The sequence below is a fragment of the Motilimonas sp. E26 genome, assembly GCF_021278025.1.
GTDB lineage: Bacteria > Pseudomonadota > Gammaproteobacteria > Enterobacterales > CBDFNC01 > Motilimonas.
Genome location: NZ_JAIBHJ010000011.1, coordinates 1 through 57,671, shown reverse-complemented (window position 1 = coordinate 57,671; position 57,671 = coordinate 1). Strand labels below are relative to the sequence as shown.

54 protein-coding genes (1 of these 54 running past the window's edge) are annotated in these 57,671 nt (G+C 43.7%); 18 read left to right on the top strand and 36 right to left on the bottom strand.

Going from position 1 to position 57,671, the window contains the following annotated elements:
- On the bottom strand, positions 1-446 hold the start of the coding sequence (gene serB / locus K1M91_RS11175) for a phosphoserine phosphatase SerB (protein ID WP_232801841.1). Its footprint begins 598 nt before the window's first position; the window shows 446 of its 1,044 coding nt (coding positions 1-446); the start codon lies at positions 444-446; its stop codon lies off the left edge, out of view.
- A gap of 108 nt (positions 447-554) precedes the next feature.
- Between serB and K1M91_RS11170 the strand changes: the two genes are divergently transcribed.
- A complete protein-coding gene (locus tag K1M91_RS11170; protein WP_232801840.1) occupies positions 555-1,193 on the top strand; it encodes an AhpA/YtjB family protein in 639 nt (212 codons plus the stop codon).
- A 75-nt stretch (positions 1,194-1,268) separates the two neighbouring features.
- Here the strand turns inward: K1M91_RS11170 and K1M91_RS11165 are convergent, their stop codons facing one another.
- Together K1M91_RS11165 and ung are read right to left on the bottom strand one after the other, a co-directional pair.
- The gene (locus tag K1M91_RS11165; protein WP_232801839.1) at positions 1,269-1,805 is read right to left on the bottom strand and encodes a hemerythrin domain-containing protein; all 537 of its coding nucleotides are present in this window, start codon (positions 1,803-1,805) and stop codon (positions 1,269-1,271) included.
- A gap of 147 nt (positions 1,806-1,952) precedes the next feature.
- Positions 1,953-2,630 (bottom strand): uracil-DNA glycosylase, encoded by a 678-nt coding sequence (gene ung / locus K1M91_RS11160; protein WP_232801838.1) that lies wholly within the window; start codon positions 2,628-2,630, stop codon positions 1,953-1,955.
- A 365-nt stretch (positions 2,631-2,995) separates the two neighbouring features.
- On the opposite strand from ung, the gene grcA reads away from it, so the two are divergent.
- On the top strand, positions 2,996-3,376 hold the full coding sequence (grcA, locus tag K1M91_RS11155; RefSeq protein ID WP_232801837.1) for an autonomous glycyl radical cofactor GrcA: 381 nt from the start codon (positions 2,996-2,998) through the stop codon (positions 3,374-3,376).
- 86 nt (positions 3,377-3,462) lie between these two features.
- Here grcA and tesB read toward each other — a convergent pair whose 3' ends face one another.
- The 4 genes from tesB to thrA all read right to left on the bottom strand — a co-directional run bounded on the left by tesB (position 3,463) and on the right by thrA (position 9,310).
- Complete coding sequence (gene tesB / locus K1M91_RS11150) at positions 3,463-4,332, bottom strand: acyl-CoA thioesterase II (protein WP_232801836.1); 870 nt, start codon at positions 4,330-4,332, stop codon at positions 3,463-3,465.
- A 241-nt stretch (positions 4,333-4,573) separates the two neighbouring features.
- The gene (gene thrC / locus K1M91_RS11145; protein ID WP_232801835.1) at positions 4,574-5,851 is read right to left on the bottom strand and encodes a threonine synthase; all 1,278 of its coding nucleotides are present in this window, start codon (positions 5,849-5,851) and stop codon (positions 4,574-4,576) included.
- On the bottom strand, positions 5,848-6,804 hold the full coding sequence (gene thrB, locus K1M91_RS11140; RefSeq protein WP_232801834.1) for a homoserine kinase: 957 nt from the start codon (positions 6,802-6,804) through the stop codon (positions 5,848-5,850). The genes thrC and thrB overlap by 4 nt, the downstream gene beginning before the upstream one ends.
- A gap of 43 nt (positions 6,805-6,847) precedes the next feature.
- Positions 6,848-9,310: a bifunctional aspartate kinase/homoserine dehydrogenase I gene (gene thrA / locus K1M91_RS11135; protein ID WP_232801833.1), complete on the bottom strand. Its 2,463-nt coding sequence runs from the start codon at positions 9,308-9,310 to the stop codon at positions 6,848-6,850.
- 739 nt (positions 9,311-10,049) lie between these two features.
- Here thrA and K1M91_RS11130 point away from each other — a divergent pair.
- Complete coding sequence (locus tag K1M91_RS11130; RefSeq protein WP_232801832.1) at positions 10,050-10,592, top strand: YfaZ family protein; 543 nt, start codon at positions 10,050-10,052, stop codon at positions 10,590-10,592.
- Here K1M91_RS11130 and K1M91_RS11125 read toward each other — a convergent pair.
- The gene (locus tag K1M91_RS11125; RefSeq protein WP_232801831.1) at positions 10,589-10,996 is read right to left on the bottom strand and encodes a DUF3293 domain-containing protein; all 408 of its coding nucleotides are present in this window, start codon (positions 10,994-10,996) and stop codon (positions 10,589-10,591) included. The genes K1M91_RS11130 and K1M91_RS11125 overlap by 4 nt on opposite strands.
- A gap of 408 nt (positions 10,997-11,404) precedes the next feature.
- Between K1M91_RS11125 and arcA the strand changes: the two genes are divergently transcribed.
- Positions 11,405-12,124, top strand: coding sequence for a two-component system response regulator ArcA (gene arcA, locus K1M91_RS11120; protein WP_232801830.1), 720 nt, complete (start codon positions 11,405-11,407; stop codon positions 12,122-12,124).
- 164 nt (positions 12,125-12,288) lie between these two features.
- Here the strand turns inward: arcA and K1M91_RS11115 are convergent, their stop codons facing one another.
- The 6 genes from K1M91_RS11115 to K1M91_RS11090 form a co-directional block, all read right to left on the bottom strand.
- Entirely contained in the window at positions 12,289-13,266 is a 978-nt protein-coding gene (locus K1M91_RS11115; protein WP_232801829.1) for a phosphate ABC transporter substrate-binding protein PstS family protein, read from the bottom strand.
- A 173-nt stretch (positions 13,267-13,439) separates the two neighbouring features.
- On the bottom strand, positions 13,440-15,071 hold the full coding sequence (locus tag K1M91_RS11110; RefSeq protein WP_232801828.1) for a methyl-accepting chemotaxis protein: 1,632 nt from the start codon (positions 15,069-15,071) through the stop codon (positions 13,440-13,442).
- Positions 15,072-15,345: 274 nt separating this feature from the next.
- Positions 15,346-16,659 (bottom strand): phosphate regulon sensor histidine kinase PhoR, encoded by a 1,314-nt coding sequence (gene phoR, locus K1M91_RS11105; protein ID WP_232801827.1) that lies wholly within the window; start codon positions 16,657-16,659, stop codon positions 15,346-15,348.
- Between the two features lie 70 nt (positions 16,660-16,729).
- Complete coding sequence (gene phoB / locus K1M91_RS11100; protein WP_232801826.1) at positions 16,730-17,419, bottom strand: phosphate regulon transcriptional regulator PhoB; 690 nt, start codon at positions 17,417-17,419, stop codon at positions 16,730-16,732.
- A 209-nt stretch (positions 17,420-17,628) separates the two neighbouring features.
- Positions 17,629-20,682 carry an SMC family ATPase gene (locus K1M91_RS11095; RefSeq protein ID WP_232801825.1) on the bottom strand — a complete coding sequence of 1,018 codons (3,054 nt, stop codon included), beginning with the start codon at positions 20,680-20,682 and terminating at the stop codon, positions 17,629-17,631.
- On the bottom strand, positions 20,679-21,836 hold the full coding sequence (locus tag K1M91_RS11090) for an exonuclease SbcCD subunit D (protein ID WP_232801824.1): 1,158 nt from the start codon (positions 21,834-21,836) through the stop codon (positions 20,679-20,681). Before K1M91_RS11090 ends, K1M91_RS11095 begins: the two co-directional genes overlap by 4 nt.
- A gap of 190 nt (positions 21,837-22,026) precedes the next feature.
- Here K1M91_RS11090 and rdgC point away from each other — a divergent pair, with 190 nt between their 5' ends.
- From rdgC to K1M91_RS11065, 5 genes are all read left to right on the top strand, one after another.
- On the top strand, positions 22,027-22,938 hold the full coding sequence (gene rdgC / locus K1M91_RS11085) for a recombination-associated protein RdgC (protein ID WP_232801823.1): 912 nt from the start codon (positions 22,027-22,029) through the stop codon (positions 22,936-22,938).
- A 78-nt stretch (positions 22,939-23,016) separates the two neighbouring features.
- Complete coding sequence (locus K1M91_RS11080; protein ID WP_232801822.1) at positions 23,017-23,277, top strand: hypothetical protein; 261 nt, start codon at positions 23,017-23,019, stop codon at positions 23,275-23,277.
- A 100-nt stretch (positions 23,278-23,377) separates the two neighbouring features.
- Positions 23,378-23,662, top strand: coding sequence for a hypothetical protein (locus K1M91_RS11075; RefSeq protein WP_232801821.1), 285 nt, complete (start codon positions 23,378-23,380; stop codon positions 23,660-23,662).
- An 80-nt stretch (positions 23,663-23,742) separates the two neighbouring features.
- Complete coding sequence (locus tag K1M91_RS11070) at positions 23,743-24,072, top strand: hypothetical protein (protein WP_232801820.1); 330 nt, start codon at positions 23,743-23,745, stop codon at positions 24,070-24,072.
- Between the two features lie 568 nt (positions 24,073-24,640).
- Entirely contained in the window at positions 24,641-24,958 is a 318-nt protein-coding gene (locus tag K1M91_RS11065) for a hypothetical protein (protein ID WP_232801819.1), read from the top strand.
- Positions 24,959-25,037: 79 nt separating this feature from the next.
- Here the strand turns inward: K1M91_RS11065 and K1M91_RS11060 are convergent, their stop codons facing one another.
- From K1M91_RS11060 to arcB, 5 genes are all read right to left on the bottom strand, one after another.
- Positions 25,038-25,403, bottom strand: coding sequence for a hypothetical protein (locus tag K1M91_RS11060; protein WP_232801818.1), 366 nt, complete (start codon positions 25,401-25,403; stop codon positions 25,038-25,040).
- Between the two features lie 215 nt (positions 25,404-25,618).
- A complete protein-coding gene (locus K1M91_RS11055) occupies positions 25,619-27,202 on the bottom strand; it encodes an alpha/beta hydrolase-fold protein (RefSeq protein ID WP_232801817.1) in 1,584 nt (527 codons plus the stop codon).
- A 152-nt stretch (positions 27,203-27,354) separates the two neighbouring features.
- Positions 27,355-28,053, bottom strand: a complete 699-nt coding sequence (locus K1M91_RS11050) for a pseudouridine synthase (RefSeq protein ID WP_232801904.1) — start codon at positions 28,051-28,053, stop codon at positions 27,355-27,357.
- A 28-nt stretch (positions 28,054-28,081) separates the two neighbouring features.
- The gene (locus K1M91_RS11045) at positions 28,082-28,741 is read right to left on the bottom strand and encodes an alpha/beta hydrolase (protein ID WP_232801816.1); all 660 of its coding nucleotides are present in this window, start codon (positions 28,739-28,741) and stop codon (positions 28,082-28,084) included.
- The gene (arcB, locus tag K1M91_RS11040) at positions 28,738-31,062 is read right to left on the bottom strand and encodes an aerobic respiration two-component sensor histidine kinase ArcB (protein ID WP_232801815.1); all 2,325 of its coding nucleotides are present in this window, start codon (positions 31,060-31,062) and stop codon (positions 28,738-28,740) included. The genes K1M91_RS11045 and arcB overlap by 4 nt, the downstream gene beginning before the upstream one ends.
- Before the next feature lie 183 nt (positions 31,063-31,245).
- Between arcB and folE2 the strand changes: the two genes are divergently transcribed.
- Positions 31,246-32,172, top strand: a complete 927-nt coding sequence (gene folE2, locus K1M91_RS11035) for a GTP cyclohydrolase FolE2 (RefSeq protein ID WP_232801814.1) — start codon at positions 31,246-31,248, stop codon at positions 32,170-32,172.
- Between the two features lie 79 nt (positions 32,173-32,251).
- Here folE2 and K1M91_RS11030 read toward each other — a convergent pair whose 3' ends face one another.
- A complete protein-coding gene (locus tag K1M91_RS11030; RefSeq protein ID WP_232801813.1) occupies positions 32,252-34,690 on the bottom strand; it encodes a diguanylate cyclase in 2,439 nt (812 codons plus the stop codon).
- A 138-nt stretch (positions 34,691-34,828) separates the two neighbouring features.
- The gene (locus K1M91_RS11025) at positions 34,829-35,764 is read right to left on the bottom strand and encodes a TIGR01212 family radical SAM protein (protein ID WP_232801903.1); all 936 of its coding nucleotides are present in this window, start codon (positions 35,762-35,764) and stop codon (positions 34,829-34,831) included.
- 382 nt (positions 35,765-36,146) lie between these two features.
- On the opposite strand from K1M91_RS11025, the gene gltB reads away from it, so the two are divergent.
- The 5 genes from gltB (at position 36,147) to K1M91_RS11000 (ending at position 44,548) form a co-directional block, all read left to right on the top strand.
- Entirely contained in the window at positions 36,147-40,607 is a 4,461-nt protein-coding gene (gene gltB, locus K1M91_RS11020; protein ID WP_232801812.1) for a glutamate synthase large subunit, read from the top strand.
- Positions 40,608-40,616: 9 nt separating this feature from the next.
- The gene (locus K1M91_RS11015; RefSeq protein WP_232801811.1) at positions 40,617-42,032 is read left to right on the top strand and encodes an FAD-dependent oxidoreductase; all 1,416 of its coding nucleotides are present in this window, start codon (positions 40,617-40,619) and stop codon (positions 42,030-42,032) included.
- A gap of 142 nt (positions 42,033-42,174) precedes the next feature.
- Positions 42,175-42,582, top strand: coding sequence for a hypothetical protein (locus K1M91_RS11010; protein WP_232801810.1), 408 nt, complete (start codon positions 42,175-42,177; stop codon positions 42,580-42,582).
- A gap of 293 nt (positions 42,583-42,875) precedes the next feature.
- Entirely contained in the window at positions 42,876-44,009 is a 1,134-nt protein-coding gene (gene rlmC / locus K1M91_RS11005) for a 23S rRNA (uracil(747)-C(5))-methyltransferase RlmC (protein WP_232801809.1), read from the top strand.
- Between the two features lie 131 nt (positions 44,010-44,140).
- The gene (locus K1M91_RS11000) at positions 44,141-44,548 is read left to right on the top strand and encodes a hypothetical protein (protein WP_232801808.1); all 408 of its coding nucleotides are present in this window, start codon (positions 44,141-44,143) and stop codon (positions 44,546-44,548) included.
- A gap of 42 nt (positions 44,549-44,590) precedes the next feature.
- On the opposite strand, the gene K1M91_RS10995 is transcribed toward K1M91_RS11000, so the two are convergent.
- On the bottom strand, positions 44,591-44,863 hold the full coding sequence (locus K1M91_RS10995; protein WP_232801807.1) for a hypothetical protein: 273 nt from the start codon (positions 44,861-44,863) through the stop codon (positions 44,591-44,593).
- Between the two features lie 74 nt (positions 44,864-44,937).
- Positions 44,938-46,218 (bottom strand): tyrosine--tRNA ligase, encoded by a 1,281-nt coding sequence (tyrS, locus tag K1M91_RS10990; RefSeq protein WP_232801806.1) that lies wholly within the window; start codon positions 46,216-46,218, stop codon positions 44,938-44,940.
- Between the two features lie 480 nt (positions 46,219-46,698).
- On the opposite strand from tyrS, the gene mtnN reads away from it, so the two are divergent.
- Genes mtnN through K1M91_RS10975 form a run of 3 tightly spaced genes read left to right on the top strand, consistent with a single transcriptional unit; the run spans position 46,699 to position 48,786 of the window.
- Positions 46,699-47,397 carry a 5'-methylthioadenosine/S-adenosylhomocysteine nucleosidase gene (gene mtnN, locus K1M91_RS10985; protein ID WP_232801805.1) on the top strand — a complete coding sequence of 233 codons (699 nt, stop codon included), beginning with the start codon at positions 46,699-46,701 and terminating at the stop codon, positions 47,395-47,397.
- Positions 47,397-48,365: a cobalamin biosynthesis protein gene (locus K1M91_RS10980; protein ID WP_232801804.1), complete on the top strand. Its 969-nt coding sequence runs from the start codon at positions 47,397-47,399 to the stop codon at positions 48,363-48,365. Before mtnN ends, K1M91_RS10980 begins: the two co-directional genes overlap by 1 nt.
- Before the next feature lie 28 nt (positions 48,366-48,393).
- Positions 48,394-48,786, top strand: a complete 393-nt coding sequence (locus K1M91_RS10975) for a rhodanese-like domain-containing protein (RefSeq protein WP_232801803.1) — start codon at positions 48,394-48,396, stop codon at positions 48,784-48,786.
- Positions 48,787-48,910: 124 nt separating this feature from the next.
- On the opposite strand, the gene K1M91_RS10970 is transcribed toward K1M91_RS10975, so the two are convergent.
- From K1M91_RS10970 to K1M91_RS10915, 13 genes are all read right to left on the bottom strand, one after another.
- Entirely contained in the window at positions 48,911-49,084 is a 174-nt protein-coding gene (locus K1M91_RS10970; RefSeq protein ID WP_232801802.1) for a hypothetical protein, read from the bottom strand.
- Positions 49,085-49,294: 210 nt separating this feature from the next.
- Positions 49,295-49,912: a trimeric intracellular cation channel family protein gene (locus K1M91_RS10965; RefSeq protein ID WP_232801801.1), complete on the bottom strand. Its 618-nt coding sequence runs from the start codon at positions 49,910-49,912 to the stop codon at positions 49,295-49,297.
- 378 nt (positions 49,913-50,290) lie between these two features.
- Positions 50,291-51,235: a prolyl oligopeptidase family serine peptidase gene (locus K1M91_RS10960; protein ID WP_232801800.1), complete on the bottom strand. Its 945-nt coding sequence runs from the start codon at positions 51,233-51,235 to the stop codon at positions 50,291-50,293.
- Positions 51,236-51,416: 181 nt separating this feature from the next.
- Entirely contained in the window at positions 51,417-51,812 is a 396-nt protein-coding gene (locus tag K1M91_RS10955; protein WP_232801799.1) for a hypothetical protein, read from the bottom strand.
- A 168-nt stretch (positions 51,813-51,980) separates the two neighbouring features.
- Complete coding sequence (locus tag K1M91_RS10950; protein ID WP_232801798.1) at positions 51,981-52,343, bottom strand: VOC family protein; 363 nt, start codon at positions 52,341-52,343, stop codon at positions 51,981-51,983.
- A 235-nt stretch (positions 52,344-52,578) separates the two neighbouring features.
- Positions 52,579-53,085 (bottom strand): endonuclease V, encoded by a 507-nt coding sequence (locus tag K1M91_RS10945; protein ID WP_232801797.1) that lies wholly within the window; start codon positions 53,083-53,085, stop codon positions 52,579-52,581.
- Positions 53,082-53,531: a hypothetical protein gene (locus K1M91_RS10940; protein ID WP_232801796.1), complete on the bottom strand. Its 450-nt coding sequence runs from the start codon at positions 53,529-53,531 to the stop codon at positions 53,082-53,084. The genes K1M91_RS10945 and K1M91_RS10940 overlap by 4 nt, the downstream gene beginning before the upstream one ends.
- Positions 53,532-53,651: 120 nt before the next feature.
- A complete protein-coding gene (locus K1M91_RS10935) occupies positions 53,652-54,179 on the bottom strand; it encodes an AAA family ATPase (RefSeq protein WP_232801795.1) in 528 nt (175 codons plus the stop codon).
- A 236-nt stretch (positions 54,180-54,415) separates the two neighbouring features.
- A complete protein-coding gene (locus tag K1M91_RS10930) occupies positions 54,416-54,787 on the bottom strand; it encodes a hypothetical protein (protein WP_232801794.1) in 372 nt (123 codons plus the stop codon).
- A gap of 433 nt (positions 54,788-55,220) precedes the next feature.
- The gene (locus K1M91_RS21410) at positions 55,221-55,349 is read right to left on the bottom strand and encodes a hypothetical protein (protein WP_282561131.1); all 129 of its coding nucleotides are present in this window, start codon (positions 55,347-55,349) and stop codon (positions 55,221-55,223) included.
- 182 nt (positions 55,350-55,531) lie between these two features.
- Complete coding sequence (locus tag K1M91_RS10925) at positions 55,532-55,861, bottom strand: hypothetical protein (protein WP_232801793.1); 330 nt, start codon at positions 55,859-55,861, stop codon at positions 55,532-55,534.
- Between the two features lie 85 nt (positions 55,862-55,946).
- Positions 55,947-56,513, bottom strand: coding sequence for a hypothetical protein (locus K1M91_RS10920; protein ID WP_232801792.1), 567 nt, complete (start codon positions 56,511-56,513; stop codon positions 55,947-55,949).
- A 521-nt stretch (positions 56,514-57,034) separates the two neighbouring features.
- On the bottom strand, positions 57,035-57,523 hold the full coding sequence (locus K1M91_RS10915) for a YbaY family lipoprotein (RefSeq protein WP_232801791.1): 489 nt from the start codon (positions 57,521-57,523) through the stop codon (positions 57,035-57,037).
- Between the last annotated feature and the right edge of the window lie 148 nt (positions 57,524-57,671).

Below are 57,671 nucleotides of genomic sequence, written 5' to 3'. Positions count from 1 at the left end.
CATTCAATTTGGATTGTGGTTGAGTCCATGTCCATTAACACCACACCTGGCTCGGCCAAGGTAGGGATATGATCAACAAAAGCAAAATCCAATTGATGTGTTTGGCAAAACTCTTGAACTAAGGCTTTCGTTCCTGCTGGCGCCTGAACTAAATCAAGGCGAACAACGGTGGCCCCCAATATATTCTTTGGCGCGTAGGCATAAATACCATCGACTTTATTTTGTAATAGAATGTTACTGAGTTGACTCAAAACTGGGCTAGTTAATGTGCGGCCCATTAACACTAACTGCTTAGCGGGTAACGTTGACACCTGAGTAACAGCACTGGCACCTTGAGGTTCAAACAAGAGTGCATCAAATGCCCCCACTTGCTCAATTAATAATGCCTTCCATTGTATAAGGCTCTCTGGCAATTGGGTCACTTTGACTTCACGTAACTTTTGCACAATACTTCCCTGATTTTTATTTAAATAAATTGCGCTCAAGATAGCTATTGCGTTTTACCTTTGCAAGTACCAATCTTAGTGTGTTTCTTGGTTAGGAGTCTTTTGTTAATGACACTAAATGCAAAATTGCCTCGATTATTTATTTGGCGAATGCTGCAACTAATTGTTGCTATTGGTTTAATTGGCTACCTTGCCTACCTCACGACCAACTTACAGGTACTCGCCGATAAAAACCGAATAGAACAAACACAGCGTTTTGGCTATACCCTAACCAACCGAGCAGCGAATGATGCCGCACGCTATCTCGAAGCCGAAGACAACGAGGAGTTATCGCGCCTTGTTGATGGCCTGTCCAATGACCCTTTGGTTAGAGATGTGACCATTTACAATGCCTTTGGAGTCGTATTGCATCAATCTGCCGATGCCTTACCACTCGATTTAGTTCTCAACTTATCACCTAAAACAACTTCGGCTGATGCGCGCGAAATTGCCCAAAATCGTATTCCTTATATTGCTGAGTTATTTAAAGAAAGTACTAAAATTGGCTACCTAAGAGTAACCCTAGAGCAAGGTAAAATATTGGCGGTAATGAATGACTACCAACAAAAAGCCAATGAACTGCTCAAAACCATGCTAATAGTCGCGCTACTAATAGGCTTTTTACTCACCCGCTCACTCTCGAAAAAACGCCATTGGTGGCAACAGCTGATGTACAAATCTAAGCAACAAGGAAAAGACCTCGCTTAATAGCCTTAAGTGGCACGCTTAAAACCAAAAATCCAAGCCAAGGCTTGGATTTTTATACACAAAGCGTAGGATCGGTTATAAATTTAAGCGTTTTGCTAACGATTTATATTGATCAGCAACAGTGCGGCCAAATAGCGGGTCATCTTGCGGATCATGATGCCAGTTTTGCTCAAGGTGACGCCAATCATCCGCACTTAAGCTAGCTTTAATCGCAGGTAAAATCTCAACCTCTTCATAATCAAGGTGGGCTTTTTGTAAATTAACAAATTGTTGTAATTTTTCGATGATGTCATCACGAGACACAATCGCATCAAGTAAAATGCTGTCTATCATCTCTTTTAGTTCAGCACTAATCATTTCTAAGTTCTGGTGTTCATCATGTAAACGGTTAGCTACGCTGTCATCGACAACCCGATATTTAAGGTAGTATTCGTAAATACTGTCTTCGAGAGGATGATGAAACTTCCCTGAATAAGTTTGTAAATAAGAAACAATATCTCTCACTAAGCGGTAGTCCACTTCATCCTCAAGCTTAATCCTACTGAGCTTATCTGTTAGCACGTTGAGCAACTTGGCAATATTTTTATGATCGTTATGTATGATACTTAACACGACTGCATCCTTATGCTTATCCTTGAAAATCCACTCTATCAAGGGCTTGGGAAAAATAATTTGATGTAGAGCATTACAGCTAACTGTTACTAAAAAAATACAAATAACCTTATGATATTAGTCGATTAATATTATATCGCCAAATTATTAAGGTAATTCAGGTTGCCAATCAATTGGCGCTAGACCTTGCTGCTTCAATCGTTCGTTAGTCACCGAAAAATGGCCGCATCCGAAAAACCCTCGATGAGCAGATAATGGCGAAGGGTGTGCTGCTTTTAGCACGTGATGACGCTCATGATTGATCATTGCACCTTTTTTTTGCGCATGAGCCCCCCACAGCAGAAAGACCACACCGTCACAATGTAGATTAACTTGCTCTATTACCTTATCGGTAAATTGCTCCCAACCACATTTAGCATGGCTATGGGCTTTACCCGCCTCAACGGTCAACACGGTATTCAGCAACAGCACGCCTTGTTCGGCCCAACTTTGTAAAAAGCCATGACTTGGAATAACAAAACCCGGTATATCATTTTGTAGCTCTTTGTAAATATTGACTAATGATGGTGGTGTTTTGATACCAGGTAAGACCGAGAAACACAAACCATGGGCTTGGTTAGGCCCGTGGTAAGGATCTTGACCAATAATAACAACTTTAACATCAGACAGTTCAGTTAGTTTGAACGCATTAAACACCTCATGCTGGGGGGGATAAACAACTTTTCCTGAATCACGCTCAGCTTTAACAAAGGACATTATTTGCTGAAAGTAAACTTGTTCTTTTTCTACACCTATTACTTCCGCCCACGTTTTATGCTGCGTCATGAGTGCTTCCTTTTAGTTAGCTAACCTACTCAGTTAGCTGATAATAAGTCATGAAGCTAGAATAACACCGTTTATAGCCGCTAGAAACCGCGCCTTAAAACTGTAACTAAAATACGTAAATTAACAACAAATAAAGATTTAAGGCTCACGTATCTGCATATCACGCCCACAATCCCTATAATCGATATTTCATTGATTAAGATCAAAGAACTAAAAGCAAAAATACCACTTTGGGGGTATTAAATTGATTTACATCAAGCTGGGAGCTGCCTATAATAGTTCATAGATTAACCAGGAAATAAAAGTACTTATATTTCATTTTTGTTATTTTATTTCATTACTTCTATCTTAAATGGAGCTTGACCATGACAGTTGGTGTGCAAATTACTAAAGCAAATAATGCCTCTTTAATTAACTCATTTTGGTTGTTAGATGAAGCAAAGCAAGAAGCACGTTGCCTTTGTGTAAAAGACAATGCTTACGCAGAGGACCAAGTTGTTGCGTTAAATGATTTGGGTGATATCGAATACAAAGAAGTACCAGTGCAGGTAGCCCCGCTACAAGAAGGTGGCCAACACCTAAACGTGAACGTGTTAAAGCGTGAAACGCTGGAAGATGCGATAGCGCATCCAGAAAAATACCCACAACTGACCATTCGCGTGTCAGGCTATGCTGTACGTTTTAACTCGTTAACAAAAGAGCAGCAACGTGATGTGATCACGCGTACTTTCACTGAAAGCCTATAATTTTTGGGTTTCAGTCTCCATTTAGCCATGGAGCGTAGAAATAAAAAGGGCGCAGTGCGCCCTTTTCCATCTTAAGACTAAGACGATTATTTTTTCTCAGGTCTTTTTCTAATTAGCCCTTCTTGAATGGTTGACGCGACTAACAGCCCATCGCGATTAAAAATTTTCCCTCGCACTAAACCGGTCCCACCCGCTGCGGCTTGACTATCAATTTCATAAAGTAGCCATTCATCAAAACGAAACTCATGATGAAACCACATCGAATGATCGATAGTAACCACTTGCATATGCGGCGAAAAGAAAGATTCACCATGGGGGTATAGGGCTGTCGGTAAAAAGTTAAAGTCTGATGCATAAGCCAATAAATATTGATGTACCCGCAAGTCGTCGGGCATCGCACCTCTGGCTTTCATCCATACCGCACGCTTAGGCTCAGATACTTCAGGAGCCAGAGGGTTAACCATTTTTACGGGACGAATTTCAATTGGCCGATCGCAAATAAATTTTTCACGTATATACTCAGGAAGTAAATCACGGTGTTTCAACGCATAATCTTGCTCTGATTCAAGTTCCTCTGGGGCCGGTACATCAGGCATTTTATCTTGATGTTCAAAGCCGCGCTCGGGCACTTTAAAAGAGGCCGTCATGTAGAAAATATCTTTGCCATTCTGAATCGCTTTGATCCGGCGAGTGGAAATAGTACCGCCATCTCGAATCGCTTCTACATCATAAACTATCGGTTGATTAACATCGCCCGCCAGCAAAAAATAACAATGTAGTGAATGTACTTTGCGTTGCTCTTCTACTGTTTCTTTCGCAGCAGACAAGGCTTGTCCCAGTACCTGACCACCAAACACGGCACCAAACCCTAAGTCTTGGCTCTGGCCACGGTATAGTGTGTTTTCAATGCGCTCAAGCTGAAGTTGAGAGAGCAAATCGGTTAATACTTTACTCATATGATGACCTGCTGTTGAAAAAGTTGCCCATGATAGGCATATACCCCAGCAACTTCAAGGAGCTTGTTTAGCGAGAGTTTGTGGTATGTGGCGCAAGTACTGTTTGGCCGCGAGATCACTAGAGGTGTGCCCAAAACTACGTTAACCAGAAATAGGCACCAGTGACAACATGCCATGGTAGGTAGCCAAGAGCAAAAAAGGGGCAAAAGCCCCCTTTAGTAGTCATTAAACCTGTGGTGTCTTAGTTATTCATTAATAGTTCGCGCAATTGTGCAAAATCAGCCGGCATCTCTTTTGATAACAGCTCAAGATCGGCGCGATCAGCTAGCTCTTTTGGCAAACCAATATCTTTACCTAAGATGGACTCAACACTTTCTTTAAACTTAGCAGGATGTGCAGTACATAAGAAAATACCGGTCTCCCCTGCTTGTAACTGCTTAGTCAGTTGATCATAGGCGATTGCACCATGTGGCTCACATAAGTAGCCCGCAGCGTCTAATCCTTTTAAAGCCACTTCTGTTTCAGCGTCAGTTAGCATGCCTTTACCTAGTTCAGATAACGACTTACCTTTTACCTTAAACAGCTCTTCGATACGCGGCCAGTTATTTGGTTGACTGACATCCATCGCATTAGAAAGTGTGGCAACTGTTTTCTTCGGCGCCCAATTACCGTCTTGCAGGTAACGTGGCACGGTATCATTTTCATTAGTCGCAGCAATAAAACGCTTAATTGGTAAACCTAACGCTTGCGCCAATAAACCTGCCGTAAGGTTACCAAAGTTACCACTTGGTACCGACACCACAACATTGTCACGCTTATCAGCGGGTAGTTGTGAAAACGCTTCAAAATAGTAACAAATCTGCGCAAGTAAACGGCTAATATTAATAGAGTTAGCTGAATTCAGACCAATGGCTTGTTTTAACTCTTGATCATCAAATGCGTTCTTAACCATGGCCTGACAGGCATCAAAATCATCTTCAATCGCAACGGTAGTAATATTGCCACCTAAGGTACAAAACAGCTTTTCTTGCAGTGGGCTAATTTTGCCTTTCGGATATAAAATCACCACCTTGATGTTCTCTAGGCCATAAAATGCGTGGGCTACCGCGGCCCCGGTATCACCTGACGTAGCCGTTAGAATAGTGATCGCTTTATCGCCACCAAATTTAGCCAAACATTGCGCCATAAAACGGCCGCCAAAGTCTTTAAATGCTAAAGTTGGGCCATGAAATAGCTCAAGGGCGTAGATATCATCGCTAACTTGTTTAATTGGCGCGCCAAACTGGAATGCTTTACTCACCATATCAGACACATCTTCAGCACTGAGTTCATCACCTATCAAGTGATGTAAAATGGCGCTACTGCGAGTAACAAGATCTTGTTTTAGTAACGCATCCACATCTGCCAACGGCTCGATAGTGTCAGGGAAAAACAACCCTTGGTTTTTACCTAAACCTTGTTTAACAGCCTGTTGAAAGCTCACTTGCTCGCTGTTTTCTTTGATATTGTATAAGTTCATAACTGCGTTCCTACAACTCTTGCACCTTCTTCATCGAGGTGACAAATATGACAAAATCCGTCTTCATTTTGAATGAAGTGCTCTTCTAACCAGCTTTTTAAACGTTGTGCTTGGTCTAATTCTTTCATCACCACAAACACCGTAGGGCCTGAGCCTGAAATGCCTGTCGCTAACGCACCGCTTTGTTTAGCGTATTTACGTACTTCTTTAAAGCCGGGAATCAATTGCTGACGATAAGGTTCAGCAATCACATCTTTGAGCATGCCTGCTGCCAAGTCAGGCTGGTTGGTATAACTGGCATGCACAAAACCCGCTAAGTGACGACCATAGGCTAATACATCGCTGCGACGATATTGCGCCGGTAAAATAGCACGAGCAGCCGACGTCGACACAGTGATGCCAGGGTAAGCCACTACCCAATACCACTCTTTAAAGCTCGGGATAGCTTGGCTAATTAATGCACCTTGCTCAAGCATTAATTGCATCCCGCCTAAGTAACAAGGTGCGACGTTGTCGTAATGCACACTGCCACTTATTTCACCTTCAAGCTTGCCCATTAACGCCAGCATTTCCATCTCAGCTAATGGGTAATCATGTAAAGCATTAAGGGCTTCCAATGCGGCAACAATCGAGCTAGCACTAGAGCCTAAGCCACTGCCCACCGGCAGGTTTTTTTCTAGTTCCATTGCAACCGGTAGGCAAGTTATACCTTTTTCTGACAGCGCCGCTTTGTAACCTAAATAACACTGATAAACAATGTTGCTCTTGCCGTCAGCAGGCAACTTGTGAGCAAAGCGACCACTGCAAGTTAAATTGTAATCGTCAGTGCCCTTTTCAATTAACACCCGATCGCCCAACAGTGAGCCATCAATTGGCGCTAACGCGCCACCTAAAACATCAAACCCAACACTCACGTTAGCCGTAGAAGCGGGGGCGTAAGCAACAAGACTCATGATCCTATTCTCCAAATTAATCGTTTTACTGCTGGAATCATGGTTAAACTTCCTGCTTCCAATTGAGTGTTCTTAATACATCAGCGAACACACCTGCCGCTGTCACTTCCGTGCCAGCGCCATAACCTCTTAATACCATAGGGATTGGCTGGTAGTATTGGCTATATAGCGCAAGAGCGTTTTCGCCATCTTTTACCTTATTCAGTGGGTCAGATTCATCACATGCGATAATTGACACTCGGCAGTGACCATCTTCGATAGTTCCCGCGTAGCGCAATACTTGACCTTTGTCTGCGGCATCCTTTGCACGCTTGGCAAAGTATTCGTCCGCTTGCGGTAAGCGCTCCATAAACTCTTCAATGGTACCGCTGTCATCAAAGCCTGGCGGCAATGCAGCTTCAATTTCAACATCACTTAATGACAACTCCATGCCAGCTTCGCGAGCCAAAATTAGCAGTTTACGCGCCACGTCAACACCACTTAAATCATCGCGTGGGTCAGGTTCAGTAAAGCCATTCTCACGCGCAATTTTAGTCACCTCTGAAAACGCCATTCCTTCATCTAACTTACCAAAGATGTATGACAATGAACCAGATAGAATACCATTAAACGTCATCAGCTGGTCGCCAGCATTTAAAAGGTTTTGTAAATTTTCAATGACGGGTAAGCCTGCCCCCACGTTCGTTTCATAAAGAAATTTACGACGAGTCGATAAGGCAGTAAGGCGCAGCTGGCGGTAGTAATCCATGCTGCCAGTGTTGGCTTTTTTGTTAGCGGCAACCACATGGAAACCCGCGCCCAAAAAGTTAACGTAATCGTCAGCAATTTTGTCATCACTGGTACAGTCTACTAGCACAGGGTTAATGATATGTGAAGCTTCAACCAGTTGATGGGCACGCTTTAGCGAAAAGGGCTCAGTCGCGTCTTTAAGCTGATCACGCCAATTAGTTAAATCAATGCCATCTGGATTAGCGATCATTGCGCTACGATTAGCGATACCACAAACACGCATAGTAATATTTTTATTCGCTAGCTGCTCTGTTTGGCGATGGATTTGGTCGACAAACGCACCACCAACACCACCACAGCCCACGAGGAATACGTCAATAAACTGCTGGCTGCCAAAGAAGTTGTGATGACAAGATTTAATTGCCTCATTAACTTTATTTTCAGGGATAACAGCAGAAATAGAGCGCTCTGATGATCCTTGTGCAATCGCAATAATATTTACCGACGGTTCAGCCAACGCGTTAAAGAAACGCGCAGCAACACCAAGGGATGTTTTCATGCCATCGCCAATCAGTGAGATAATCGCCAAGTTATGCTTTTGATCAATCGGCTCAATTAATTGATTGGCTAGCTCTAGTTCAAACTCTTGCTCTATCGCTGAAACGGCCAACTGTGCTTCATAGCTATGAATACAAAAACTAACGCTGTATTCAGACGAAGATTGAGTGATTAAGACAATAGAAACACCAGCACGTGATACCGCTGAGAAAATGCGACCAGCGATCCCCACCATGCCTTTCATCCCAGGACCAGACACACTTAACATGGTCATGCCCTTAAGATCTGAAATGGCTTTCACTTCCATTTTCGCATCACCTGGCTCACCGCTGATTAACGTGCCCGGTGCTTGAGGATTATTGGTGTTTTTGATCAAACAAGGAATGTGATGTTGTGAGATAGGTGCGATGGTTTTCGGGTGCAGTACCTTAGCACCAAAGTACGACAGCTCCATCGCCTCGGCGTAACTTAATGAATCAAGTAAAGTCGCATCTTTTACTAGACGCGGATCGCAGCTGTAAACGCCATCCACATCGGTCCATATTTCACAGCATTCAGCATCTAAACACGCCGCTAGCACAGCAGCGGAATAATCAGAGCCATTTCGGCCTAATACTAAGGTTTCACCCGCTTCGTTACCTGCCGTAAAGCCAGGCATTAAATAAACTGCCTCAGGGATAATCACCTCTGCAGCGAAACGCGCCTTTGAAGCGGCAATATCAACCATCGCTTCGACATAGCCGCCACGATAAGAAATTAACTTCTCTTGCGGCACAATTATTTCAACCACTTCACCTTTGGCTTTAAGTAACTCCGCCATGCAAGCGATACTAAGCACTTCACCTTGGGATAAAATTCGCGCTTCAATGTTATCTGGGCACTGCTCAAGCAAGCTCACACCTTGTAACAGCTTGCTTACTTTAGCCAATACCTCATCGGTTTGGTTTAACAGCGCATTATGTCTGAAATCAGGGTAAAGCTTAGAAAGGCCTATGATCAGGTCAGTAAAGATGGTTTTAATGGCTGCCACATGATGTTCGGCATTTTTCCCTTGGCTAGTTTGCGCCACCACTTCAACTAGGTTGTTGGTGACACCCGCTGGTGCAGATAAAACTAAAGCGACTTGTGACTGCTGCTGATTACTTACCACGATATCGGCAGCGCGATTAAATCGCTCTGCATTGGCTAAAGATGTGCCGCCAAACTTAAGTACGCGCATCGTACCTCTCCCTGATAAAAATGAAAAAGCCCGCTTCGTTTGAGCGGGCTTATAGAATTTTGCTATTGCTTATCCATTAGCCCGCCCCAGCGACAATAACTGTGCTGGTGGTAATAATGGTGGTAGTTGTTAGATTAACTAGCATAAAGCAACCTTATAAAATAATGGCTACACTAATACCTAACTTTACCTAGTTTGTCAATTCGCAGCGTTATGAACACGACAAGCCATAAAAGCCAATTTGACTACTTACAAAACAACAAAAAACCAATAAAAAAGAGAAAATAGAAAAAAACACCGCATAAACTCTAAATAAAGAACACTAACCAGCCTAAATCTCTACCAACAAGTTCAAGGTAAATATTCGCCTTCCCGCTCTGCTACAACGATATCAAGCCGACACAGGTATCAAAGCAAAGCCTAAGCCGCTCACGGATTTGCCCCCCTACCCAGCTACTTTCACTAAACGACCAAAAACATCGTAAATGATAGTGGCCAACTCGTAAGCTAACTTAAGGGCTGACTGCAACAAACATACCCAATCAACTTGAAGATGCTTGATTTCAGCATCTTCAAGTTGATTGGGTATAACCCTTTATGAACACTGGATAAAGCCAATATACATTCGTCTTACTACACAAGCCTGATAACAGACCTAGCAAAATAAAGTTAATTTTTTTAGCGCATTTTCCTTACATCGCGCCATAATAGAATTACGTTTTAAAATAGGGCCAGAAGTATGAGAAAAGCCGCGCTAATTAGCTTTTTATATCTAATCTGCAACTTAACTGCGGCCTATGCAGAAAGCTATTCGCATCAATCCCCAACGACAGAGCGTTCAGAGATAACGCAACAGTGGTATGTCAGCCGACTTTCTCCTTCTTTTAACTTTCTCTTAAATCAGCAAGAGCCCCTTGGTGATCACGACATCGAGAGAACAAGCTCTAGTATGATTGGCGGTTACAAATGGCCTATTAATCAAAACTTTGATGTATTTATGGAAGCAGGCTTTAGCGACAGTAATCAGATAAAAGAAACAAACTCGCAAGCTCAATACCACTTGTCAACAGGTGTTAGCTATCACATAACCCCGCAATTTCGGCTCGAAAGCCGCATTACCCAAATGTCACTCAAACCAAGTAAAGCAGCCATTAGTGCGAGTGAAACTAATTTAGGCTTCGCGACTTCCTACGAATTGATCCAAAACCTTGATGTCAAGGCAGGTGTTGAAATGCAACTGCAGCATCAGATAATGCACTTAGGCCTAGATTACCGCTTTTAGTTAGCTAAACAACGCGCACTAAATAACCCTAAATGGGCTAGCCCACTCCCCATTAATACCGACTCTAAAAAGAGTTGATCATCTTTTATCCAATAAATTGCGTTTTGTTTAAATTGCCAGCCAATATATTTTCCTTCCCGAACCGAACAAGCGACAGCCACACTCAATTCAGTATATGAGCCATCAGCTGACATGCCCGATAAGCAAGAAAACATTTTACGGTGAATACGTAAATAGCGCAGCAATCGCTGATGTGCTAAACGATTAGCATACCGAGGTTGAACAATCCCCTTGGGGTTATACGCCGTCACAATAACAAAACGCGGTGCATGTAACTTCGATTGACACCATTGAAAATATGTCTGCTGATAAGCCAACCACAGAGAGTGTTGTAATTTAGACAAAATTATTTCCTCTTAAATGAGCAATGAAAAAAAATTGTTAAAAGCTTGGTTCAGTAGATCACTCTTGATTTATGTCAATCAGAATTAAAAAAAAAACAGTAACCTTATGATATCGGTTGTTATACATCTGTTAACTAATTAGAATGTAATTTCGATATAATTCGCCGCCAAGCCTTCTATAACCAGCACTTAAGGCTGATTTACATTGGCTAAATAGCAGTATTTTAATCTCACCCAAGTGGTAATTAGGCGCGAAAAACACAAAATTAAATCGTAGTCGAGCGCATCCAAACTGAGTCAACGCACTAAAATTATAAACATAATGTTGCACTCTTTTTAAATTTCTTGCTCGGTTTACAACTGAAAGAATGCTAGATTTGTAATTAAAAAACTTAGGGCCTAACTATTATGAATACAACCAATATTCTCATCGTCGAAGATGAATTGGTCACCAGAAATACCCTTAAAAGTATTTTTGAAGCGGAGGGCTATAACGTCCTAGAAGCGACTGATGGTAATGAAATGTACCAAATCTTAAAAACTAATTCTGTGAACTTGGTGATCATGGACATTAATTTACCTGGGAAAAATGGCTTATTACTCGCGCGTGAATTACGCGACCAACATAATATCGCATTGATGTTCTTAACTGGGCGTGACAACGAAGTTGATAAAATATTAGGCCTAGAAATTGGTGCCGATGATTACATCACTAAGCCTTTCAACCCACGCGAGCTAACCATCAGAGCACGTAATCTATTAAGCCGTAGTCAAACCGTCGCTGTGGCTGAAGAATTGCCAAATCAAGTTGAACAGTACGATTTTAACGGTTGGCAACTACAAATAAACAGCCGCTCTCTAGTCAGCCCTGCTGGGGTAGTATTTAAGCTTCCTCGCAGTGAATTTCGAGCGATGCTGCATTTTGTTGAGCATCCGGGTCAAATACAAACCCGCGCAGACTTGTTGAAAAAGATGACAGGCCGTGAACTTAAGCCTCATGATAGAACTGTTGATGTCACCATCCGTCGTATTCGTAAACACTTTGAAAGTCATGGTGAAACGCCAGAAATCATCGCCACTATCCATGGTGAAGGCTACCGTTTTTGTGGTGACATCGAACCACAATAAATCTTTCAAGTAAGCCGAAGACAATAAAGCCCGCAAATACTGCGGGCTTTTTTTGTTGCCTAGATTTCGGTTTAAGCTATCCTCGCCAAATACAATTATTAAGCATCAGATACAAAAAAGCCCTGCAATGCAGGGCTCAAATCAAACGTTAAAGAGCGTACTAATTAAAGCTCAATACCTAGCTCTTTAAGGTCTTTCATTACAACAGAAGATGGTAGTGGAATGTAACCATCTTTAGCAACGATTTCTTGACCTTGAGTAGAAAGAACCATTTTTAGGAACTCACGCTCTAGTGGTGCAAGAGGTTTGTTCGGGTGCTTGTTTACGTAAACGTATAGGAAACGAGACAGTGGGTAAGCACCTGTTACTGCGTTATCCATTGTTGCTTCTACAAATTCACCGCCTTTCTTAGACAGTGCAACAGCGCGTACGCCAGATGTTTTGTAACCGATACCAGAGTAACCGATAGCGTTTAGTGAAGAAGACACAGATTGAACAACAGAAGCTGAACCAGGTTGCTCGTTCACGCTGCTCTTGAAGTCACCTTTACATAAGCTTTTATCTTTGAAGTAACCGTAAGTACCAGATACTGAGTTACGACCGAATAATTGAATGTCTTTGTCTTTCCAAGAGCCGTCTAGGCCTAGGTCACCCCAACGCTCAGCTTGCTTGTCGCCACCACACTTAAGTGTGCTTGAGAAGATTGTATCAACTTGTTTAATTGATAGGCCTTCAATTGGGTTATCTTTGTTTACAAATACAGCCAATGCATCGATAGCAACACGAACTTGTGTTGGCTTGTAACCGTAACGCTTTTCAAATGCTTCAATTTCTTTAGCCTTCATTGCACGGCTCATAGGACCGAACTGAGAAGTACCTTCAGTAAGTGCTGGTGGAGCAGTAGATGAACCAGCGGCTTGAATTTGGATGTTTACGTTAGGGTATTGACGTTTAAACTCTTCGGCCCAAAATGTCATCATGTTAGCTAGTGTGTCAGAACCAACAGACGAAAGGTTACCAGAAATACCACTTACTTTGGTGTAAGTAGGAAGATTTGCATCAACATTGCCAGCAACAGCTGATCCAGCGAAAACGGTAGCGACACTGAAACCAATCGCTGTTACCAGGTTTTTTACTTTCATTATCTTTACTCCAAGTGAATGTATTTTTTCGATTCGGCGCCAGTATGGCTAGCGATGATGACAAATATAAGTACCTAAGATGACAGTTTGATGACCAAGGTAACTTTTCCTTCATAAATGAAAAAGCGCCGAACTCGCGGCGCTTTATTGATATAGAATTTAAAATCAGATAGTTAAACTTTAAATGCAGATATTTGCTTAGTCACATCGTCAGACAAAGCTTTCACTTTACTACTGTTAGCTAACGTTTCTTGGCTTCCTTCACCTGTCTGCGTAGAAATCACACTAATATTGACCATAGAGCGAGCAACTTCTTCAGCAACCGCGGCTTGCTCTGTGGTTGCTGATGCAATCTGGTGATTCATATCATTCACACGCTCTACTTGTTTCACCACCACATTTAAGTTATCACCTGTTTTTCCAGCAGCAATAACACTCTGGCGGGCAGTATCACGGCCTTGCTCCATTGCTTGCGCAGCACTTTTCGCTAACGATTGGAGTTTCTCAATCATTTTTTGAATTTCAATTGTGGAGTTTTTCGTGCTGTGAGCCAAACTTCTAACTTCGTCAGCGACCACCGCAAAACCTCTGCCAGCTTCACCAGCTCGCGCAGCCTCAATCGCAGCATTAAGGGCTAATAAATTGGTTTGCTCAGAAATTCCCGAAATAACATTCAGTACTTCACCTATTTCACTCGAGCCCGCTTCGAGTTCATTAACTACCGTTACTGCGTGCTCAACTTGATTTGAAACTTGATTGATTGAATCAAGTGTTTTATTAATGAGTAAACTTGCTTCACGCACTACGCTATTGGTTTCGCTAGTGGCTTCAGATGCTTGGGAAGTACTGGCTTCAACTTCTTTAACGGCCAATGTCATCTGCTCAACCGCACTGACCACGGTATCCACATCTATCATCTGTTTTTGCACACCAGTATTGGTTTGATTAGCAATCACAGCTAATTCATCAGCCGATAAATTCAAGGTATTTAAACTAGATTGAACTGACTTCAACAGCCCCTGAAAAGAGTCCAGCATCGTGTTGATTTCACGACTTAAAAAACCCATTTCATCTTGACTATCAACATTAATTCTTACTGTCACATCGCCTTTGGCAACTAAGCTCATGGCATTTACGATCAGTCGAAGCGGCTTAACAATTGAACCAATGATTAACCAAGAGGTCGCAATTAAAGCAAACAAAATGGCAACAAAGATCCCACCTTTACTCCACAACCGTTCAATGTATAGCTTTTCTATATCATCTAAATAAACACCTGTACCAACAATGATCTCCCACGGAGCAAATTCAGCGGCATAAGACAATTTGGCGTCAGGGTTACCCCCAGCTTTCTTGGGAAAATGGTATTCAAGATAACCAGAGCCGCCTCCGGAGCGCACTGAATTCAATATCTCACGATAAAGATAAACGCCATAGCTGTCTTTGGTTGAACCAACGTTACTGCCTATTTTAGTCGAGCCTTTTAAACTGGCCTTTAAGACAAAGTCATCGTTAAAAGCGAAGAAGTAACCATCAGAGCCATAGGCCATTTCGGAAAGCTGTTTAAAAGCGAGTTGCTGCGCTGTTGCTAATTCCATTTCGCCACGAGCGACTTGCCCTTGATAATGAGAAAACACCCCCATCGATGCTTCAACTTGATGTTTTAGCTGCTGTTTTCGCTCCGCTAACATGCTGTCTTTTAGCTCTAACGCGCCAAACCAAGCCATCAACAGAATGGACAAAGAGGCAAACGTCACCAAAAAAGAGATCTTACTTTTAACCGATAGGTTTTTGATATAGTCCATTATGTTACCTAATGTATTATGCAAACAGTCAATAGTGAGAACAGTTCTCATCTAGACACAACGGCAGCAATATAGCAAAAGTGAAGCTAAAACCACAACACGCTACGCTAGGATTCAAAATATATCCCTAAAGTTATATTCCTGATGTATGTTTGATGCTTCTACGGACTTAGATCATATTTATGTTGAATTTATCGAACGAGGGGGGGAAGTTATAAAATATATGTATAATTTTACACCACAAAACGAAATTATTTATGCGCTAACGCACTTGTTAATGGGATGTAGAAGAGGAATATACAAACTGTGATGGGATAGTGAAACTAAATCGACTACCAACGCCTACTTCACTTTCAATTTCTAGGGCACTGTTATGATGGCTTAACGCATGTTTTACAATGGACAAGCCTAAGCCCGAACCGCCCGTCTCTCGAGACCTTGCTTTATCAACTCGGTAGAAACGTTCGGTTAAACGAGATATATGTTCTGGCGCAATACCATTGCCTTTATCGGTTACGGCAAAATGCGCACCTTGGTCTTGTTTTAACCATTGAACCTTAATTTCGCGGTTAGCAGGCGTATAATAAACCGCGTTATAAACCAAGTTAGAAATGGCACTTCGTAACTGCTCAGCATCGCCGTGCACTTTTAAGTCAGGGTTTACTTCAAACACCAGTTGATGCTTTTTATCACCACTTAAGGCTTGCGCCTCTTTTTCAACCAAACTCAACATAGACGGTATATCAACCATCTGTTCAAGATCGACATCAGGTGTGGCTTCAATACGAGACAAAGTGAGTAACTGTTCAACCAGCGAGTCCATGCGCGCCGTTTGCTCTGCCATTACATGGTGCGCTTTACCCCACATACCTGAACTCGTTTCAGGGGCATCTTCAATCATTTCCAAGTAACCTTTTAGAACGGTTAAAGGCGTTCTTAATTCATGAGACACACTGGACACAAAATTTCGGCGCATCGCTTCTAATTGGCGCACATGAGTCACATCGCGTGCCACCAACATATTTTGCCCCGAGGTATAAGGCATGATGCGAAATTCCAATAATTTGTCGGATTGAACCGGAGAAACCACTTCGAGGGGCGTATCAAAGTCTCGCGCTTTTAAATAGTCGACAAAATGAGGCGTACGGATCAGATTACCAATATGCTGCCCCGCGTCTTCCGGCCAACGAAAGCCTAAAATCCCTTCTGCTAGGCGATTACACCAAATAATGCTGCCATCGGTTTTAAACACCACTGCCGCATCAGGCAAGGCCTCAGCCCCTTCTCGAAAACGGCGAATAACACTGGCTAATTCTCGACGACGAACGCGGTGTCGCTGTTGCAACTTATAGATACCGTTAAATACAATTTCCCAGCTACCTCGGCCATTGGGCGGGATCAAACTGCGATCATGCCAAAGCCAGTCAGCCAACTTTTTCTGGTTGTTATAATGCCAGGCAAGGTGGGCAACAGTGGCAATTAAAAGACATAAAGTCAGCTCATCAATGATCAAACCAAGAATAATAAAGGGAATATAGAAAAACAGCACACGAACAAAAAGTACCATCCAAGAGAAAGGTTGCAACATAGAGCGTACCGTTTTCCTTTTTTTAGCCTATCCAGTCAATATAGTCTGGCAACATCCGTTTAGGAAGCCACTACATCCGTGTTGAAAAGCGATAACCCGCACCGCGTACCGTTTGAATTAAACGGTCATGGCCTTCATCTGCTACTGCTTTACGTAAACGGCGAATATGAACATCAACAGTGCGGTCTTCCACATAAACGTTGGTACCCCACACATTATTAAGCAACTGCTCACGGCTATATACACGCTCGGGATGTGTCATAAAAAAGTGCAGCAACTTAAACTCTGTTGGCCCCATTTCTAATGGGTTTTCATTAGCACTGACGCGATGAGAAACTGGATCTAACTTCAAGCCTTGAACTTCAATAACATCATCTAAAGAGGTTGGTGAAACGCGGCGCATTACCGCTTTAAGTCTCGCCATCAGCTCTTTAGGTGAAAAGGGTTTAGTGATGTAATCATCGGCGCCCACTTCGAGGCCACGGATCTTATCTTCCTCTTCACCACGCGCTGTCAGCATCACTACCGGAATTTGACGCGTAATGTCGTCTTGCTTTAGCTGTTTTATCAGTTGGATCCCGGTACCACCAGGCAACATCCAGTCTAATAAAATTAAGTCAGGAAACGGTTCAACTAATTTCTCTAATGCCATCTCGAAATCAGACGCTTCAATTGCCTCATAACCTTTTTGCTCTAGCACAAAACAAAGCATTTCACGAATAGGTGCTTCATCCTCTACTACAAGTATTCTTCTAGACATCTTGTAACTCTATGTTTATTACGATTGAGTGCATTATTAGCTGTTTGTATGACACTTATATGACAAACAAGCCTTGACTCGAGCAATAGTGATATTTTTGTGACGTTAAGATGAAAAAAATCTGCACATTAGCGATCTCTTCCATCCAGCATAAAAACCAAGCTAATTCGGTAATATCGATATTTAAGCTCGAATATTACGATACATCATTAAGGTAAAACAAGGGTTAAAGTGCTTCCCATTGATGTTTTACTAACATCCACTCGTGTACTAAGTTGCTCTTTCATCTCAGAAACATGAGAAATTACTCCCACCATACGGCCACTACTTTGCAAATCCATTAAGGTTCTTACGGCTAAATCAAGGGATTCTTGGTCTAAGCTGCCAAAGCCTTCATCGATAAAAAGCGTGTCTAACTTAATACCACCAGCGTAGGCTTGCACCACTTCAGAAAGTCCCAACGCCATCGCCAGCGCCGCCATAAAACTTTCGCCGCCACTTAACGTTGCCACCGAGCGCACTTTACCTGTGTATGCATCTTCTACTTCTAGCTCTAGCCCTGACGCTTTATTGCCTTTGGCTCTTTCTTCTTTGCGCAATAAGCGATACCGACCTTTACTCATTAACTGTAGTCTGGCACTGGCATCTAGCAACACATCATCAAGTAGTACACTCAGCACAAATCGCTGTAAGCTAATCTTATTTCCTGTTTGACCATTGGCGACATTAGCCAGCGTGCCGACAACTTCGTATTCTTGTTCAACCTGCGTTATCTTTTTGCCCAGCTCAGCTAATTGCAGCGCGGCTTTTTGCAGCTGCTCTGCGCGGTGATGCAGCCCTTGCCAAGTCGCTTCGGCTTGTGTTTTTTGCGCCAATAGCATCTCAGCTTGCTGCGTTAATTGCGCCATATCAGGCTCGCTAACATCGGCTAATTTGTGAGTCAGCTGAGCGGTGTTGGCCTGATTTTTCTGGCAAGCTTGCTGATAAGCATTGATTTCTTCAGTCAGGGCGCTGATTTCCGCTTTGGTTAAACAAGCTTGTTTGTAAGCAGCCAGATCGGCAAAATTTGCCGCTGCTAGCTGATGATTAAACTCAGTTAACGCATGCTCTTGGCGCGCTTTACTGGTTTCATTTTGTGCTATCGCAGCGGTGTTCGCCGCCTGCAGTTGCGCCAGTGCGGTTTGCGCAATTTGGTGCTGGTCTCGTATGGTTTGAATGTTAAGCTCAAGTTCAGTCAGCACTTTTGCCGCTGCGGTAATGGCCAGCTCAAGCTGCGTTAGAGAGCGATAGTCAGTGGGAATTTGCTCACGCAGGCTAGCCTCTTTACCTTGCAATTGCGCCAGCTGACTTTGTAATTGGTTCACTCTTTTCGACTCAGCGTCGACTTGTTGGCGCAGTGGCTCCTCTTGTTGCTGCTGTTGCTTTAAGCGCGCCGCAATGGTTTTCACCTGATTTTGCGCCAATTGCGCCTGTTCAACTTGCCCCTTTAACCCATGCAGATGCTGGGCTAACTGCTGTGCACTGTATTGAACATATTCCCCCAAACTTAACGCCAGCTCAGCAACAAATTGCTGCTTTTCCGTTAACTGCACATTTAAGCTTTTGTATTCTTGGCGTGCGCTGGCCAAGTCCTGCTGCGCCTTATTCGCCTGCTGTGTTAACTGCTCTAATACCGCTTCTGTGGGTAGGTCATGTTGTGGCTGGGCAGGCGCAGGATGCGAACCACTACCACAAACCGGACATGGCAAGCCTTGCTGCAGAGTTTGCGCCAAAATGGCCGCTTGACCTTGATGCCAGCGTAATTGCGCCTGATTAAGCTGCTCACGCGCCTGTTGTTCAGCAAGGTTTAACTCCTTGCCATTAACCAAAGACTGTTGCAGCTTTTCGCCTAGCGAGGCTAGTTCAGCACTGGCTTTAAGCCACTGTTGGTGGGTCTTTTCGTGAGCTTGTAAAGCATTAAATTGCTGCTGCAAATTAAACAATGGCTCTGCCAGTTGTTGCTGCTTTGCCAGCTCGGCGTCATCACTTTGCTTTTGTTGTAAACATTGCGCCAACTTCTGCTCAAATGTTTGCAGCTGTTGCTGGCCGTTCAAGTGCGCGGTTTTGGCTTGTTTTATTTCACGAGCAAGTTCAGCAAGGGCGTTAAAAGGCACAGTTAAGCCATTAAGCTTTTGTAACTCAGCTTGCTCAGCTTTAGCCTGCTCGTTTAACTGCGCTAATTGAGCAAATTCAGCCGCTTTTTCGCTGGCTACCCGCTGCCCTTGCTTTAATTGCTCTTCACTTTGCTGCAACGCTTTTTGGCTTAACTGCGCCTCTTGTTCGCGCGCCAAATAGAATTGGTAACTAGGTTCAATCTGCTGAGCTTGCTGGCCACGCTCACACCGTTGCTGAGTTTGCGTTATCACGCCGCTTTGCTCATCTAGCTTAAGCTGCTCGGCTTTTAATTGGGCTAAAGCAGTAAAGTCCGCGGCAATACTTTTGGCACTAACAAGAGCATTGTTAGTTTGCTCGTATGCTTGTGTGTGAGCATTTTTTTGCGTTAAGGCATCCGCCAGCTTCGGCGCAAGCTTAGTTTGCTCATCTTCTAACGAAACCCCTTCTTCAAGCTCTAAGGCATTGATCATACCGGCGCGTTGATTGGTCAAGGCTTCGTTTTCTTTACGTAGCGCGGCGGCTTGGGCTTTTAGCTTGTCTTCAATTTTGCGATATATTTGAGTTTGAAACAGCTGACTAAAGATCTTTTCCCGCTCTTTTGAATCCGCCATTAACAGCTGGCGAAACTTGCCTTGCGGCAACACCATCACTTGACGAAACTGATCCGCATCCAGCCCAGTTAACTGCTCAATTAAAGCATTGGCTTCGCTAACTTTACTCGGCACCAATAACACTTCTTGCTCGCCATCTAAGCGATATAACTGCGCCTCTGGTTTTTGGTCTGTGGTGCCCTCACCGCTTTTTTTCGGCCTTGCCTGCTCCGGTACACGGCGAATACGATAGCGCTGCGAGCCTAGTTCAAATTCAAAGGTCACTTCGGTCAGTGTCGTTGGCGTGGCATAATCACAGCGCATCTGCGCCGCTTCGCGCTCATCGCCGGTGCTTTTGCCATACAAGGCGAAACAGATGGCATCTAAAATAGACGTTTTACCGGCGCCAGTGGGGCCATTAAGTAAAAACAGCGGGTTTTGCCCGAGCTTGGCAAAGTCGATGGTTTGAGTATCAGCAAACGGGCCAAACGCCGTCATGGTTAAATGAATCGGTCTCATTGGCTTTGCTCCTGCTGGTGAAGCTCATCTAAGGTGGCGTTAATACAAGCCTGTTGCTGCTCACTGAGCGCCTCTCCTTGCACCTGCGAGAAAAAGTCACTGAACATCGCCATTTCGCCTTTTTTGATGTGATCAGTGCGCCGCTCTAATTGCGCCGACTCCGCCATCAAACCGGTGCGTTCAATATGCAATACATTGGGATACACTTGGCGAATTTTACCTATCACATCCAAGATCGCGGTTTTATCCAGCAAGCGCACCATAATGTAATCATCAAGGGCAGTATCTTGCTCACTACTGGCAATAATGTCCGCCAAAAACCCTTCAATAATACGCACATCACGCAGCGGCGTTAACGGCAACAGCTCAATCTGCGCAGGCGCATTATCAACCAGCTCTACTAATGTGACGGATTTGTTTTGGTGCTGCTCACTAAAAGAATATTTCAAGATTGAGCCGCTATAACGCACATGAGGCTGGCCCTTGTATTGCGGGCCATGTAAGTGACCTAATGCAACATAATCAAACTCACTAAATAAATTGGGCGCAATTTTATCGGCGCCGCCAATGCTTAAGGGGCGCTCTGACTCACTCTCTTCGCCGCCATCTAAAAAGCAATGGCTAACCACCACATTTTTGACTTTATTGTTACTGGCATCAATCTGTTGCTGCACTAGCTCAAGTAACACTTGCATCGCTTCTTGATGGCTAGTTGCAGCGGTATCAAACACACTGCGCACCGTGGCTGGCTCAACGTAAGGCAGTGAATAAAAAGCCGCGCTAACACCTGAACGCCCTTTAATCACTACCGGCGTTATTTGCTCATTCAATGGGCCGGTAATATGCAAACCACTGGCTATCATTTGCGCACTGGCAAAACCTAACCGCTCAGCGCCATCGTGATTGCCCGCGATCATCACCACAGGAATAGCTAACTCTTTTACCAAGGTTGTTAACACTTCATTGAGCAAACTCACCGCTTGCGCCGGCGGCACCGAGCGATCATAAATGTCACCCGCCACCACTACCGCGTCCACGTGATGCTGCTGGGCTAACTCAATAATTTGATTTAATACATGGCGTTGATCGTCAAGTAAAGATTGGTTATGCAGTTGACGGCCAAGATGCCAATCAGAAGTGTGAATAAATTTCATTGAAATAATAAATGCCTAGTAAAAAATGAGGAGTGGCTCGCCGAAAACAAAAAAGCCCAAAGCAGGGATCATAATAAGCTAAAAATAGTTTATCATGCATACCTAAGTGACCTTTTCCAACCCTTCTGACGCTATCAATACGCTTAGTCATGCGTAAGGTGCAGATATTTTATATAAGTGGATCAATACTATGTGGTTTAAAAACCTGCAAATTTATCGTTTTACCCGCCCTTTTGAACACACCATTGAAGCCTTGGAAAACACCTTAACGGATTTTGAATTTGCCCCTTGTGGCTCGCAAGACGTATCGAAATTTGGCTGGGTAAAACCCTTAGGCAAGTTTGGTCAAACCCTGACTCACGGCGCTGACGGCAACATTCTGCTTTGTGTTAAGAAAGAAGAAAAAATGCTACCGGGCCCAGTGATCAAAGATATGGTCGAAGAGCGAGCCCTTGCCCTTGAAGAAACCCAAGGCCGCGCGTTAAAGAAAAAAGAAAAAGACGCGCTCAAAGAAGACATCATCATGGAGCTGCTGCCACGCGCTTTTAGCCGCACCAGCCAAACCTTTGCTTGGATCAGCCCAAAATCAGACTTACTTGTGGTTGACGCATCCAGCGCAAAAAAAGCCGAAGAATTAATTGCCCTACTGCGTAAATGTTTAGGCAGCTTGCCAGTGGTGCCGCTAAGCCTAACCACGCCACCAGAGCTCACCATGACCGACTGGCTTAACGATGGCAACATTCCAGCAGGCTTTAACATTGAAGACGAAGCCGAGCTGCGCAGCGCCCTAGAGCACGGCGGCATTATTCGCTGTAAGCAGCAAGATTTAACCGCCGAAGAAATCAAAGCCCACTTAGACGCCGACAAGCTAGTGACCAAGCTTGCCCTAAACTGGCAAGAAAACGTGTCGTTCATCCTAGGTGAAGACATGGGCGTGAAACGCGTTAAATTCTCAGACGTATTACGTGAAGAAAACGAAGACGTTGACGGCGATGACTTTGCCGCCCGCTTTGACGCTGACTTTGCGTTAATGACTGGTGAATTAGAAGCCTTTATTCCCGCGCTAGTAGAAGCCCTTGGCGGTGAAGATAAGAAGGCGTAATTAGCCGTTTTCAATGCCCGCAAGCCTGAGGGTTTGTGGGTTGGACAGACATCCCTTTTGGTAGGTAGTTAAAAAATCATGGCTGACAGAATAAACTCAGCAGGAAAAATAAAAGTCGGGGATTACTTCGAAAGTTGCAGCTTCCACCCATGTCTATGCATCGAAGTAGATGAATCCGGTAGTAATATTGAGGGTATTTCCTTAATTGATGGCCGTATTCAAAATTGCAGCACCGTCCATTGTGGCATCCGTAAGTTAACTATTGATGAAGCCATTGAATGGAAAAAGCGAGGCCCGCAAGAGATCGAAGGCCAAGAAGTTGAGAATCAGTGGTGGTAAAACGACCAGAAAAGACAGAACAGGCATCTCTTTTGTGTCATCGTCACGGCTTTTGGTAAGCACATTATTGCTCCTAGGGTCTTGAGAAAACGTAATTGCTATGCAAAATTATAAATTCGTACTTGTATCAGTATCCGGCTATAAAAAAGAACATGACAAGCTGCTTAAGAGCTTACTCAACCAAAAAAATGAACTCTTTTGTGTGGTTGGTAAGGACTGTGAAGTATGGGAAGAAATCATGGATGAACTGTCCGTAGGAGATGGATCTAACCCTCTCCCTATAACCACGACTAGCCATCCAGACGAGTCCATCACAGACGTTATTGGGTTTGCACAAATGTTCAAAATTGAAAAAGAGTCAGGTGTTGAAGTTGTGCGTATTTAGCAAGGCTAACCATCATGTCTTAGATGTTTTTAGGCATCGTTCCATTCTTTTCAGCCTCCAACTGGCGAAGTTAACTAGTCATGTCGATTCAAGCACAGAGAGATAAACATTCACTAAAGCTGCTCAATCAGAAATTCCATGCACTCGCGATTGAGCCTTATGCAATATACCAAGAGCTCTTACTTCTTGGGGTTGATATTCAAAAGTCGCTGTTGATTGATTTATGCCCCGACTCCGGCAACACTTATTGCGGATCGCTAATCGATCAAAATGGTGACTACAAGGAGTTTGACATAGATTGTGATATGTCCGAGCTATCTGAACTAAAGACGCAAAAGAACCCAAAAGGCAAAAGAAGTCGCTACGTTTACTTAGCTAAGGAACTTTATCTTGAGTTACGCAGTAACTGAAAGGCAGGACACATTGGCCTTGCTAAACCGAGGTGACCATATATATCCAGTCTTTTTCTAGATATTGAGTCATTTAGACAGCAAAAGATAGGACAGGCACTTTTTATTTAATAAATAGAGTGCCTTAGCCTAAGCTGATTTGCCCTATATGGCGAAGATATGTGCTACGAGCTGAGCTTTAGCCTATTGTCAGTTAAGGGCAGCAAGTAGGAGCAGCAGTCATGCTGCGATAAACCCCATCGCCCCATTACTGGGCTCCTACGGGCATAGCACAACCCGAAGTAAACAATAAGACATTGCTCAAAAGCTGGCAAAAGCTGGGACACCCACCAATTTGAGAAAAATGATCAAAGAAGGCCAGTAATGAAAGCATGGTTGCTTAATTTTATCATCGTATTATGCGTTATCTTTTACTTAAGCTACCCGCCACAAACGGGGCTCACTTTAATGTTTTCGCGAGTTGGTATTTTTCTGATTGGTTTTATTACCGTTATTTTCCTTCTGATAAAGTCGATTAAATTTGTTTGGTTAAATGCTGTACCGCGGGAACGTTCATGGTTTTCATTTTTTGTCACGAGCACTTATCATCTTTGTTGCCATATGCGGATTTTCATACTTAAGCTATGTCAATAATCAGGCTGTCAGTTATCTTTGGGAGCAAGCCGAGGCGATAAACACGCAGTGTAACAAAGATAAAAAATGTCCTGTTCACCCCGCTGGCTGGAGTAAACATGACTTTCGTTATCGCTATGACTACGTCTATTTCAGCACCAAGTTCTACCTGTTTTATTCCGCGGAAGATGATGTATTTTCTATTTACATCAATTATGGCCCTGATTTGAGTTACAAGTTGGTTGGTGGGGTTAATAAGGTAGTCAGTCAATAAAATGAAGAAGTAATGAAAGTAACTGGGCAACCCGCAAAATAATTAGGTTTGCGAGTTATCAAATTCAAGACGGTCACACTTACTTAATACAGCTAAACTCGCAGTGCAGGGTTTCTTTATCATCAAATTCAAAGTAGTAAACATCATCGCCATGATGCTTCCCATTCCCTCGAAACGAACATTCACCCGTTTTCATTACGCGCATTGCGGTTAAAAAGCAGATAGAGAATTTTTCTTCAAAATCCTTTTTATAAACAGGCACAGTACAACCTGAGATGCCGCTCATTTCCCAACGTTCACCTTTAAATATCAATGCATCATGCTTAGATCCACCATAGCCAAGCTCTTTTATTGAGCAATCTTTTTCATCGTTATAAAAAGTAACAAAATCGCCACTAACCGCTTGAAAAGACAATAACAATAACCCTAGGTATAGATATTTCATCGTTTTTTCCTTCAATAAAAAAATCATCAATTTAATCAACATTAGTTTTGGCTAAGCACATGACCATTGAATATCGTATGAATGAGTAGCAAAGCTTCGTTTTCAGGGATGAAAACGCAGAGCGTATAGGGACATATTCACAGCGGTTTTGCGGATTATTCATACGATAATACTTATCCCAAGTTCAGGTTAATGACATGTTACCAATATCAGCTTTATTTCTTCTTAATCGGAAAATAAAGCTTCATCACCGACTCATCGCTATTGGGCATGGATTCGGGGCCATAATATTCAAAGAAATAACCACCCTTATGGTCATAGCCAGAACTGGGGAACCAATCTCGCATAATGGCTTGCCAAAACTCGATATAGCGATTGTCCATTACCCCTTTGAACTCAAACACAGCGTAGGTATTTTTCGGGATCTCGCGCGAAACCGTCTCATCCGCTAACGAGGCCGGAAAGCTTGCTCCCGCAAGCAGCTCACAACCCACCATATATTCCAGCTGATTGGACTTAGTGAAGCTATAGACCGAGAGATCTTGGGTGCTTAGCCCGATGCCCGCTTTATTGTTACAAGTGCTGATATCAATGCCAGAGTTATTTACCCGTGGCCACAGATCGGTTAGCTGTTGGCTGCCTTCATAACCCGACGCTCTAATGCCGGTCAGGGTAAAGGCGTCTAACTCAACAATTTGTGGCTTAGGTGCTAGCGAGTTAGCTATCGTAGCAAGTGATGCTGGTAGTTCTGCTGGTAAAGCGTTGGCAAAATGCTTAGAGAAAAACTGAAACACCTCTTGTTCAATCAACAAGTTTAGTCTGTCGGAGTGGCCGCCTGGGTATTCGCTATAAAACGCGTTAATGCCTTTTTGCTCAAGCTCGTTTGCTAGCACGCGCAGGTCGTCGCGAATAGCGATATCTTTATTACCCACATCAAGCTTAATGGCGGTCACTTTCTCTTTGATATTGTCGAGCTGGCTGGCCGAAAGCTGATTAAGAGCGGTCATGATGCTGTGGGCGCTGATACGCGCAACCGTTTGCTGGGTAAAGGGCACCTCGGCATACAAGGGCGCGGTATTGCTCGGCGCAAACGCTAAAGCAACGGAATAATTAATGACTTCATTTCCAGTCCATTGATCTTTTGGTGCTGATAAGCCTGCGTTAATGTCGGCCAGCTGTGCATCGGTTTTCATGTTACTTAACCAATGCTCACCCACTAACGCTGGGCTCATGGCATACACGCCGGAAAACAACTCGGGATAGTTAATCGCAAAATTAAGGGCGCCATAGCCACCCATTGAACTGCCGGCGATGCCGCGTTGTTGATTGGTGCGATAGTTTGCCTCCACATAAGGTATCACGTCTTTAAGGATGTAATCCTCCCAGCTGCCACCTGACGTTGAGTTGCTATACCAGCCACCTTTGGCATGCTCGGTGAAACTGTCTGGCACCACGATGATCATTTCGTTAATTTGCTGCTGCGCGTACAAGGTTTTCAGCGCGTTGGTAACATTAGGCTCACCGCCAATATTAGAAAACCAGCCATAAGCGTTGGCGCCTAATCCGTGCAGTAAATACACCACGGGATAAGTTTTGCTGCTATCGCTGTGATAAGAGGGTGGTAATGAGATAATCAACTCACGCTCGGCCTTAAGGGGTAAGACATTGTTTTGCAGTGATGGGCTGGTGATGGTCACTGTTTCGAGCGTTGGCTGTTTCGGCACTTCTTTTTCGGCAAAGCAGCCACTAACAAGCAGCGCACAGGCCATGGTTATCATCAAACTTAATCGATTACTCATTGATCTTCCTTAAAATAATGAACAGAAACATGCCGGCATCGCTGTATATGGAGGCATTGCATAAAATAATAGATTAATGACATTTTATGTCAACAGTGTTTTTACATTTACTTGATATTCATCGCTAAATTAGCGCCTCGGTTTTTATCGGCTCAATCGCGAGTTAGGCTCAGCTGCAACGCTTCAACCTCTGATGCTGACAGCTGACGCCACGCACCCAAAGCTAAGCCATCTAAGGTTAAATTAGCCAGCGCCACACGCTGTAAATCAATCACCTTATAACCCAGCATTTGCGCCATTTTGCGAATTTGTCGATTGAGCCCTTGGGTTAATACAATTTCAAACTGATCGGGGGCGATCCGTCTTATTTGACAAGTCCGAGTTAACCCCTCTCTTAGCTGCACACCCATCGCCATTGCCCTTAAAAAGGTCTCATCAAAAGCGCGCTCGACTTGCACATGGTAGGTTTTAGGGTGATAAAAATCCGGATGAATTAAGCGCTGGCATAGCTCGCCATCATCGGTGAGCAATAACAAACCGTGCGAGTCTTTATCTAACCGCCCTACCGGATAAATGCGCCCAGCATCAAGGGGTAACAAGTGCAATAAACTGGCGCTGTGATGCGCCCTTAAATTACAGTCCACGCCAACGGGTTTATTAAACAGCCAATAACTAAAGGCGGCTTTTAGGGTTAAAGTTTGGCCTGCCAACTGCACCAAATCGCCCACCTGAACATGGTCAATGTGCTCAGCAATACGGCCATTAAACATCACCTCACCGGCATCAATATGACGTGATGCTTGACGACGTGAGCAATAGCCGGACATAGCAATATAACGGGCTAAGCGAATTTCTGATACTTGAGGCATTATCATCGCCTCACTTGGCAAACTTGCCAGTCGCTAAAAATGCACTTATTGCATTAAGCACGCGTCGATTGGTCATCAAAAAGGTATGAGTCACCGGCAGGGTTAAGTGATCTTTCATACCCGCAATTTTAGTGCTGTTAACACTTACTTTGCCGTCGTTAGGTCTGGGCATTAACGTCGACAAAATCAAGTTGACGCTGCGGGTGCCCGCAATCACGCCCAACTCATAGTCAACTGCGCCAAGTCGCTTAGGCATACTCATTTCATCTGTGCCTAATTGCAAACCTGCCTCGCCATTGATCCATTTAAATAAGCGTAAATGGCCAAGCTTATCAACAATCTCACTGCCTTGATTGGGCGGCGCTAACATCACTACTCGGCCTAATTGTTCTATTTTATGCTTGGATAAATATGCCCGCAGCAAAATACCGCCTAGTGAGTGGGTGACAAAATGAATGGTGTGACCCCCTTGGCACTGTGCTAGCGCTTGTGGGATCACCTGATTGGCTAAGGTCATCACATCATGCTGGCGCGAGGCATACCCAAGATTAACCACTTGATAACCTTGACGGCGCAAGTGCTTGGCGATGGTATTCATTGAGCGCGGCGTTCTCACTAAACCATGCAGTAAGATCACTGTTTCTTTCTTAACATGAGCGTCTTGCTTCATTGCTGCTCAATCCATTCATACAAGTGCTCAACGTTAGCTGGGTATTCGCGCTTGAGTTTTTCAACCCAGTCGTCAATGTTATCCCACCACGCGGGCAAGTCAGGCGATTGCGCCTTTTGCGCCAGCTCACGTAAGCGTTTTAAACCGATCGAGCCAGCGGCGCCTTTAATTTTATGAGCTTCACTAACAATACCGTCTTGATCGCGGGCAATCAGGTTAGATTCTAATACCGCCAAGTATTCAGGCATTAATTTCTCAAACAAAGCCACACTTGAAATAAGCGTCGATTTACCCACCGCAGCTAAAAAATCCCCCAACATTTCAGTGTCTAACAAGGTTTCCAGTTTTACTTCAACGTGATCATGACGATGAACAGCAACCGGTAAAGGCTCATGGGCGAATAGCTCACTCACCATGGCGGCAACCGCTTCCACACTAAGGGGTTTACTAATGGCATCGTCCATGCCTTGTTCAAAATATTCCGTTCGATCATTAATCACATTGGCGGTCAGAGCTACCACAGGACATAGATCGTCGCCAAAACGATCACGCAATTTAGCCACTACTTCAAAACCACTGAAGTCGGGTAATTGAATATCGAGTAAAATGAGTTGATAAGCATGCTGCTCTGCCATATCTAATGCCGCTTGTCCGGTCATGGCGACCGAGACTTGATGGCCCAGCTTTTCCAGTAATGCTTTGGCAACGGTGACATTCAGCTCAACGTCTTCCACCAGCAAAATATCAAGATTGGGCAAGGCCTTAACTTGCTCACTTAACTCATTAAGTGTTTTCGGTACATCAACTGTCAGCTCAACCGCAAACACTGAGCCTTTGCCTAGCTCACTGGTCACTAATATTTCACCGCCCATCGCGCTCACTAGCTTATGTGACACCGCTAGCCCGATACCGGTTCCGGTAGCTTGCTTGGTGCCTTTAACCTGATAATACATGGAGAATATTTTCTTAATTTGATCTTCCGGTATGCCGATACCTGAATCTTGTACTTCCATGCGAATACGCGCTTTATCTTCACCTAATGCCATCGAACTGACACGAATATCAACGCGCCCCTGATCGGTAAATTTGACCGCATTGCTGATCAAGTTCCACATTACTTGGCGTAAACGGGTACCATCGGCTTCGATATAATCCGGTAGATTAGGCGCATTTTCACAAGCTAGATAAAGATTTTTTTGCTGCGCTTGGATATGCGCCAAGCTTTCTAAATCTGAAACAAAGTCATGAAAATTGAGCGGCTGCTTGACGATTTCTAAACGCTTTCGATCCAGCTTATCTAAATCAATAATATCGTTAAAAATATTGCCTAGGGTGGTGGCACTAACATGAATGGTTTTAAGATACTTGCGTTGCTGTTGACTGAGCTCACCATCGAGCAACATTCGACTTAAGCCAACAATACCGTTAAGAGGCGTGCGCAGTTCGTGACTAATAGTAGAGATAAAAGTGGTTTTATCACGGCTGGCTTTTTCGAGCTTTTCTTCGTATTTTTTGCGCTCGGTGATATCGCGACCAAAGCCTAATAAGCCCAAACGTTTACCCTTTTGATCAAAAAACGGCACTTTACTTAATTCAAAATTAGCCTTACGCCCTGATGGAAACTCCAGCCATTGCTCATAAGTAAGGGGCTCATTGGATTCAAATACAGCGGCATCGGTTTCAATTATTTTATCAGCGATATCAGAGCGATAAACATCCCTTGGCGTTAAGCCGATTAATTGTGACTCGGTGCGTCCCGTCAGCTCTTCTACCGCTTTATTACAACCGGAAAAGCAACTATCTTCATTGCGGTAGTAAACCAAATCAGGGGAGCTATCAATAAAAGAGCGCAGTAGTGCCGTTTTATCCTCTAAGGTGCGCTGCGCTTCTTCGCGCTGCTTTATCTCATTTTCTAACTCTGTCATCGCTGCACTGCGAGCGCGCTCTGCTTTTTTACGCTGCTCAAATTCTTGGTGCATTTGTTCAATGGTTTGGGTTAGCTCTTGGGCGCGCTCTAGGTCTCGCTCGCGCATCTGTTGCAGTTTTTTTACCATCAGACTTGATTTCTTTCGCGCCAACTCCAATTGATCTACCACGGCCGAAAAAAAGTATATTGCCCAAGGCGCAATCAACAGGCCAAAAAATACCGAACGGATCAGGTCTATTTGCTTAACCTCTCCCGACAAAAATAAAGTGACGGCTATCTGTACAAAAAGCGCCAGCAAAATCAGACAGGTGGCCATCATTAAACTGAACTTAAAAATACCTAAACGAGTTAAGTATGAAACATAAAACTGCGACCAGACTTTCATTTTTTTCATGCAAACGCTCCCTTTTATGGCCCCAATAATAAACGACCTAAAGTGAAAAACCTTGGTTTTTTATGGTTTTTAATCTGCCCTAAGGGGTTTATAATTCGCGGCCTTATCAAAATTTGAGCCAAAACACCTTCGCTCAGTGATAGAATTGGGTCTGTTTTAGTAGTAATCAGGAGTATCGCCTTAATGTCATCATCAATGCCGGACGTTGCCAATAGTGCCTTCGCCCAAAAAGAAGGGCTATTAGACTGGGTTGGAATGAGCCAAATAGAGTTACCTCTGATGGTTTCAAGTGATAATCAAGCCGCGCGTCAAGTCAGTGCAAAGGCAGAAGCTTTTGTTAATCTCGCTGATACCAAAGCTAAAGGCATTCATATGTCACGCTTGTATTTATTACTTGATGAATTATCAGTTAATGGCGAAGTGACCCTAGCGAGCCTAAAACAATTATTAGATGATTTTCTAGTTAGTCACGAAGACTTGAGTAATCAAGCGCATTTAAAATTGTCGTTTGATTATCATTTACGTCGCAAATCACTGATCAGTGGTAAGCAAGGCTGGAAGGCCTATCCTGTGGTACTGACCGCACGCCAAGAGGACGACAACTTTGAACTTGAGCTTGAATTAAACGTACCTTATTCGTCTACTTGCCCTTGCTCTGCAGCCTTAGCGCGCCAGTTGATCCAACAAGCTTTTAACGACAACTTTGCCACAGGCGAAAGCCTAGACAAAGAAGCCGTTCATGCATGGTTAGGCACAACACAAGGCATAGTAGCCACGCCTCACAGTCAGCGCAGTAATGCTCAGGTGAAAGTAAAACTAACCAATGAAAACCAATATTTACCTATTATTGAAATCATTGACTTAGTTGAGCAAGCACTGCAAACGCCAGTACAAGCGGCGGTTAAGCGTGAAGATGAGCAAGAATTTGCGCGTTTAAATGGCCAAAACCTAATGTTTTGTGAAGATGCAGCACGTCGTTTGCAACATGCATTAACGCCACGCGCAGAATTTGCCGACTTTTGGGTACGCGTAAACCATTATGAAAGTCTTCACGCCCATGATGCGGTTGCGGTAACAACAAAAGGTGTCCCAGGCGGCTTTAGGCCCTAGGAGTAATTGTTTAGTCGAAATACAAAAGGCGCAAATAAGCGCCTTTTTTATTAGCTGTCTTTAGTGGCTAGTTTATCTCTTAGTCGCTCGCTTCATCCATCATGCCTGCCAACTGTTCAAAATGCAGTAGTTGGTTTCTACCACTGTCTTTGGCTTGATATAACGCTAAGTCGGCTTGTTCAATTAAGGTGTCGTAATCTAAGTCTGGATCGGGCGTCAGGGTGGCGATGCCTAAACTCACCGTAATATGGTTAGCAACCTGTGAATGAGCATGGGGAATATTCTTATCCTCTACCGCTTGGCGGATCAGTTCAGCAATATGCTCTGCACCTGCTTTATCAGTGTCGGGCAATAAAATAACAAACTCTTCCCCGCCATAACGTGCCACTAAGTCGGTTGCTCGCTTGGATGCATTCTTAATGGTGCTAGCGACTAAGGTCAGCGCTTGATCGCCTTCTTGATGGCCATAATTGTCGTTATACGGCTTAAAAAAGTCGATATCCAGTAAGATAAGTGACATCGATTGCTCTTGGCTAATACTGCTGCGCCAGTAATAACGTAATTGTTCATCAAAACTACGTCTATTAGCTACTTGGGTTAAACTATCAATAAAACTAAGCTCTTCTAACTTACCAATTGCGTCAGCCAGTTGCTGCTCCGTATCCTTACGTTCGGTAATATCATGGGTGACCATCAAAATAGCGGCTTCGTTATCAAGTGGAAATACAAATGGGTTCTTCACTACTTCAAGCCATTGCTGCTGGCCTTGAGGTAAAAACACCAGCTCTTCATACTTAACACTATCTTTAGCTCGAAATATCTGTTTGTGCTGACGTTGATTCCAGTCAACTTTATCGCTTGGCAAAATATTAGCGACAGCTTGGTTAATAACATCAGTTAATGGCTTTTGCACCATGGCATCAGCAAATGCATTGTTAGCCACTTTACATAAACCCGCTTGTGTCACAATCGCAACCGGATCAGGATAATCATTAAACATGGCCATTAAAGAAGCGGTTAAATATTGCGTTTTTTCGGCATCACATTCTTGTCGAGTAAGGGTCTGAGACTGGTTCAGAACCACCAGCAAAGCGTATATATTTTGCTGTTCGTTTTCCATTGGGTAGACAATAATATCATCACCGCGCTGTACTTGCCCCAGCCAAGCTTTTGATTCTAAAGGCCGCTGGCGCGCTAATTCATCTTTTGACAGTACATCTCTGTCACGCTTGCCAATAACATCACCGTTTTTTAAACCAACCAAATCGGACCAAAGCTTGTTACAGGCGAGCACCACACCATGTTTATCTTTAATACAAGCTGGGCTGGTAATTGCCGCTAAAACATCACGTAACAAGGCTTGTTGTTGAGGTAAAGGGCGAAAATCAGGCTGCGCCGTTAACCGACAAAGTTGGCACAACCAGTAATGATGTTTACCCCGCTGAATACGCTTGGCGTTTAAAATGAAAAAGTGCCAACTCCCCGATAAACAGGTTAAACCAATTTGTTGGTTTACAATTTCACCCTCATCCAAACTGGTTTGAATTAAACTCGCGACAGGCTGTAGGCACTCAGGTAACGGCTGTTTATAGGGATCTTCCGGGCACAGTTTCAGCTCTTGAGCCATGGCGTTCGCTTCAAGTAAATATTTACCATCTTGACTAATCACCACAGAAGCAAAAGGCATCATGGCAAGTGAAAACGATTTATTTTGCCCCCTACGCTTAACCCCTCGCACGATAAAGATAGTTAACGCCACCGCAATAACGATGGGTAAAAATATCCACCACCACATGCCAGATAAAGAAAGCCATTTAGCGTCGAGTTTTTGCAACTCAGAAGAGCTGATCAGATTAGCGCCCCAACTTATCCAATCAATTAACTCACCCTGAGTCGGCTCAACCTGCGCGACCACGTCTAGTTCAGCTAAATGATAAGAGTTCATGAATAAAGTAAGTAGATCATCACTCTGGCCAGCACCAGTATCAATACTAACCGTTGCAATAGCATCAATATCACCTTGGATTAAATGCCACATAAGCACAATAGAAGAGTCATAAGCGTTAGCTTGAATGTTAATTTGCCGCTCTACGTTGTCACGTAAAAAACCTTTACGTTCAACATACCCTAAGCGAACTTGATTTTGCTTATCCTGTAGCGCACGAGAAATAAGCCGCTGGTTTTTCTTTAAATAGTATAACTTGACCTTTAACCCCACTAACGGGATACGTAATACATCGGGGTTATAACTTTGTGATGAGAGGCTAAGCTGAATATTGCGCGCATCGCCAAAGCTTGCCTCAGTTTGCGCCAGCACGTTCACGTCAATGCCTGTATTTTCCGCCCAAAGAGCCCAATAATCCGTTAGCACCCCCGTTAATAAGTCGTCTTGATAAAAACCAAAGGGTACATGCCCATCTGGTACGACTATATTAATAGATTTTGGCTTTTCGGTATCTAATAGATTATCGGCACTATAGGCAAAGCCACTTGAGCCTGCAAATAGAACAACAGACAAGCAATAAATTATTAAATTAAAACACTTATTAAACATGCAATAGTGGCTCTGCGCCCCCTTATCCATACTCCACTGTTATTATGAATGACTGCGCTCATTTAACCAGCCTTAAACAACTTATCCGTTGAAACATCCGTGTTAGCTCACAGAACGAAATAGATAGCGGGAGTTTGTTTGACTTCCTTGTGAACCTGACGCAGCTAACCCTTTGGCAACAGCAATAATACCTTGCCAACGATCTTCACACCACGCAGGCGCAATCAAGGTTGGCTTTCGTGCTGTTGCAGAAACGCGATGATAAACCACTTCAGCAGGCGTGCGCTGGATCATCATTACCGCAACGGCAACGTATTCCTCAAGGGTAATAGCAGCTAACCTATTTGCAGCATAAGCTTTCGCCATAGTTGAACCTGTAACAATATGTAAAGGATGCAATTTAAGTCCATCAACCCCTAATGCGACAACCTTATCTATGGTCTGTTGATAATCTTGCCAACCCTCGCCGGGCAAACCGACAATTAAGTGGGTACACACTTTTATTCCTAACGCTCTTGCTTTCAGGCAGACATGTTCATATTCGGCCCAACCATGACCACGGTTAATGCGCTTTAGGGTTTTATCATTGCTGGTTTGTAAGCCAAGCTCAAGCCAAATTTCATAGCCCTGCTCGCGATACCCTGAGAGTAAATTCAACACCACATCAGACACACAATCCGGCCGAGTGCCAACACATAATCCCACTATATTGCGATACGCCATGGCTTCCCGATATAGCCTGTCTAATTCAAGTACCTCACCGTAAGTGCTGGTATAAGCCTGAAAATAAGCTAAATATTTCGAACTCTTGGCCTTAAGCTGCTCGGCTTTAACATCTAACTGCTGCGCGATAGATTGCACAGCAGTGGTTTCATCGACAAAAGACGCCACATTACAAAAAGTACAGCCACCAGTGCCTAATGTCCCATCGCGATTTGGGCAAGTAAAGTTGCCATGTATGGTGAGCTTACGCACCGTTTCTCCATAACGAGATTTTAAATCTTGGCCTAAGGTATTTACCCAATGATGTAACTGCATAGCGTTTACTTCTATCCCTTCAATCAAAGTCGACATGCTAATCAGCTAGAGGGAGTAAGTTGTAGAGGTAAATCAAACAAGCACTAAGTAAGGGTTTATTATATTTTTAACAAAGCAGTAAACTTTTTGTTCAAAAAACAGCCTAAACTTAAGCTTAATGACTAGAATAACGCGCACCTGACAATTTACTGCCAGAAAGTAACTTGATAGACAGCTGAAAAGGTTAAATAAAAATAAATGTTAACAAGCCTAACTAAATGTAAACGAAATTTGACTCCTTGTGCTTTTCTGGTTAGTTTCTCGCCAACTTAACGAATACGCATCATCGCAAGCTAATCCCACATATTTTAGAGATGGCGATGATAGGAATTGGAGCAAAGTTATGTCTCTTTACCACCCCTCTTTTGAACGTGACAATTGTGGCTTTGGCTTAATCGCCCACACTAAGGGTAAAACTAGCCATAAGCTGGTGCGCGTTGCTATTTCAGCATTAGATAGAATGAAGCATCGCGGCGGCATCTCTGCTGATGGCAAAACCGGTGATGGCTGTGGTTTATTAATGCAAAAACCCGACAGCTTCTTTCGTGCCGTCGCCAAAGAAAACAACTGGAACTTAGGTCGCAATTACGCCATTGGAACGCTTTTTCTAAGCCAAGATGCACAAAAAGCGAAGCGTGCAAAACAAATCATCACTGAAGAGCTCGCCCGTGAAACCCTGACCTTGGTAGGTTGGCGCACAGTACCAGTTGATATCAATGTATTAGGTGATATTGCTAAGCAAAGCGTACCTGATATTCAGCAAATTTTTATTAACGCACCAACGGGCTGGCGCGCGTCAGACTTGCAACGTCGCCTTTATCTGGTACGCCGCCGCATTGAAAAACGTATCAACGATGATGACGACTTTTATATCGCCAGTTTGTCGAATCAAGTGGTGATCTACAAAGGCTTGGTGATGCCAGAGGATTTACCTACTTTCTATTTGGATCTGGCCGATATTCGCATGGAAACCAGCATTTGCCTATTCCACCAGCGCTTCTCAACCAACACCTCACCACGCTGGCCATTGGCACAACCATTTCGTTTATTGGCTCACAACGGTGAAATCAATACTATCGAAGGCAACCGCCAATGGGCCAAGGCACGCTCTTATAAATTTGGCTCGCCGCTATTACCCGACATGCAAGATGCTGCGCCCTTTGTGAACACCTCTGGCTCAGACTCATCCTCATTAGATAACATGGTGGAATTATTCCTTGCTGGCGGCATGGATCTTTTCCGCGCTTTTCGCTTGGTGGTGCCACCCGCCTGGCAAAAGCACCCTTCAATGGATGACGACCTCAAAGCCTTCTACGACTTTAACTCCATGCACATGGAGCCTTGGGATGGTCCTGCCGGCATCGTGATGACCGACGGTCGTTTTGCCGGTTGTGGCTTAGACCGTAATGGCCTGCGCCCTGCTCGTTATGTGATCACCAAAGACAACTTTATTACCCTTGCTTCTGAAGTCGGTATTTGGGATTACCAACCCGATGAGGTAGTTGAAAAAGGCCGCGTTGGCCCTGGTGAGTTGTTTGTTATCGACACCAAAACCAGCAAGCTATGGACCTCATTTGAAATTGACCAAGACTTAAAAAACCGCCACCCATACCGCGAGTGGCTCAGTGCCAACAGCCAACGTTTGCAGCCATTTAGTCAAATACCCGACAATGCCATTGGCGCTCGGCAAATGGATGAGCTCACACTGAAAAGCTATCACAAATCGTTTGGCTATTCCGCCGAAGAGATTGAGCAAGTGATCCGTGTGCTTGGCGAAATCGGCCAAGAGGCTACCGGCTCAATGGGCGATGACACGCCGATGGCCGTGCTGTCACAGCGGCCACGCAGCTTGTATGATTATTTTAGACAAAAATTTGCCCAGGTCACTAACCCCCCGATTGACCCACTGCGTGAAAATCACGTTATGAGCTTGGCCACTTGCATTGGTCAAGAGCAAAATGTGTTTAATGAAACTACCGGCCACGCCAACCGTGTGATGTTTGACTCGCCGATTCTACTTTACAGCGACATTAAGCAATTGTTAGCACTGGATCAACAACATTACCAACATGGCCAAATAGATCTCACCTTTAGTGTCGACGAAGGCTTAGGCGCGGCGGTTGAGCGCATTGCACAACAAGCCGTTTCGTTAGCGCAAAGTGGCACGGTATTGCTGGTGTTATCAGATAAGAACATTTCACCAGACCAGCTGCCGATCCCAGCAGCCATGGCGGTGGGCGCAGTACAGCAAGCACTGGTAAATAACAACCTACGCTGCGACACTAACATAGTGGTTAAAACCGCCAGCTGCCGCGACCCACACCAATTTGCCGTGTTACTCGGCTTTGGTGCAACGGCTGTCTATCCCTATTTAGCCTATGAAACGTTAGGGCAATTGGTTGATAACGGCACCTTAAATCTTAACCTACGTGATGCCCTTGAAAACTATCGTAACGGTATTAATAAAGGCTTATACAAAATCATGTCGAAGATGGGCATATCAACGGTAGCCAGTTATCGCTGCTCGCAGTTATTTGAAGCCATCGGCATTGATGACGAAGTCATTGAGCGCTGCTTTAAAGGCGTCACCTCTCGTATTGCCGGCGCTAAGTTCACTAATTTTGAACAAGATGCGCTGCGCTTACATCGACAAGCCTACATTCATCGTAAGCCACTCGAACAAGGCGGCTTACTAAAATACGTGCATGACGGTGAATACCACGCCTACAACCCTGATGTGGTGACCAGCCTACAAGTGGCGGTGAAGTCAGGTGATTACCAAGACTATAAAGTGTTTGCTGATACGGTCAATCTGCGCCCCGTTTCCAGTCTGCGCGATTTATTTAATCTGACCCGCGATGCCAGAGCCATTGCCCTTGATCAAGTTGAAGCGCCGGAGTCTTTGTATCAACGTTTTGACTCTGCCGCCATGTCCATTGGTGCGCTCGGCCCTGAAGCCCATGAAGCCTTAGCAATTGCAATGAATACCCTAGGCGGCCGCTCTAACTCAGGAGAAGGCGGTGAAGACCCCGCTCGCTTTGGCAACAAACGTCTATCAAAAATCAAACAAATTGCCTCGGGACGCTTTGGCGTTACGCCGCACTATTTAATGAATGCCGAAGTCATTCAAATTAAAGTGGCGCAAGGGGCCAAACCCGGTGAGGGCGGCCAATTACCCGGCCATAAAGTCACCGCGCAAATCGCTAAGTTGCGTTATTCCACGCCCGGTGTGGCGCTAATTTCACCACCACCTCATCATGATATCTATTCTATTGAAGACTTAGCTCAGTTGATTTTTGATATTAAAGAAATTAATCCAGATTGCTTAGTCTCAGTTAAATTAGTGTCTGAGCCCGGTGTCGGCACCATCGCTACGGGCGTAGCCAAAGCCTATGCCGACTTGATTACCATTTCTGGCTATGACGGTGGCACGGGTGCAAGCCCATTAACCTCGGTCAAATACGCGGGCAGCCCTTGGGAGCTCGGCCTTGCCGAAACCCATCAAGCACTGGTAGCCAACAACTTGCGCCATAAAGTGCGCTTGCAAGTGGATGGCGGCCTTAAAACCGGTTTAGATGTGATCAAAGCGGCGATCCTCGGCGCGGAAAGCTTTGGCTTTGGCACCGGCCCTATGGTCGCGTTAGGTTGTAAGTATTTGCGTATTTGCCATCTCAACAACTGCGCCACAGGTGTGGCAACTCAAGATGAAAAACTGCGCCGCGATCATTATCACGGCTTGCCGGAAATGGCGATGAACTACTTTAAGTTTATCACCCAAGAAGCCCGTGAGCTGATGGCGCAATTAGGGGTAAAACAGCTAACGGATTTAATTGGCCGCACCGACTTATTATTAGTTAAAGATGGTGAAAGCCAAAAACAAAGTAAGCTAGATTTGTCTGCCATTTTGTATGCGCCAAAAAGTACCAAAGGGCATCCATTATATTGCACCGAAGCCAACCCGCCGTTTGATAAAGGCGAGCTTAACCGCAAATTGGCCGAGCAATTAAATGATGCGATTACGCACAAATCAGGCGGCGTCTATCGCCATACGGTTCGCAATACCGACCGCTCCGTCGGCGCGATGATTTCCGGCATTATCGCCAAGCGCCATGGCAATCAAGGGATGGCGAGCGATCCTATAAAAATTATACTGAACGGCACCGCTGGGCAAAGCTTTGGCGTGTGGAATGCTGGCGGCGTCGAGTTATATCTCACTGGTGACGCCAACGATTACGTCGGCAAAGGCATGGCGGGGGGTAAGTTAGTGATCCACCCTCATGCAGGCGTGGCGTTTAAATCCCACGAGGCCGCCATCATCGGCAACACCTGCTTATACGGCGCGACTGGTGGTCAGTTATTTGCTGCAGGCTGCGCGGGTGAGCGCTTTGCGGTGCGTAACTCCGGCGCCCATGCCGTGGTGGAAGGCATTGGCGACAACGGCTGTGAATACATGACCGGCGGTATTATCACTGTGTTAGGTGAAGTGGGCGTTAACTTCGCGGCAGGGATGACGGGCGGTTTTGCTTACATTCTTGATGAGGCAGGTAACTTTAGCGAGAAGCTAAACCCAGAGCTGGTTGAGGCGATTGAATTAGATGATTTAATCATTCACCAAGAGCACTTACGCGGCCTGATCAACTTGCATCTCGATGAAACGGGCAGTGCGCGCGCCGAACAAATCTTGGCTAAATTTCATCAATATTTACCACTGTTTAGATTAATTAAACCTAAGTCCGCGGAGCTTTCATCATTGTTAGGCCACCGTAGTCGTTCCACTGCCGAGCTACGGGTTGAAGCCCAATAAGGAATTATTATGAGCCAGAATGTCTTTCAATTTATTGACGTACAACGCATTGATCCGCCGAAGAAACCGATCACCGTGCGTAAAGAAGAGTTTATTGAAATTTACAAACCCTTTAACGATAGCCAAGCGCAAATGCAATCAGACCGCTGCCTTGAGTGCGGCAACCCTTATTGTGAATGGAAGTGTCCGGTACACAACTACATTCCAAACTGGTTAAAGTTGGCGACGGAGGGAAAAATTTTAGAAGCAGTAGAGTTATGTCACCAAACCAATAGTTTGCCTGAAGTGTGCGGTCGCGTGTGCCCACAAGACAGATTATGTGAAGGAGCTTGTACCTTAAACGATGATTTTGGTGCGGTTACCATAGGTAACGTAGAAAAATACATTACCGAAAAAGCCTTTGAAATGGGATGGCGTCCTGATATGTCACAAGTGGTTGCCACCGATAAAAAAGTCGCCATTGTTGGCGCGGGGCCTGCAGGTCTTGCCTGCGCCGATATATTAGCGCGCGGCGGCGTAAAAGCCGTGGTGTTTGATCGCTATCCCGAAATTGGTGGCCTACTTACGTTCGGTATTCCACCTTTTAAGCTGGAAAAATCAGTCATGATCCGCCGCCGTGAAGTATTCACTTCAATGGGCATTGAATTCAAACTCAATGTTGATGTCGGTAAAGATATCGCCTTTGAAGATTTACTCAGTCAATATGACGCGGTGTTTGTCGCCACCGGGACTTACACCAACATGCGAGCCGATCTGGAAAACGAAAGTGCGCCCGGTGTTTACGATGCCCTGCCCTTTTTAGTTGCAAACATTAATCGCTTAATGGGTTTTGAAAACTCACCCGCTGATTTCATTGATATGAAAGATAAAAAAGTAGTGGTACTGGGCGGTGGTGATACCGCTATGGACTGCGTTCGCACCTCTATACGTCAAGGTGCAGCCAGTGTAGCTTGCGCCTATCGCCGTGACGAAGCCAACATGCCCGGCTCAAAACGCGAAGTACAAAACGCCAAGGAAGAAGGCGTCGAGTTTATTTTTAACGTACAACCTACTGCTATTGAGCTTAATAACCAAGGTGAAGTCTCAGGGGTTAAGATTATTAAAACCAAACTTGGCGAGCCTGATGAAAATGGCCGTCGTCGCCCTGAGCCTATCGAAGGCTCTGACGAAGTGCTCGCGGCAGATGCTATTATCATGGCGTTTGGTTTTCAGCCCAGTCCAGCACCTTGGCTCGGTCAACATGGGGTCGAGCTTGATCAGTGGCAACGCATTAAAGCGCCCGCAAAAGGTGCCTTTGCGTTTCAAACCAGTAATGAAAAAATCTTCGCTGGCGGCGATGCCGTGCGTGGCTCTGACTTAGTGGTAACAGCCATTGACGAGGGCCGCAAAGCAGCCGATGGCATCATGGATTACCTTGGCGTGTAAACATTAATCTGCCTCCTACTCGGATAACTAGCATCAAGCATGTTTAAGTCTTGATGTTAGAGCCGAGCAGGGTGTGATATCTTCAGCCTAGGTACATTAACCTTCAATATTTTGATATTAAAGGAAATAACGAGATTAATTTATGAAAGCTAAGTATTCACATGCTGTAAAAGCCCTCACCCTACTGACTATGCTGCCATTCAGCCAAGCTTTCGCTGCTATTGGCGCGAATCCAATTATCGATTGCATCTATACTCGCTACAGTGACCAATTTGGTCAAAGTAACGCAGAGCTAAAACTCAAATTTGAAATCGATCCCCAAGGCCCAAGTGGATTTATTATCGCTGATAACGGCTCAATCAAACCGGTGAAACTTGTTTACAAAGGCAATGGCGCTGCCTTTATTGATGAAACCAGCACAGGTGAAGTGCTTGTCACCTCAATCGATCGTCACCTAAATTCAGTGCATTCTAGCCACCGAGTGAGTTTGCAAGGCAAGTTATTTGCCAAACAGTATTATGGCACTTGTCAATCAACTAAAGAGTGGTAGTAAGCGTTGCGGTGATCCTCTCTAGATGATGAGCCCGAAACGGCAGTCACGACATGAATAGCACTATCCAATCTGCTAGTAATGGGCTTAAGTATAACTGAGGTTTCCTAGCAGGCACAAATTCATGACGTAACCGTTAGGCTTATCCAGCTAGCTAACCACGCAATATCAGCATGGTTTAACAACCTTAACGAAGGCATAGAAATTTAGTCAGGCAGCGACGAGTTTTACTTGGCGCAAAGCGTATTTTTGTATAAATTCCGCTTTATTTTCTTTGTCAGAGCCACCTTCACATGCAGTGTGAATACTATTCTGCTGGACTATGCCAGTCTTGTTCGCAAATCGATGTCACCTACCCTGAACAATTAAGCAGGAAGCAGCAAAACTTAACAAGTCTACTTGCGCCATTTTCTCCTACTAACATTATTTCCCCCTTGGCCAGCTTACCACAAGGGTTTCGCAACAAAGCTAAAATGGTGGTACAAGGCACGTCTGAACACCCCATACTTGGTATCATTAATCATCAAAAGCAGGCGGTGGACTTAGTCAACTGTCCACTTTACCCGACGGCATTTAAAGCCGCTTTTGAGCAAGTAAAAGCCTTCATTAGCTTTGCCAAATTAGAGCCCTACAGCATTGAAACACGCCGCGGCGAACTTAAATTTGTGCTACTCACCTATAATCCAACCGAACAGACTTGGCTACTACGCTTGGTGCTGCGCTCAAAAAATCATCTGGATAAAATCCGAAAATGCTTACCTTGGCTACAAATGCAATGGCCCGAGCTTCAAGTCTGCTCGGTAAATTTACAGCCTGAGCACAAAGCGATCCTTGAAGGCGAAACGGAAATAATCCTGACCGCTGAGACGATGTTGTCACAGCAACTCAATCATGTACCTTTATACATTCAGCCACAAAGCTTCTTTCAAACCAATAATACGGTCGCGGCCAAACTGTACCAAACCGCCAAAGACTGGAGCGAGTCATTAGAAGTATCTAACTGTTGGGACCTATTTTGTGGGGTCGGAGGGTTCGCTTTGCATTTGGCCAGCAGAGACTTAAAGGTAACAGGCATTGAAATATCGGCTTCAGCCATCGATTGTGCTACACGCTCAGCCAGTGAAATGGGTATCAGTGATTTTACCTTTCAGGCGCTTGATTCAACAGCATTTGCTATGGTACAAAACCAACCACCTGAGCTTCTTGTAGTTAATCCGCCAAGACGAGGTTTAGGCCAACAGTTGTGCGGCTCCATTAATCAACTGCAACCTGCTTGGCTGATTTATTCGAGTTGTAACCCCGCCACCTTAGTGGCTGATTTACGTTTGCTTGAACAATATCAATTAGAAAAAGCGCAACTATTTGATATGTTCCCTCACAGCCATCACAGCGAAGTGCTGACATTGTTAAAACGCACGGCTGGCTGAGAATGGCTTTTGGCATGACTAGATTCATGCCAAAAACAACACCCCATCACAAAAACATCATCGACTTTTACAACCCAGTTAGACCATAATAGCGCCTTAAATATGACCCTATCAGCTGTGACGAGGAAAAAATGAAACTAAAAGTTTTATTGTTATGCGTATTCACCTTACTTTCAGGCTGCCGCTTTTCCGAAGAAGTGGATGCCGCCACTAGTAATGTCAGTGAAGAGCGCGTTTGGGTGTTTGCCCAATTTAACGTGCCAGAAGAAAATGATGGCATGGAAACTTATTATTACTACGGTAATGTCGCTAAATCCCTATACGAGCAGGTAAGCAATAACCGTTTAAGCAGTGGCTTTGTGTTAATGAAGCAAGTGCGTTACTGGGGTGATGATGATCGGGTTCATGATTACAAAGACGCCGAAGACTCAGGTAATCTTATTTTTCGCATAGAAGATATTCGTCGGATTAAGCTCATTAACCAAGATCCTCTACTTGATCCTGAAAACAAAGAACAAGTGGCGGAGTTTCAACAGTAAGCTTTTTACAACATGGGCTGATAACAGCCCTTAATTACTTGACTATTTAACTAATAGGCCATTACGCACCAGTGCTCGGCGCACGTTTTTACATAACTTAACAAATTGATTTAACTCGGCAAAGTTAGGCTTATCACCTTGGTCTAAGCGGGTTTGCCAGCCAATAATCTCCATTTCCACCAGCTCTAATAGCTTCTTAGTGCAGACCTCACAATGGTCGCTGCAAATGTTCGACTCGGGCGCATGAAACGGAAACTCTGCTTTTACTTTAGCTATCACTTCCTGAAGGACTTGCTCGCAACTGGGTTTGCTCACTGCTCGCTCCAATTTCACAAACAAAAAAGGAGAAGCTTAGCTTCTCCTTTTACTCACTTATCTACCGGCAAGTATTACTTCCAGATGTATAAGTTAAATAGTTTTTTACCGCGCTTGATTAAGGTAAATTTGCCGTACATAGCGTCTGCTTTATTACATACAGCTTCAGTATCAGCTACTTTTTCACCATTAACCGATACCGCGCCATTACCGATAAACTCACGTGCCATCTTGTTTGACTTAGCAAGCTCTGAAGAAGTTAATAGCTCAACCAGAGAAAGTGAATCACCTTCTACTTCAGTGATTGGCAAGCCATCTAAAGCAAGTTGGGTTAAATCTGACTCACTCAGTGAGGTTAAATCGCCAGAGAACAAGGCGCCAGTAATACGCTCAGCTGAGGCTAGGCCTTCTTCACCGCGAACTAAACGGGTGACTTCACGAGCAAGCACTTGCTGGCCTTCAGGGCGACCTTGAATCGCCTTATCACTTTCTTCAATGGCTGCAATTTCTTCAATGCTTAAGAAAGTAAAGTAACGTAGGAACTTGTACACGTCAGCATCAGCCGTGCCTAACCAAAACTGGTAAAAAGAGTAAGATGAAGTTTTGTTCTCATCTAACCAAATGGTGCCAGACTCAGTTTTACCAAACTTAGTGCCGTCTGATTTTGTTACCAATGGCAACGTTAAACCAAACACCTGATTTTTGTTCATGCGACGAGTTAATTCAGTGCCGCCGGTAATGTTACCCCATTGATCTGAACCGCCGATTTGCAAAGTACAGTTCTTATCACGGTTTAGCGCCGCAAAGTCGTACGACTGCAACAGCATGTAACTGAATTCAGTGTATGAGATACCCGAGCCTTCACGCTCAATGCGCTGTTTAACCGACTCTTTTTGGATCATCGCGTTAACGCTGAAGTATTTACCTATGTCACGCATAAAGGTGATGGTATCAATCTTACCGATCCAATCTAGGTTGTTAACCACCTCGGCGCCGTTCTCTGATTCGTTAAAATCAACAAAGGCGCTGACCTGTGCTTTAATTTTTTCTACCCAGCCTTCCACTACATCGGTGGTGTTTAGCTGACGCTCTGCTGCTTTAAAACTTGGGTCACCAATTAAGCCCGTTGCGCCGCCAACTAGGGCTAAAGGCTTATGACCAAACTGCTGAAAACGCTTTAGTACCAATAGTGGTACTAGGCTACCTATGTGTAGGCTGTCGGCAGTGGGATCGAAGCCACAATACAAAGTGCGACAACCTGTTGAAAGGTGCTCAGCTAATTCTTCATCAGCGGTACACTGTGCAATCAGCCCACGGGCTTGTAAGTCTTTCAATAGTTCATTTGTTGCTGTCATCGCGAAACCTGTATTTTAAGTTGCTTAAATCCAAAATGGGGCTCGATTTTACACATTTGACCTGACAAAAAACAGGCCAAACCCCGCTTGTTTATGGTTTTTCGTGGCTTTTTCTGCCGCATTTAAGCGATTGTTGTAAGCGGATGGCGTTTCTATCAATTTTGCTCATACCCAAGATGCTTGATTTCAGCAAGATTTTACACGCGTTTAGGTAAGGCATTGATTGCAGGTAATGGCTTTCCCCTTATTAAAATCAATAACGCAGCATTAACGCGTGTAAAACTTGCCCTTTGGGAGCGCCGCCGTGTTTCCCTGATTTCAAATCAAAAAGTGTTGTTACGCTCATTTAAAAGGTGTCTACATTCCTGCATTAGCGTGCCTAGTATTGAAAACATGGCAGTGCTCTGAAACATGCATCTTCAAGTTTATTGGGTATATGCTAATATCCAGTTAATTATTTTACATAGCAGAATCATCAAGATGAAAATAGGCATTATCGGCGCAATGGAACAAGAAGTTGAACTACTGCGCGCACAACTTGAACAAGTAGAAACCAAAACCATCGCAGGCTGTGAATTTTACCGCGGTAAACTACACGGCGTGGAAGTAATTTTAACTAAATCAGGCATAGGTAAAGTGGCTGCTGCGGTAGCAACTAGCTTATTACTTGAGCTATACCAACCCGATACTGTGATTAACACCGGCTCTGCGGGCGGTTACGATCAAGCGCTACAAGTAGGCGATGTGGTGATCTCATCTGAAGTGCGTTATCACGATGTTGACGTGACCGCCTTTGGGTATGAAATAGGCCAAGTACCACAACTGCCAGCAGCATTTTTACCCGATGCGAAGTTAGTGCAAGTAGCGAAAGACTCGGTTGCCGCCGTTGATGAACAGGTAAAGGTGATTGAAGGCTTAATTTGTACTGGCGATACTTTTATGGCCGATCCAGTAAAAGTGGAATACGCCCGTAACAACTTCCCCACCATGGCGGCAGTTGAAATGGAAGCCGCGGCCATTGCACAGGTTTGTCATCAATTTAGCGTGCCATTTGTGATCATTCGTTCGCTGTCTGACATCGCTGGTAAAGAATCAAGCCAATCATTTGATGAATACCTAGTGGTAGCCGCGAAACACTCAAGCTTAATGATTGCGGAAATGGTTAAGCGTCTCGGCTAATGCCTAGCTTACTTGAGCTATACCAAATGATGCCCAATCAGCTAATGCTGTTATTAGCTGCATTGGCATCATTATTTTTTCCCCTGCCGCTACGCTACCACCCCGCCACAGGCGCTGGCCATATATTACAATTACTGGGTAACAAGGTTGCCAATCCAAGCAATAGTTTTTCGCAACAACAACTCGCTGGCTTGCTCGCATTAATGTTAGTGATATTGCCCAGTCTTGCCCTTGTTGTGGCACTGAAAGAAGTGCTGATATTTGCTGAATTTTTTGATTTTCTATTATTGCTGTTTTTATTTGAATGGCGCGCTTATGTCACCGCGTTTGACCACAGCCGACAGTCTTTACTTGTAACCGACAAAAGCCAAGCACGAAATAACTTGGATCTTATTACTTTGCGTGATGTAGATGCCCTATCGCAGTTAGGCCTGCAAAAAGCGGCCGCCGAAAGCCTGCCGTTACATTTAGCCCATCGTTGGTTTGTGGTGTTCTTTTGGTTTGCCGTTGCCGGTATTTATGGCGCACTAGCCTGCCGACTATTACAGCTGTGTAATTTTTATTGGAACAGAAAAAAAACACGTTTTCGCCATTTTGGCATCGCCGCACAACAAGCTTACCAAACAGTGAGCTTCATTCCCTGTTTATTACTCGCATTCACCTTAAGTTGTTATGGCAACACCCGCTACGCCTTAAAAAACCTATTTCACCAAGGTGCCAGCTGGCCAATGTTAAGCTCCGGCTTGGTTATTTCAGCCTTAGCCAGTAGCTTAAAAATACAACTTGGCGGCGCGCGTATGTATGAGACCATCAAGGTACGTTTTGCGTTAATGGGCACGGGTGACATCATTAGCCAAGGCCATTTAACACCATTAAAGCAACGTTTAAATCACGCCGCTTGGTTATGGATAATTGTTTATGTTGTACTGAATATTTGCTGGTGGCTAATACAGCAGCCCCGCTACTAACACTCAACGCGGTTACAAGGATTAACTCATGAAAGCTTTATTAAATGCTTGCTTATTAACACTTATTATTCTTTTCACCCACAGTACTGTGGCTAAAAACAGCGTGCCAGTCGTCAGCCAAAGCGAGTTAGTGGCTTGGCAGCAATCAGAAAAGCCAATGCAATTGTTAGATGTGCGCACCCCTGCCGAATTTGCCCAAGGTCATATTAAAGGCGCAATGAATATCCCATACGACCAATTAGACCAACAGTTAGCTAGCCTAGATAAAGATACCGAGATAGTGGTTTACTGCCGCTCAGGCCGCCGCGCCGCCATTGCTGAAGACGTGTTAATGAGCAATGGGTTGTTAAAGGTGTCACACCTAGAAGGCGATATGCTGGGCTGGCAAGCTAAAGGGTTGCCCGTTGAAGTAGTTGAGTAATCCTATCACTGAACCGTTTATTTCAACAATAAAGTAACCCAGCCTTCTAAGAGAAAAGCCACTTTTCGAAGTGGCTTTTTTGTAATATTAACAATATTAAGTTGAACGCTGCCAAGCTGATAGCTCACTTAGCCTTGCCACACAGAAAAAGTATTCCCGCCAACAGCAAAGAAATGAGCGAGATACCAATGATGGTATAAAGAACCAATAGCCAATCTTGATCGCCATTAAAAAGAGCTGTGCCGACAACAGCACTCACCGAGCCCAAACAAAAAAATAATAACGTCTTATAGTTCATTAATTAGCCTATATCAGATAAATACCATCACCAAAGAAGGCTCGATAAGTAAGCCACGGTAAATGCCCTTTCTAAGGTACCTGTTCAACATGGCTGTTTGTTATTGGTTCTTAGCACCTTAATTTAGCCTACCCAAGTTGATGTATCCTCTTGCCACCGCGCGAAACAACATCACCAAGCCAAATGCCGTAACTGCAAGGCCAAAGTGTTTTACCTTGCAGTCTCTAATAAGTTAAACCTAGGTAGACGCCATTTAAATCGAACCGAAGCCATACGGACTAAATAGCCAACCAATAAACTGGCGATAATTGAGATGCTTTCATCAATGGCGAAATGCGCTAAAGTTAAGTACAAGCAAGCAACAATTAATGCCACAGAAGCATACAATTCTTGATGCAAAACCAGTGGCGTTTGACGGCATATTAAATCGCGCAGCAGGCCACCAAATACCCCAGTGACAATAGCTGCCACGACACAAATACCGTAGTGTAACCCCATGTTTAGTCCAACTTGGCAACCTATGATGCTAAATGCTGCCAGCCCGAGCGCATCTAAGCGTATAAACACTCCTTTAAATTTTACAACCCACTTTGCCAACCAAGTGGTCACTATGCCTGCGACACAAGTGATCAATAAATATTCAGGGTGCGCGACCCAAGTTAAAGGATAGTTACCCAATAAAATATCTCTTACACTGCCCCCACCGATTGCCGTTGCACTCGCAACAAGCATGACACCGAACCAATCCATGTTTCTTCGACCAGCGCTGAGCGCACCAGTCATTGCTTCTGCGGTAATTCCAATAATGTAAATAATGCTTAGTAACATGGTTCGATCGCTTAAATTTTCTTCGCAAAACAAAGGGGGCATTGTAGATACAAAGCCCACAAAAAACGAGAAATAAAGAACCTTACACTGCAAATAAAACCAATAGACAGCATTTAAATAAACCAAAGTAATAACAATAAAAAATAAATTGCCATCAGATTATTTAATACAGTTTAACAGAGCCCGACTCAAACAAAGCTCAGGCCTGCCAATGATTGCTTCATTAGGGCCCAACTTGGCCTTAGACAGAATACATCACCATTGGCGCCGCAACCGCGTTAATAACGGTTAAGGTGGCAGGCAGCATAATAACAACTCTTGAAAAAGAATTTACGCCCCTTGCTAAAAGATGCAGCCACGAGTGGCTCATTCATGTGTTTAGTCTGCATTTAGCGTTTTTTTTAGCCAGCTATTCATGTCAGTAATGACGTTTGCTAACTGCTCTTGGCCTGCAGAATTGTTAAAGCGGTGATCTAGATTTTCATAAAAACGAAATTCGATGTTTTCTTTGCCTGATTTTTGTAGCTCAGACATCATGTCTGTCACTTTTTGCGGTGACACAGACTTATCAATCCCCCCTTGTACGATGAGCAAAGGCGTATTAACACTTTTCAGTGTACTAAGCTGATCAATTGATAGCATCTGCCGCCACCAATTATAACCATGACCACTCACTTCAATATCAAACGGTTCACTATTTAATATGTGTTGAGCAAAGCCTTTAAAGCCCTCAACGCTTTCCTTAGTTTTATCTACATCTGTCTGCTCAGAACTGATGCTATGTAATACATCATCAATAAACCATTGCCCGCCACCATTAAAAGAAATAGTCGCATCCACATCATGATTACTTGCAGCAAGTAAGTTGGCGATCACTGCACCTTCGCTTCCCCCGATAACAACCAAGTTGTCATAATTACGCTCTTTATTTATCGTACTTAGCACAGCGGCGATGTCTTCAACTCGCTGCTTCGGGTTATCTTTCTTTAAGTAGGCTGTTGGACAGTCTTTACGCTCCGCATCAGCGCTGTAAACTAAACTTTTATCAATGCCATATTTTTCGATTAATAAAAGATCAGACTGTGGCCAAATATTTTTGTAATCCGTAAAAATGGATTTGATATTCAGAGCACTATTACAATCTGAACCTTGCAAGATGAGCAACAAGGTATCACTTTTGCTGTCTTCTTTTTGATCAATTAGGTAGTAATTTATTTTCGTGCCATCTGCTCGATTCGTTGTCAGTGTGGTGGCATCTACAGAGTCAGCAAGTGCGTTAATATTAAAAGCCATTAAAAGTATAGCGAGTAGTCGATACTTCATGAAGTCACTCCAATGTCTATTCTAAGACAATGTATAATAAGTTGTTTTTTAAAGTTTTTAAATACACCACCCGTCGTTTTCACAACCATTTCGGCATGAAGCGTCCCGCTAAAGCGTCAGATATTAGCCACTTGAGCTTTCATCAGTAATGACTCTAAAATTAGGGGAAAAGGGGGAAATATCACTGAACAATATTGTCATGGGCCTTTCTAAATACGCGTTCAGCTAAACTTTTTACATCAAAAATAAGGTGGGAAGACGTACTACCATCGCTGTACACCAGCGTTACCATGCCATAAGTAGCATTTGAATCTGATCGCTTTTCCCCTGGCTGGTTTTCCTGTAAATGCGCCTTGAATTGGTGATATAAGCTCAGTGGTGAAAACGTCCCTTTTTTTATCACTTGTGCTCTTGGATGAGCACCGTAGTATAAATACGCGGCACCATCGCTGTTTGATAAAATTCTTTCTTCTCCGTGAGGGTAATCCATTATGAAGCGAGTCAGCTCAGGCTGCTCTTCACCCTGCAAAAGTGGGACATAAAGTATGATTAAAATGAAAGATATTAAGCATTTCATGTTCTTACCTCTAGCACTATGAGAAGCAGCCAATAAATAGAAAAGTATGAGTACCTTACAGAGCCCTGTTTATAAATAGTCTAATGGTTATTTGAAACAACTCAATAACACGCTCAAACTCGTTGGCACAGGCTATCAGTTGCTGTTTGTAAATAACGAGTGCGTATTTTAAGCAGAAAATACTAGCTTATTTTTATCTAGATCTCTGACATAGGCAGAAAAACGAGGCCCTCTTTGATTAGGCTCCCCCTCACAAGAGCCACCTAATGCAATGGCCTTTTGATGCAATCTTATTACTTCATCAGCAGAGCCAACACTAAAACCAATCATGCTACCATTGCCATTGGTCGCAGGTGCTTCATCGAAGGGAATAGCGATGGCAAATGCCGAGTCTTTATCGTCACCTTGCCAGAAGGTCATCCTTTCGTTTGCTAAAACTTGGCTAAGCGCTGTTTGCTCAAAGAGTGCATCATAGAAGCAAGTCGAAGCTTCTATGTTGTTGGTACCAAGTACAAAGTAGTTCATTTTCATATCGTTAGTCTCCTACTATATAGAAAACCAAGCATACCTTGCCCCCACTGACAGGGAGTGTCAGTGGGGTTGCACTAAGCAACTACTGTACGCAGTTTTTATGCTAATAAATTTTGAGTGGCGGGATGAATCAGGGCAAATTTGCCCCCCTCTAAAATACAAATGCGAATAGCTTCAAATTTAGCCTGATTTCTACTACTTAGCTTTCAGTCAAAAGCCCAATGAAAGCGTCTCATTAAGCGATTTCATTTCGACACTCAGAGTCGACTAGTTTAAGTAAAGTTGGAACTCGATATTCACCGTGCATCTGTTGGATAAACCTCTTCGCTTCAGACTGGCTAATACCGATACTTGTTACATAAAGAGGCTTTTTACTGGTACCGCGTAAAACTTCACATTGCTCTGGCGTTCCAGCAAATCTGTTTTTTGCTACACCAATTATCGGTACTTTTGTATTCAAGTTATTGTAAAGATGAGAGCCTAGCCCATCTTGTCGCGCCTCCCCAAGGGTGACATAACCATCAATCACGATAACTTCAACGTCCTCTTTGATCTCGTTAAGAAGAGCCAAAATGCAAGGCAATTCTCTTTTGAAAAAACTGCCTGGTTGATATGGTTCAATGTCATTAATCTTGACACTTAACTTGCTGCTATAGGATGAAGATTCCCAATCAGAAAATAGCACCCCAGATGCAACTGCGTAGTCATTGTTATTGTAGTGAACATCTATTACTAGCTTCATTGTAAATTATTGCACACCTTATTTATTAGTGCTTTTTCAACTGTAATTGCCGAGAGCTTTGTTACCTCGTAACCACTTGCAATACACTCAAATGTACGTTCATGAAATGCGAATAGATAATGAACATAATTCCTCTGTGCCCGAGAGAACTCAGAGATAACTTTGTAACGTTTTTCCAATTCATCAATCCACGGCGAGCCTTCTACCACATGTGGTTCGAAGTTTAATAAACCTAAACCACTATATTGGCTCTTAGATATGGCATCCTCTCCCGGCATACCCATTCGAAACTCAAAGCAATGATCAAATGTGATTAATGCGACATCATCTTCAATGTCGTAGTAAGCCAACTTAACTATGTGCTCATCTGCAAAAACCATTGGAGTTGGTGCACCAACCATGATTTCAGGAAATACATTTTCTATTGGTATTAGCTTGGTGATCATATTGGTACTCTTTATATGCCGAACGCCCGCGTTAACAGGCAATAAATAGTTGGTTAAAATAAGCGACAAAGGAGCAAAACCAACTGTTTTTTGTCCTTGTTTAACAGCTGTTATGCAATTTTACTTAACGTAATTGACTATCTTTAATGCAACTTCCTTTGGGGTAAGATTACTGTTATCAATTGATTGTGTATTCTCGTGATTAATACCTAAAAACTTCATATTATTAAGTAAATTTGAAATTGTTGTTTGGCACGATAGTTTGTGTGATTGCTGTCTTTCTTCAGAAGCTGAGCGGTCTAAAATGATTTCAGCCTTTGGGCATAAATGAATTGGATACACTTCAATTTCATTTTCAGAAAAAAAGTCGAGATATTTATTAATTTCTACAGAATCACTTTCAGCACAAGTCATATATGTTATTACAAGATGAGATACACCAATCGATTTCGCTTTGGCTAAAACAGTTCTTCTAATGCCATTGGTAAAGTCACTAAAATCTTTGTCACCAAACTCATCGTAAATCGCCAAGCTTAAATCAACAGCTAAATGATTATGAAACAATTTATAGCCATAATGCTCATGCAAGTACTTTGCAACGGTTAACTTACCTGCTGCTGGAGCACCGTGAATCCAAATTAACTTCATATACACCTCATCCATTGAATCGCATAACGAGACAGTAGAATAACTCCAACAGCCAGATTTGACTAAAAAACGGTGCCCAGCAATCAATCCTAAGCACTTTTAAGACAATAGGTAATGCATTTGGAACCCATAAAAGAGGCTGCTTTTCTTAAAAAAGAGAAATTCTACAGCCTTAACGCCCCCAACAAACGCGAGCATAGCGAATCGAGGGTGACAGCACGTTTTGGTTGCGTTTGTTATGTGCTTTCCTTGAACGCGTTTTTGATAGCCTTAATGTCAATTTCGATTTGCTCTTCTGGTGCAGATACTACATTTATTTCCCAATATTCATCGAAATTATCTGAGTCGATACAAAAGTTAACTTTATAAACACATTGATTATTTTCTATTTTTTTCGAAATGAGTAAATTTTCACAATCAGATTTCCATGAAAGCGCTGGATATACTGATAAATTCAGCAAGCTATCTAATGGGCTATTTTCTTTTAAATAGATAAATCTACCCACCACTTCGCTACGGTTCCTTTTAATGGATAAGTGCATCAAGTAATCGATTGACGTCTTTTCCATATTTATAAAGACTAAGCGCGTATCCCCGATCTTAATCAATCTAAATGCCCTCGCATGTTAATTTCAGGCCACAATCGTGGTAGAGCGACCCATTACTGGGCCGACCCCACACAGATCCGGACGTGCGCTGATTTTAAAACACAAGACCGCATCGAGCTTTTGGGCTCTTCAGTTATATATTCACGCGTGTAAATCAACACGCGCCTAGTACCAACCCACGTGAATAAATCGCTTACTCACTCTTGGACGCTAAATCGCGTAATACATTAGCATCTTATTGAAATTACTCCAGTTATAACTTCGCCGACCACTGCGTCTATTCAACCATTTATATAAACTGTGCAGCACATAAATTTACAGCCTATCTAGGCTTAAGCTTTTGTCAGGGGTAGGCGAAAGTTTACAGCACCAAATACAGTGCTGACTATTGCCGTTGCTGCAACAGCTACTGGGGATTGAGCCACCGAGATAATCAACCCCGCAAGGACGCAATAAGGATAATGGCATTCATCACGCCTCGCGCGTAAACAAGAGGAATACGAATAAAGAAACAACACACAGACAAGCCGTAACAAACTGATAAGGTGAGCGTTTCCATCATGAACGCCCCTTGCATCTCTCCCGTTCGTCTTGAGAAAGGTACTCAGGCTAAGTGCGGTTAACGCTCAATGCAGCAATTTACTTAATAAGGCAGAACACGACATCGGCGAGGCTCCGGGGATAATCCGAGCATTGTCCAATAACTGAATAGGGTGTCGACTTCACGACACCTATTCTTATCTGTTAGGCTGGAACCTTTGACAGCCAATCGTGATATTCATCTTCTTTGATAGCCGTATAATTACCGCCATTGAACCAAGAGAAGGTTGAAAAATCCGGCAACTCCCAATTTTCGTATTTTAAAGCGTGCTGAATCGCCGGCTCATACGGAAACGCTGACAATATAACTAGATAAATGACATCCCAATTTGTTACCTCTTCACTTTTCATATGAAAACGCTTTATAAAGTATTCCGATTTACTCAGAAACTTTCCAAGATAATCCTCAAGCAATTGAAAGCTTGATTCATCAAAGTTCGGATCATTCAGTATTTTCGCCAGATCTAGTTCCATAATTGATAGAGCCTAACGCCGCAATGTGCGGATTTTAAAAATGGAGGCGAAGCCGGAGCTTTTAAAATTCCGAACCATTGCCTTGTTATGAGTTGATGCCAATTTCTGGTAGCTCTGCCAATAGCTCGCTCATTTCTATATCTGGATTTAATTTTTTAGCGAGATCTTCACTAAATTCACCGCTAAGTATTTTCTCGACTGCTTCTAAGTCTATTTCACGCTCATAGTATTCAGTTGCCCAAGCATGGTAATCACTGGCTTCCCAGTTTGTTATTGCCTTCAAATCAATCAGCCATTTGACAGGCTTTCCATGCTCCGTCCATTGGGAGTTCTCTAGAAACCAAATACAGGTAGCTTGATCCATGCTAAAAGCAGGCTCATTTATAAAACTGCCAAAGGCTTCAGAAGCACTTTCTTTAGCTTCTTGTAATTCTGGCATTAATCCATCTTCTGGGCTCAAGCATTTATAGCCAGCTAATTCTCCGGAAAACCAAAGAAACCACTCGCCACCGCATCCATCACGGAGCGAACCCATCTCTTCTGAATCAGACCAATTCGAATTGTAAGAGAAATACCTGTATTGCCACTCTTGCTCAATAATCGCATCGAGTAAAGCTAGTGATTTCATTTTCTTGCGCAATTGTTCGATCATGGTCTACTCAATCGTGGTAGAGCGACCGATTACTGGGCCGACCCCACACAGATCCGGACGTGCGCTTATTTTAAAACACAAGACCGCATCGAGCTTTTGGGCTCTTCAGTTTTATATTCACGCGTGTAAATCAACACGCGCCTAGTACCAATCTACGTGAATAAATCGCTTACTCACTCTTGGTCGCTAAATCGCGTAATACATTAGCATCTTATTGAAATTACTCCAGTTATAACTTCGCCTACCACTGCGTCTATTCAACCATTTGTATAAACTGTGCAGCACATAAATTTACAGCCTATCTAGGCTTAAGCTTTTGTCAGGGGCAGGCGAAAGTTTACAGCACCAAATACAGTGCTGACTATTGCCGTTGCTGCCAACACTGCATGCGCTGCATCGGTATCCTGCGACCGAGTGAACGTGACATCAGCGAGGCTCCACTACACGGGGATAATCCGAGCGTTGCCCAACACTTGAATATAGGGTGTCGGCTTCGCGACACCTATTCTTATCTGTTAGGCTTATTCTATTGGCTCAAGCAATAAATCAACTTCAGATGAAGCCCCATTAGTTAAAACTGGGTAAGCTTGAGTAGTTATAAATTTAGCAAACTCTTCTCCAGAATCCCTCACAGAAATTAAAGACGCACTTACAGAATATAAATTTCCTTCATTTATATCTTCGGCTTTATAAGAAACCTTGTAACTAAGAGGAAAGCTATCAATTAATTCGATTTCAGTTTTACCTACTATTACAGCTGATGCATCGCCAATAGAATAATCTATAATTTGGACTTCCATCCTTAAAATATCATTAGATTCAATTAAACCATTGAGTTCAATTACTCCATACACATTGGGATCTTTTACGGTAGCGTTATCATTACTTTCATTACATGCAACTAGAAATACCACACTAAAAAATGTAATTAGTAAAACTTTAATATGGATATTACCTCTGATAATTTTAAGCCTAACGTCGCAATAACGGGCGCTTATCAAACCACCCAAAACCAATTTAATCCTTTGTATTCAAGACACTTTGAAAAGCTGCCGCAGTGAAAAGGCGTCCCGTTCATAACCTTGATAATCATTGAGCCTCCTCCAGCTACCTTTAACCTAGGTATGCTAACGGTGACAAAACCAAACGGAGAAAGCT

What these genes read in the sequence shown, in the direction of transcription:
- phoB (WP_232801826.1), bottom strand. Translation starts at nt 17,419, where the DNA reads ATGTCTAGAAGAATACTTGTAGTAGAGGATGAAGCACCTATTCGTGAA.
- K1M91_RS10940 (WP_232801796.1), bottom strand. Translation starts at nt 53,531, where the DNA reads ATGATCACCAAGCTAATACCAATAGAAAATGTATTTCCTGAAATCATG.
- K1M91_RS11080 (WP_232801822.1), top strand. Translation starts at nt 23,017, where the DNA reads ATGGCTGACAGAATAAACTCAGCAGGAAAAATAAAAGTCGGGGATTAC.
- thrA (WP_232801833.1), bottom strand. Translation starts at nt 9,310, where the DNA reads ATGCGCGTACTTAAGTTTGGCGGCACATCTTTAGCCAATGCAGAGCGA.
- rlmC (WP_232801809.1), top strand. Translation starts at nt 42,876, where the DNA reads ATGCAGTGTGAATACTATTCTGCTGGACTATGCCAGTCTTGTTCGCAA.
- rdgC (WP_232801823.1), top strand. Translation starts at nt 22,027, where the DNA reads ATGTGGTTTAAAAACCTGCAAATTTATCGTTTTACCCGCCCTTTTGAA.
- folE2 (WP_232801814.1), top strand. Translation starts at nt 31,246, where the DNA reads ATGTCATCATCAATGCCGGACGTTGCCAATAGTGCCTTCGCCCAAAAA.
- K1M91_RS10945 (WP_232801797.1), bottom strand. Translation starts at nt 53,085, where the DNA reads ATGAAGCTAGTAATAGATGTTCACTACAATAACAATGACTACGCAGTT.
- K1M91_RS11010 (WP_232801810.1), top strand. Translation starts at nt 42,175, where the DNA reads ATGAAAGCTAAGTATTCACATGCTGTAAAAGCCCTCACCCTACTGACT.
- K1M91_RS21410 (WP_282561131.1), bottom strand. Translation starts at nt 55,349, where the DNA reads ATGATGGAAACGCTCACCTTATCAGTTTGTTACGGCTTGTCTGTGTGT.
- thrB (WP_232801834.1), bottom strand. Translation starts at nt 6,804, where the DNA reads ATGAGTCTTGTTGCTTACGCCCCCGCTTCTACGGCTAACGTGAGTGTT.
- arcB (WP_232801815.1), bottom strand. Translation starts at nt 31,062, where the DNA reads ATGAAAAAAATGAAAGTCTGGTCGCAGTTTTATGTTTCATACTTAACT.
- K1M91_RS11025 (WP_232801903.1), bottom strand. Translation starts at nt 35,764, where the DNA reads ATGCAGTTACATCATTGGGTAAATACCTTAGGCCAAGATTTAAAATCT.
- thrC (WP_232801835.1), bottom strand. Translation starts at nt 5,851, where the DNA reads ATGAACTTATACAATATCAAAGAAAACAGCGAGCAAGTGAGCTTTCAA.
- K1M91_RS10960 (WP_232801800.1), bottom strand. Translation starts at nt 51,235, where the DNA reads ATGAAGTATCGACTACTCGCTATACTTTTAATGGCTTTTAATATTAAC.
- K1M91_RS11075 (WP_232801821.1), top strand. Translation starts at nt 23,378, where the DNA reads ATGCAAAATTATAAATTCGTACTTGTATCAGTATCCGGCTATAAAAAA.
- K1M91_RS10925 (WP_232801793.1), bottom strand. Translation starts at nt 55,861, where the DNA reads ATGGAACTAGATCTGGCGAAAATACTGAATGATCCGAACTTTGATGAA.
- K1M91_RS11060 (WP_232801818.1), bottom strand. Translation starts at nt 25,403, where the DNA reads ATGAAATATCTATACCTAGGGTTATTGTTATTGTCTTTTCAAGCGGTT.
- phoR (WP_232801827.1), bottom strand. Translation starts at nt 16,659, where the DNA reads ATGTTGCAACCTTTCTCTTGGATGGTACTTTTTGTTCGTGTGCTGTTT.
- K1M91_RS10970 (WP_232801802.1), bottom strand. Translation starts at nt 49,084, where the DNA reads ATGAACTATAAGACGTTATTATTTTTTTGTTTGGGCTCGGTGAGTGCT.
- K1M91_RS11045 (WP_232801816.1), bottom strand. Translation starts at nt 28,741, where the DNA reads ATGAAGCAAGACGCTCATGTTAAGAAAGAAACAGTGATCTTACTGCAT.
- K1M91_RS10955 (WP_232801799.1), bottom strand. Translation starts at nt 51,812, where the DNA reads ATGAAATGCTTAATATCTTTCATTTTAATCATACTTTATGTCCCACTT.
- K1M91_RS10980 (WP_232801804.1), top strand. Translation starts at nt 47,397, where the DNA reads ATGCCTAGCTTACTTGAGCTATACCAAATGATGCCCAATCAGCTAATG.
- tyrS (WP_232801806.1), bottom strand. Translation starts at nt 46,218, where the DNA reads ATGACAGCAACAAATGAACTATTGAAAGACTTACAAGCCCGTGGGCTG.
- K1M91_RS11170 (WP_232801840.1), top strand. Translation starts at nt 555, where the DNA reads ATGACACTAAATGCAAAATTGCCTCGATTATTTATTTGGCGAATGCTG.
- ung (WP_232801838.1), bottom strand. Translation starts at nt 2,630, where the DNA reads ATGACGCAGCATAAAACGTGGGCGGAAGTAATAGGTGTAGAAAAAGAA.
- K1M91_RS11015 (WP_232801811.1), top strand. Translation starts at nt 40,617, where the DNA reads ATGAGCCAGAATGTCTTTCAATTTATTGACGTACAACGCATTGATCCG.
- K1M91_RS11090 (WP_232801824.1), bottom strand. Translation starts at nt 21,836, where the DNA reads ATGAAATTTATTCACACTTCTGATTGGCATCTTGGCCGTCAACTGCAT.
- K1M91_RS11115 (WP_232801829.1), bottom strand. Translation starts at nt 13,266, where the DNA reads ATGAAAGTAAAAAACCTGGTAACAGCGATTGGTTTCAGTGTCGCTACC.
- K1M91_RS11055 (WP_232801817.1), bottom strand. Translation starts at nt 27,202, where the DNA reads ATGAGTAATCGATTAAGTTTGATGATAACCATGGCCTGTGCGCTGCTT.
- K1M91_RS10920 (WP_232801792.1), bottom strand. Translation starts at nt 56,513, where the DNA reads ATGATCGAACAATTGCGCAAGAAAATGAAATCACTAGCTTTACTCGAT.
- K1M91_RS10965 (WP_232801801.1), bottom strand. Translation starts at nt 49,912, where the DNA reads ATGTTACTAAGCATTATTTACATTATTGGAATTACCGCAGAAGCAATG.
- K1M91_RS11000 (WP_232801808.1), top strand. Translation starts at nt 44,141, where the DNA reads ATGAAACTAAAAGTTTTATTGTTATGCGTATTCACCTTACTTTCAGGC.
- K1M91_RS11095 (WP_232801825.1), bottom strand. Translation starts at nt 20,682, where the DNA reads ATGAGACCGATTCATTTAACCATGACGGCGTTTGGCCCGTTTGCTGAT.
- tesB (WP_232801836.1), bottom strand. Translation starts at nt 4,332, where the DNA reads ATGAGTAAAGTATTAACCGATTTGCTCTCTCAACTTCAGCTTGAGCGC.
- gltB (WP_232801812.1), top strand. Translation starts at nt 36,147, where the DNA reads ATGTCTCTTTACCACCCCTCTTTTGAACGTGACAATTGTGGCTTTGGC.
- grcA (WP_232801837.1), top strand. Translation starts at nt 2,996, where the DNA reads ATGACAGTTGGTGTGCAAATTACTAAAGCAAATAATGCCTCTTTAATT.
- K1M91_RS10975 (WP_232801803.1), top strand. Translation starts at nt 48,394, where the DNA reads ATGAAAGCTTTATTAAATGCTTGCTTATTAACACTTATTATTCTTTTC.
- arcA (WP_232801830.1), top strand. Translation starts at nt 11,405, where the DNA reads ATGAATACAACCAATATTCTCATCGTCGAAGATGAATTGGTCACCAGA.
- K1M91_RS10950 (WP_232801798.1), bottom strand. Translation starts at nt 52,343, where the DNA reads ATGAAAATGAACTACTTTGTACTTGGTACCAACAACATAGAAGCTTCG.
- K1M91_RS11070 (WP_232801820.1), top strand. Translation starts at nt 23,743, where the DNA reads ATGTCGATTCAAGCACAGAGAGATAAACATTCACTAAAGCTGCTCAAT.
- K1M91_RS10935 (WP_232801795.1), bottom strand. Translation starts at nt 54,179, where the DNA reads ATGAAGTTAATTTGGATTCACGGTGCTCCAGCAGCAGGTAAGTTAACC.
- K1M91_RS11110 (WP_232801828.1), bottom strand. Translation starts at nt 15,071, where the DNA reads ATGGACTATATCAAAAACCTATCGGTTAAAAGTAAGATCTCTTTTTTG.
- K1M91_RS11130 (WP_232801832.1), top strand. Translation starts at nt 10,050, where the DNA reads ATGAGAAAAGCCGCGCTAATTAGCTTTTTATATCTAATCTGCAACTTA.
- mtnN (WP_232801805.1), top strand. Translation starts at nt 46,699, where the DNA reads ATGAAAATAGGCATTATCGGCGCAATGGAACAAGAAGTTGAACTACTG.